Source organism: Burkholderia anthina (assembly GCF_001547525.1).
GTDB lineage: Bacteria > Pseudomonadota > Gammaproteobacteria > Burkholderiales > Burkholderiaceae > Burkholderia > Burkholderia semiarida.
On sequence record NZ_LNJP01000003.1, the window covers coordinates 399,577 to 456,037 of the forward strand.

The 56,461-nt window shown below is 66.4% G+C and carries 54 protein-coding genes and 1 tRNA gene (2 of these 55 running past the window's edge); 16 read left to right on the plus strand and 39 right to left on the minus strand.

Annotated features, from left to right (window positions below; all coding sequences use genetic code 11):
* A protein-coding gene (locus WS64_RS22140; RefSeq protein ID WP_059582696.1) for an HrpB1 family type III secretion system apparatus protein crosses the window boundary here: on the minus strand, positions 1-236 show its 5' portion. It extends 253 nt beyond the left edge of the window; 236 of the gene's 489 nt are visible here — the first part of the coding sequence; the start codon lies at positions 234-236; the stop codon falls past the left edge of the window.
* Between the two features lie 256 nt (positions 237-492).
* Positions 493-885 (minus strand): hypothetical protein, encoded by a 393-nt coding sequence (locus WS64_RS35335; protein ID WP_244166635.1) that lies wholly within the window; start codon positions 883-885, stop codon positions 493-495.
* 58 nt (positions 886-943) lie between these two features.
* Here WS64_RS35335 and WS64_RS33285 point away from each other — a divergent pair, with 58 nt between their 5' ends.
* The 3 genes from WS64_RS33285 (at position 944) to WS64_RS22150 (ending at position 2,082) form a co-directional block, all read left to right on the plus strand.
* Complete coding sequence (locus WS64_RS33285; protein WP_081103889.1) at positions 944-1,201, plus strand: type II toxin-antitoxin system RelE family toxin; 258 nt, start codon at positions 944-946, stop codon at positions 1,199-1,201.
* Positions 1,198-1,584, plus strand: a complete 387-nt coding sequence (locus WS64_RS33290) for a helix-turn-helix domain-containing protein (RefSeq protein ID WP_081103890.1) — start codon at positions 1,198-1,200, stop codon at positions 1,582-1,584. The genes WS64_RS33285 and WS64_RS33290 overlap by 4 nt, the downstream gene beginning before the upstream one ends.
* A 249-nt stretch (positions 1,585-1,833) precedes the next feature.
* On the plus strand, positions 1,834-2,082 hold the full coding sequence (locus WS64_RS22150; protein ID WP_060967723.1) for a hypothetical protein: 249 nt from the start codon (positions 1,834-1,836) through the stop codon (positions 2,080-2,082).
* A 272-nt stretch (positions 2,083-2,354) separates the two neighbouring features.
* On the opposite strand, the gene WS64_RS35525 is transcribed toward WS64_RS22150, so the two are convergent.
* Positions 2,355-2,489, minus strand: a complete 135-nt coding sequence (locus tag WS64_RS35525; RefSeq protein WP_279616275.1) for a hypothetical protein — start codon at positions 2,487-2,489, stop codon at positions 2,355-2,357.
* Positions 2,490-2,753: 264 nt separating this feature from the next.
* Between WS64_RS35525 and WS64_RS33295 the strand changes: the two genes are divergently transcribed.
* Positions 2,754-2,975 (plus strand): DUF5131 family protein, encoded by a 222-nt coding sequence (locus WS64_RS33295; RefSeq protein WP_081103891.1) that lies wholly within the window; start codon positions 2,754-2,756, stop codon positions 2,973-2,975.
* 35 nt (positions 2,976-3,010) lie between these two features.
* Here WS64_RS33295 and WS64_RS22155 read toward each other — a convergent pair whose 3' ends face one another.
* Entirely contained in the window at positions 3,011-3,400 is a 390-nt protein-coding gene (locus WS64_RS22155; RefSeq protein ID WP_060967724.1) for a hypothetical protein, read from the minus strand.
* A gap of 29 nt (positions 3,401-3,429) precedes the next feature.
* Here WS64_RS22155 and WS64_RS22160 point away from each other — a divergent pair, with 29 nt between their 5' ends.
* Together WS64_RS22160 and WS64_RS22165 are read left to right on the plus strand one after the other, a co-directional pair.
* Positions 3,430-4,101, plus strand: a complete 672-nt coding sequence (locus WS64_RS22160; protein ID WP_060967725.1) for a hypothetical protein — start codon at positions 3,430-3,432, stop codon at positions 4,099-4,101.
* A gap of 236 nt (positions 4,102-4,337) precedes the next feature.
* Positions 4,338-4,703, plus strand: coding sequence for a site-specific integrase (locus tag WS64_RS22165; protein ID WP_244166636.1), 366 nt, complete (start codon positions 4,338-4,340; stop codon positions 4,701-4,703).
* An 88-nt stretch (positions 4,704-4,791) separates the two neighbouring features.
* Here WS64_RS22165 and WS64_RS22170 read toward each other — a convergent pair.
* From WS64_RS22170 to fdnG, 7 genes are all read right to left on the minus strand, one after another.
* A tRNA-Sec gene (locus tag WS64_RS22170) sits at positions 4,792-4,887 on the minus strand.
* A gap of 32 nt (positions 4,888-4,919) precedes the next feature.
* Positions 4,920-6,845, minus strand: a complete 1,926-nt coding sequence (gene selB / locus WS64_RS22175; protein ID WP_060968548.1) for a selenocysteine-specific translation elongation factor — start codon at positions 6,843-6,845, stop codon at positions 4,920-4,922.
* Positions 6,842-8,281 (minus strand): L-seryl-tRNA(Sec) selenium transferase, encoded by a 1,440-nt coding sequence (selA, locus tag WS64_RS22180; protein ID WP_060967726.1) that lies wholly within the window; start codon positions 8,279-8,281, stop codon positions 6,842-6,844. The genes selB and selA overlap by 4 nt, the downstream gene beginning before the upstream one ends.
* Positions 8,282-8,355: 74 nt before the next feature.
* The gene (gene fdhE / locus WS64_RS22185; RefSeq protein ID WP_179231769.1) at positions 8,356-9,291 is read right to left on the minus strand and encodes a formate dehydrogenase accessory protein FdhE; all 936 of its coding nucleotides are present in this window, start codon (positions 9,289-9,291) and stop codon (positions 8,356-8,358) included.
* Between the two features lie 107 nt (positions 9,292-9,398).
* On the minus strand, positions 9,399-10,025 hold the full coding sequence (locus tag WS64_RS22190; protein ID WP_006488816.1) for a formate dehydrogenase subunit gamma: 627 nt from the start codon (positions 10,023-10,025) through the stop codon (positions 9,399-9,401).
* A complete protein-coding gene (gene fdxH, locus WS64_RS22195; RefSeq protein WP_059639188.1) occupies positions 10,022-10,936 on the minus strand; it encodes a formate dehydrogenase subunit beta in 915 nt (304 codons plus the stop codon). Before fdxH ends, WS64_RS22190 begins: the two co-directional genes overlap by 4 nt.
* Positions 10,937-10,946: 10 nt before the next feature.
* Complete coding sequence (gene fdnG / locus WS64_RS22200; protein WP_081103892.1) at positions 10,947-14,018, minus strand: formate dehydrogenase-N subunit alpha; 3,072 nt, start codon at positions 14,016-14,018, stop codon at positions 10,947-10,949.
* A gap of 143 nt (positions 14,019-14,161) precedes the next feature.
* Here fdnG and WS64_RS22210 point away from each other — a divergent pair, with 143 nt between their 5' ends.
* The 3 genes from WS64_RS22210 (at position 14,162) to WS64_RS22220 (ending at position 17,549) form a co-directional block, all read left to right on the plus strand.
* Positions 14,162-15,106 (plus strand): YihY/virulence factor BrkB family protein, encoded by a 945-nt coding sequence (locus WS64_RS22210; protein WP_060967728.1) that lies wholly within the window; start codon positions 14,162-14,164, stop codon positions 15,104-15,106.
* Positions 15,107-15,525: 419 nt separating this feature from the next.
* The gene (locus tag WS64_RS22215) at positions 15,526-16,683 is read left to right on the plus strand and encodes a porin (protein WP_059582711.1); all 1,158 of its coding nucleotides are present in this window, start codon (positions 15,526-15,528) and stop codon (positions 16,681-16,683) included.
* 392 nt (positions 16,684-17,075) lie between these two features.
* Positions 17,076-17,549, plus strand: a complete 474-nt coding sequence (locus tag WS64_RS22220) for a VOC family protein (protein WP_059582714.1) — start codon at positions 17,076-17,078, stop codon at positions 17,547-17,549.
* A 97-nt stretch (positions 17,550-17,646) separates the two neighbouring features.
* On the opposite strand, the gene WS64_RS22225 is transcribed toward WS64_RS22220, so the two are convergent.
* Complete coding sequence (locus WS64_RS22225; RefSeq protein ID WP_060967729.1) at positions 17,647-18,489, minus strand: AadA family aminoglycoside 3''-O-nucleotidyltransferase; 843 nt, start codon at positions 18,487-18,489, stop codon at positions 17,647-17,649.
* Positions 18,490-18,655: 166 nt separating this feature from the next.
* Positions 18,656-19,105 carry an HU family DNA-binding protein gene (locus WS64_RS22230; RefSeq protein ID WP_006492882.1) on the minus strand — a complete coding sequence of 150 codons (450 nt, stop codon included), beginning with the start codon at positions 19,103-19,105 and terminating at the stop codon, positions 18,656-18,658.
* Positions 19,106-19,371: 266 nt separating this feature from the next.
* On the opposite strand from WS64_RS22230, the gene WS64_RS22235 reads away from it, so the two are divergent.
* The gene (locus WS64_RS22235) at positions 19,372-20,490 is read left to right on the plus strand and encodes an acyltransferase family protein (protein WP_060967730.1); all 1,119 of its coding nucleotides are present in this window, start codon (positions 19,372-19,374) and stop codon (positions 20,488-20,490) included.
* A 365-nt stretch (positions 20,491-20,855) separates the two neighbouring features.
* Here the strand turns inward: WS64_RS22235 and galU are convergent, their stop codons facing one another.
* Positions 20,856-21,743 carry a UTP--glucose-1-phosphate uridylyltransferase GalU gene (gene galU, locus WS64_RS22240; RefSeq protein ID WP_006482949.1) on the minus strand — a complete coding sequence of 296 codons (888 nt, stop codon included), beginning with the start codon at positions 21,741-21,743 and terminating at the stop codon, positions 20,856-20,858.
* Between the two features lie 231 nt (positions 21,744-21,974).
* Positions 21,975-22,118 carry a hypothetical protein gene (locus WS64_RS34975; RefSeq protein ID WP_006479318.1) on the minus strand — a complete coding sequence of 48 codons (144 nt, stop codon included), beginning with the start codon at positions 22,116-22,118 and terminating at the stop codon, positions 21,975-21,977.
* Positions 22,119-22,335: 217 nt separating this feature from the next.
* Here WS64_RS34975 and WS64_RS22245 point away from each other — a divergent pair, with 217 nt between their 5' ends.
* Positions 22,336-23,511 (plus strand): acyltransferase family protein, encoded by a 1,176-nt coding sequence (locus WS64_RS22245; protein WP_060967731.1) that lies wholly within the window; start codon positions 22,336-22,338, stop codon positions 23,509-23,511.
* A gap of 371 nt (positions 23,512-23,882) precedes the next feature.
* On the opposite strand, the gene WS64_RS22250 is transcribed toward WS64_RS22245, so the two are convergent.
* From WS64_RS22250 to WS64_RS22260, 3 genes are read right to left on the minus strand one after another with little or no spacing between them, the layout of a single operon-like run.
* Positions 23,883-26,351, minus strand: a complete 2,469-nt coding sequence (locus tag WS64_RS22250) for a glycosyltransferase family 4 protein (protein WP_060967732.1) — start codon at positions 26,349-26,351, stop codon at positions 23,883-23,885.
* The gene (locus WS64_RS22255; protein ID WP_060967733.1) at positions 26,348-27,814 is read right to left on the minus strand and encodes a flippase; all 1,467 of its coding nucleotides are present in this window, start codon (positions 27,812-27,814) and stop codon (positions 26,348-26,350) included. Before WS64_RS22255 ends, WS64_RS22250 begins: the two co-directional genes overlap by 4 nt.
* A 40-nt stretch (positions 27,815-27,854) precedes the next feature.
* Positions 27,855-30,071: an NHL repeat-containing protein gene (locus WS64_RS22260; protein WP_155720464.1), complete on the minus strand. Its 2,217-nt coding sequence runs from the start codon at positions 30,069-30,071 to the stop codon at positions 27,855-27,857.
* A gap of 444 nt (positions 30,072-30,515) precedes the next feature.
* Between WS64_RS22260 and WS64_RS22265 the strand changes: the two genes are divergently transcribed.
* From WS64_RS22265 to WS64_RS22275, 3 genes are read left to right on the plus strand one after another with little or no spacing between them, the layout of a single operon-like run.
* Positions 30,516-31,580, plus strand: a complete 1,065-nt coding sequence (locus WS64_RS22265; protein WP_059582731.1) for an acyltransferase family protein — start codon at positions 30,516-30,518, stop codon at positions 31,578-31,580.
* A gap of 35 nt (positions 31,581-31,615) precedes the next feature.
* Entirely contained in the window at positions 31,616-32,662 is a 1,047-nt protein-coding gene (gmd, locus tag WS64_RS22270) for a GDP-mannose 4,6-dehydratase (RefSeq protein ID WP_059639179.1), read from the plus strand.
* Complete coding sequence (locus WS64_RS22275) at positions 32,649-33,614, plus strand: NAD-dependent epimerase/dehydratase family protein (protein ID WP_060967735.1); 966 nt, start codon at positions 32,649-32,651, stop codon at positions 33,612-33,614. Before gmd ends, WS64_RS22275 begins: the two co-directional genes overlap by 14 nt.
* A 101-nt stretch (positions 33,615-33,715) precedes the next feature.
* Here the strand turns inward: WS64_RS22275 and WS64_RS22280 are convergent, their stop codons facing one another.
* The 12 genes from WS64_RS22280 to WS64_RS22335 all read right to left on the minus strand — a co-directional run bounded on the left by WS64_RS22280 (position 33,716) and on the right by WS64_RS22335 (position 47,081).
* Positions 33,716-34,906: an O-succinylhomoserine sulfhydrylase gene (locus tag WS64_RS22280; RefSeq protein ID WP_060968549.1), complete on the minus strand. Its 1,191-nt coding sequence runs from the start codon at positions 34,904-34,906 to the stop codon at positions 33,716-33,718.
* A 263-nt stretch (positions 34,907-35,169) separates the two neighbouring features.
* Complete coding sequence (gene purF / locus WS64_RS22285; protein WP_059582739.1) at positions 35,170-36,702, minus strand: amidophosphoribosyltransferase; 1,533 nt, start codon at positions 36,700-36,702, stop codon at positions 35,170-35,172.
* A gap of 51 nt (positions 36,703-36,753) precedes the next feature.
* Positions 36,754-37,248: a CvpA family protein gene (locus WS64_RS22290; protein WP_059582742.1), complete on the minus strand. Its 495-nt coding sequence runs from the start codon at positions 37,246-37,248 to the stop codon at positions 36,754-36,756.
* A 6-nt stretch (positions 37,249-37,254) separates the two neighbouring features.
* A complete protein-coding gene (locus WS64_RS22295) occupies positions 37,255-38,091 on the minus strand; it encodes an SPOR domain-containing protein (protein WP_060311224.1) in 837 nt (278 codons plus the stop codon).
* 29 nt (positions 38,092-38,120) lie between these two features.
* Complete coding sequence (folC, locus tag WS64_RS22300; protein WP_060311225.1) at positions 38,121-39,431, minus strand: bifunctional tetrahydrofolate synthase/dihydrofolate synthase; 1,311 nt, start codon at positions 39,429-39,431, stop codon at positions 38,121-38,123.
* A 95-nt stretch (positions 39,432-39,526) separates the two neighbouring features.
* A complete protein-coding gene (gene accD / locus WS64_RS22305; protein WP_040139428.1) occupies positions 39,527-40,399 on the minus strand; it encodes an acetyl-CoA carboxylase, carboxyltransferase subunit beta in 873 nt (290 codons plus the stop codon).
* Between the two features lie 65 nt (positions 40,400-40,464).
* A complete protein-coding gene (gene trpA, locus WS64_RS22310; protein WP_059639175.1) occupies positions 40,465-41,280 on the minus strand; it encodes a tryptophan synthase subunit alpha in 816 nt (271 codons plus the stop codon).
* A 36-nt stretch (positions 41,281-41,316) separates the two neighbouring features.
* Positions 41,317-42,165, minus strand: a complete 849-nt coding sequence (locus WS64_RS22315) for a DNA-methyltransferase (protein ID WP_059582750.1) — start codon at positions 42,163-42,165, stop codon at positions 41,317-41,319.
* 9 nt (positions 42,166-42,174) lie between these two features.
* The gene (gene trpB, locus WS64_RS22320) at positions 42,175-43,368 is read right to left on the minus strand and encodes a tryptophan synthase subunit beta (RefSeq protein WP_059582753.1); all 1,194 of its coding nucleotides are present in this window, start codon (positions 43,366-43,368) and stop codon (positions 42,175-42,177) included.
* Between the two features lie 55 nt (positions 43,369-43,423).
* Positions 43,424-44,128 (minus strand): phosphoribosylanthranilate isomerase, encoded by a 705-nt coding sequence (locus WS64_RS22325; RefSeq protein WP_059582757.1) that lies wholly within the window; start codon positions 44,126-44,128, stop codon positions 43,424-43,426.
* Positions 44,125-44,937, minus strand: coding sequence for a tRNA pseudouridine(38-40) synthase TruA (truA, locus tag WS64_RS22330; protein ID WP_059582759.1), 813 nt, complete (start codon positions 44,935-44,937; stop codon positions 44,125-44,127). The genes WS64_RS22325 and truA overlap by 4 nt, the downstream gene beginning before the upstream one ends.
* A complete protein-coding gene (locus WS64_RS22335; protein WP_060967736.1) occupies positions 44,937-47,081 on the minus strand; it encodes a FimV/HubP family polar landmark protein in 2,145 nt (714 codons plus the stop codon). The genes truA and WS64_RS22335 overlap by 1 nt, the downstream gene beginning before the upstream one ends.
* A gap of 755 nt (positions 47,082-47,836) precedes the next feature.
* On the opposite strand from WS64_RS22335, the gene flgE reads away from it, so the two are divergent.
* A complete protein-coding gene (gene flgE / locus WS64_RS22340; protein WP_060968550.1) occupies positions 47,837-49,081 on the plus strand; it encodes a flagellar hook protein FlgE in 1,245 nt (414 codons plus the stop codon).
* Positions 49,082-49,180: 99 nt separating this feature from the next.
* Here the strand turns inward: flgE and asd are convergent, their stop codons facing one another.
* The 6 genes from asd to leuC all read right to left on the minus strand — a co-directional run bounded on the left by asd (position 49,181) and on the right by leuC (position 54,053).
* Positions 49,181-50,302 (minus strand): aspartate-semialdehyde dehydrogenase, encoded by a 1,122-nt coding sequence (gene asd / locus WS64_RS22345; protein WP_059639171.1) that lies wholly within the window; start codon positions 50,300-50,302, stop codon positions 49,181-49,183.
* Between the two features lie 85 nt (positions 50,303-50,387).
* On the minus strand, positions 50,388-50,507 hold the full coding sequence (locus WS64_RS22350; RefSeq protein WP_006756675.1) for a hypothetical protein: 120 nt from the start codon (positions 50,505-50,507) through the stop codon (positions 50,388-50,390).
* A gap of 120 nt (positions 50,508-50,627) precedes the next feature.
* Positions 50,628-51,695, minus strand: coding sequence for a 3-isopropylmalate dehydrogenase (leuB, locus tag WS64_RS22355; RefSeq protein ID WP_011548096.1), 1,068 nt, complete (start codon positions 51,693-51,695; stop codon positions 50,628-50,630).
* Positions 51,696-51,774: 79 nt separating this feature from the next.
* Positions 51,775-52,425, minus strand: coding sequence for a 3-isopropylmalate dehydratase small subunit (leuD, locus tag WS64_RS22360; protein ID WP_059582769.1), 651 nt, complete (start codon positions 52,423-52,425; stop codon positions 51,775-51,777).
* A gap of 68 nt (positions 52,426-52,493) precedes the next feature.
* Complete coding sequence (locus tag WS64_RS22365) at positions 52,494-52,640, minus strand: entericidin A/B family lipoprotein (protein ID WP_011548098.1); 147 nt, start codon at positions 52,638-52,640, stop codon at positions 52,494-52,496.
* 3 nt (positions 52,641-52,643) lie between these two features.
* Positions 52,644-54,053 carry a 3-isopropylmalate dehydratase large subunit gene (gene leuC, locus WS64_RS22370; protein ID WP_059582772.1) on the minus strand — a complete coding sequence of 470 codons (1,410 nt, stop codon included), beginning with the start codon at positions 54,051-54,053 and terminating at the stop codon, positions 52,644-52,646.
* Between the two features lie 383 nt (positions 54,054-54,436).
* On the opposite strand from leuC, the gene WS64_RS22375 reads away from it, so the two are divergent.
* Positions 54,437-55,162 carry a glutathione S-transferase gene (locus WS64_RS22375; protein WP_060967737.1) on the plus strand — a complete coding sequence of 242 codons (726 nt, stop codon included), beginning with the start codon at positions 54,437-54,439 and terminating at the stop codon, positions 55,160-55,162.
* Positions 55,163-55,175: 13 nt separating this feature from the next.
* Here WS64_RS22375 and WS64_RS35665 read toward each other — a convergent pair whose 3' ends face one another.
* The 3 genes from WS64_RS35665 to WS64_RS22390 form a co-directional block, all read right to left on the minus strand.
* On the minus strand, positions 55,176-55,616 hold the full coding sequence (locus WS64_RS35665; RefSeq protein WP_060967738.1) for a hypothetical protein: 441 nt from the start codon (positions 55,614-55,616) through the stop codon (positions 55,176-55,178).
* Positions 55,617-55,650: 34 nt separating this feature from the next.
* Positions 55,651-56,115 (minus strand): Lrp/AsnC family transcriptional regulator, encoded by a 465-nt coding sequence (locus tag WS64_RS22385; RefSeq protein ID WP_059582787.1) that lies wholly within the window; start codon positions 56,113-56,115, stop codon positions 55,651-55,653.
* 98 nt (positions 56,116-56,213) lie between these two features.
* Positions 56,214-56,461, minus strand: partial view of a dimethylarginine dimethylaminohydrolase family protein gene (locus WS64_RS22390; RefSeq protein WP_060968551.1) — the 3' end only. 511 nt of this gene lie beyond the right edge of the window; 248 of the gene's 759 nt are visible here — the last part of the coding sequence; the start codon falls outside the window, past its right edge — the gene reads right to left on this strand; it ends in the stop codon at positions 56,214-56,216.

Sequence of the window (56,461 nt, forward strand, 5' to 3'; positions counted from 1 at the left end):
CCCGAGCGCTTCGCTTCGGTGTCGTCGTCTTCGAGCACGCGGCGCGCGTCGCCCCATGCCTGGCGCCGGACGTAGCGCCACGCGGCGACCGTCCCCGTCCCGGGCCACTTGGGCCGAAGCACGCGGATCGCCTCGAGGAGATCCTCGAAGTCGGCTTCGTCGTCGAGCTGCGAAGCCGTCCACAGCACCTTGGTTAGGCCGCCGGCAATCTCGTCCCTGCATCCTGTGTAAGTCACGATGTCCTCGTCTGCTGGAGTGCTGCAATCAAAAAGCGCACGGCGGCGCCGCGCCCCGCCGTGCCACGCTAGCTGCCGGCTCGTGCGGTGGACGTCCCCTGGCGGTTAGTCTCTTGCATCGGGTCGGCTTTCGCCGACGCGATGCGAACGGAACGATCGGGATGCGAAGAGAGAACGGAGAAGAAAACCGACCGCGGCGATGGAAGCGATCGGTGCGACAGGCCGGAGGGCTCGCCGTATCGAAAGGGGATTTGCTTTATGCCCGGCGTAGAAGAAGGCCCGCCATCGGTTGATGCGTCCCGGCCATCGGCCAGGATGCGTCCATCGAATCACGCCCGGCGACCGATGCCGCGGCCGCAGGCGTCGGCTCATGAAATGGAGCGATCATCACGGGCAGGAGGCGCTGTCCATCACGCATCGATCGACGAATCGAAACGCTGGATTGCGCGGTCTTCTGCTTGCAGAGCAGGGGCGCTACGCGCTCCCACATTTCCACCGCCTGAGGATCCAGCCATTCCGGCGGTTCGATATTCGTGACCAGACCGAAATCGGGTTCCTGCGTATTTAACTGCCGCTTCCCCGGATTACCATCCGCGACGAGCGCACCGCATCCCCGGTGCTTGCACGGCTTCATCGGGCGTCGTGCCATCTCTACAATCCCGCTAACATTGTTTGCATATTCGTTAGCATTCTGCTAACATGCGTTCATGCACTCAATCGAATTCACCAAACAAGCCGCCCAAGCCCTCAGGGCAATGCCGCGCAACATTTCGGCGACGATTCGGGCAAAGATCGATGCATTGGCAGTTGATCCTTACGCTGCGAATCCGAACGCGAAGAAGTTGGCAGGCCAGCCCGGCTACCGGCTCCGAGTTGGCGATTGGCGTGTGTTGTACGAAATCGAAGATGGCCGCGTTGTGATCGTTGTGCTGGCCGTCAAACCCCGTGGAGGTGCCTACAAATGACCGAAGTTCAATTTATCGAGCAGGACGGCCACCGGGCCTTTGCGGTGGTCCCCATTGAACTGTGGGACCGCGTGAAGGACCTGATCGAAGATCTCGAAGATGAAGCGCTGTACGCGCAAGCCAAGGCAAGCGACGACGGTCGACGCATCCCGGCCGCCGTGCTCGATGCTGAGCTGGCAGGCGATCACCCCGTTCGTGCCTGGCGCAATCATCTGCGCATGACGCAAGACGCACTCGCCGCTACGGCAGGCATCAGCAAACCGTATCTCAGCCAGATCGAAACGCGTCAGCGCGTCGGCACTGCCGACGTTCTCTCTAAGATCGCCAGCGCGCTCTCCGTGCCGGTTGACGACCTGATCGAGTTGCCGCCTCCGCAACCGTAACGCGATGTCGCTCGTCTCACCGGTCTGCATAATGCAATCGCATAAGTGTGGCGACAGCAACGCCCGCGCCCACGCAGCGCGGGCAGCGACGGAACACGAAGACTGCCATATCGAATCCAAGCGCGGATGAGGAAAACGCCCACGTGACAATCGCCCCGTAAGTTTCGATACCTATATCGTCTCGCATTGAACGGCGACAAGTAAAATGGGTTTGCCGGATCAGCCGGCGTCAACCACACTGAGAGCCAAATGAAACGAGACAACGCGCTGTTGCAGTCGATTCTTAAAACACTTGAGGATAGTGAATTCGCATATCTGACTGCGGGCTATATCTGTAACACCATATCTGGGAGCGACACGTCGAAAGACGATGCAATCAATCACCATATCCGTTTGCTTGCCGATAGGGGCCTCATCGACATCAGCAACACTGCGGGCATCAGGCTCACCTGGGACGGTCGCGACGCGTTGAAGCCCAAGTCCGGCATTGTCGGCTAAGCAAACGAAATCTATGGTCACCCCCGTTTTTGCAAGGCTGATCTTTGATGTAGTGCTGGCTTGCCTAAATCTATCCGGCGTCGTTGTGGGGATCGCTCCCCGCGCCACGATGAGAGTCGCGCCTGACGGTCCTAAAAAAGCCCTCGGCTTCGAAAGCCGATTTCGTTGACAGGTTGTCCGTCAGGCCGGTGTGCCGTTCACGTCATCCAATTTCAGCGATCGCAAAACCAGGTGGGGCGACTACGGTAAAAACGCGGTCCTGAATCGAGCACTCAGGCTGGCATGGCACTCGTTCCCGTATTGAAAGTGGTGTGGCGGCTCGCCAGTGCCCAAGCGGTGCGCGCGAGTTTGTTCGCCTCGCGCAGGATGGTGACCATCTGTTCTTCGGTAAACCGGCTCTTCTTCATGACTTCCTCTTCTCCGTTGGAAGCCATTCTCTCAAGTTTCAACTGGTCCGAAAATTCCAGGGCAGGTCACGTCGATCTGCGAGCCTGGTTCGATCCAACTGGCGTTTGCTGCATGCAGAAAATGCAGTCCTGTGGAGACTGCCCTGCGGACGCACCGTGGATTCACGGACCAACCACCGAATACGCGGAGGACGGCACAGGCTACAGCTCGCCCGAAATCGACTGGGTGATCGTTGGGGGGAAAGCGGCCACGGCGCGCGGCCGATGCATCCGGAGTGGGCGCGCGGTCTTCGCGATCAATGCGCGACCTACGGCGTGCCGTTTCTATTCAGGCAATGTGGCGAATGGATCGACCATGATCAGCCAGGCGTTGACATGCTCGGCACAGCCCATTCCGCTCTTCACCAATGGCCCGACGGCAAGCATTCCGTTCGCCTTGGCAAGCGCGCCGCTGGCCGCCACCTCGACGGCCGCACGCACGACTAATTGCCTGGAGTGGTTCGATGAGCGACACGACGATATCAAAGGCTCGGACGAGCGTTCAGGACGCCTATGCTTGCGCCAATGCAAAAAGCAAGCAAGCTCAGTACACAGGTGGCGGTGGCGGTCCTCAAAAACCTAACGTGCTTTCCTTTCGGTAAACGCTGAAATCCTTCGTTGAACAGCGTGTTCTGTGTCCAGTACGAACAGAAAACCGCAATGCCCGTGAACAGCAGGCCGACGACGAAGCACATCAAGGAAACCTTCAGTGCACAAAGTGGAATCACTTTCGACAAGCGGTCGAATATCGCGAGCATTCCGGCCGCTGCCCCGCCATTGAGGAGCGCGAGGTATTTGAACACCTCGACCGAAATTGTGACCATCGATTTATAGGTCTCGATCTGATGGTCTTCGTCAAAAGTATTGCCCATATCACTTCCCCAGTTCGAGGAATCGTAGCATGACCGAACACCCCATCCTTTTCAGCGGCCCGATGGTGCGCGCCATCCTCGAAGGCCGGAAGACGCAGACGCGCCGCATCATCAAGCTGCCGCACAACAACCCGCTCGGCGCATGGGAACCGACGACCGCCGGCGGCGGCTCCGTGAGGTATGTCGGCGGAACGCCCGCGCCAGAGCTGGCTGCGATCTGGCACACGCGCACCGGTGATTGCTACGTCTGCCCGCATGGCGACGTCGGCAATCGCCTCTGGGTTCGCGAAACGCATGAGGTGCGCCGCATCGGTACCGAAACGTTCGAGGGTGGCCGGCCGGCGCGCCGTTATGCCGGCATCGCGTATCAAGCCGACGACGGCCGCGCCGAAGTCGACAGCGATCTCAACACGTTCCAGGCGCTCGACGCCAAGGAATCGCGCGGCTGGATACCGTCCATCCACATGCCGCGCTGGGCGTCGCGCATCACGCTCGAAATCACCGGCGTGCGCGCCGAGCGCCTCCAGAGCATCACCGAGGCCAACGCAATCGCCGAAGGCATCGACCGGACCGCCGCAGGCTTGTGGAGCACGTACCGTCAGAGCGACGCCGACGGCACGTACTCGCCGCGCCTTTCATACCAGTTCCTGTGGGACGGCCTCAACGCCGCGCGCGGTCACGGTTGGGATGCAAACCCCTAGGTGTGGATCATTCAGTTCCGGAGGATTGATGGACCTGAAAAGCGGTAAGCGCGTCAGCGCAAAGGAAGCGGCAGCAATTCTAGGCGTGCCGTATCAAAACATCAGTCGAATCGATAGGGCCTGTACCGTCATTCAGCGGTTCCGGCTAGGCCACAAAACGTACGTGTACGACCTCGGCTTGCTCGCATCGGCAAACCCGAGCCGCCATCCGAACCGCGTTCTACTCCGGGATGCGAATGAGCGAAATTCTGCGCGCGGTCCCGACCAAGGACGGGTTCTCTCTCGGCACGACGAAAAACGGTCGACCGCGGCTAATTCCGATTCATCCGCGGATCGCCGTTATTGCCAGGAGCGTGAAGTTTACCGAGCCGGCGTGGAAGATCAAAGACGAGTGGATCAAGGCTCGACGGAAGTCGGGGCACTTGGGGGTGCGGTTTCACGACCTCCGCCATAGCGCCGCATCGGAAATGATCAACGCCGGAATCGACCTTTACACGGTCGCCGGGGTGCTCGGTCACAAGACGACAACGTCGACCAAGCGGTACGCTCACTTGGTGACCGATCGGCTCGCGGAAGCCGTCAAGAAGATCGGGCGATCCTAACCCGGTTACACGAATCGGGCAGAAAAACCCACACCGTAGGGCGTTTCGAGGCCCCGATTGGGGCGCATCGAAACGCCTGAAACCCTTGTGGCGGAAGGCAGCAGGAGTCGAACCTACCCAGGAGCGTCTGACGCCCCTAACCGGATTTGAAGCCCGGCCGTACCACCGGATACGAATGCCTTCCGCGGGAAAAAGAAACCGAAGAACAACGAGCGCCTACGCCTGTATACCCACCCAACCGCTGTCAGGCCGCAGGTAGTGAAGATCGCGGTGGAAGCGAGTATACCCAACCCGGTCGAAGAACTCGAGAATCTGGATCGCGCGCTTGCGACCGAGCCCCGTCGCGTCGCGAAACGTCGCGGCATCGAGCCCGCCGCCGCGCGACGGTGCGAGATGCGCGACCAGCGCCGCCAGTTCGCGCGCGACGTCCGCATGATAGAACAGGTCGCGCACGACCTGGTGCACGTCGCCGCGCCGCGCGAGCTTGCGCAGCAGCGTGCGCACCGCGTCCTCGGCCGCGCCAGTATCGCGGGCCAGGTCGCGCACCCACGGCGGATCGAAGCGCCCCGCGTGAATCAACGGCAGCAGTTGCCGCGCGAGCGCTTCCTCGCGCGGCTCGAGGCTTACCGAATGCGACGGCAGATGCAGCCACGGCCCGCTGCGCGCGACTTCGCCGCCCGCCACCAGCGCATCGACGAGCGCGCGCCACAGCACATCGCCGGCGAGCGGCGCAGCCATCCGCCGCAGGCGTGCGGCGTCGAGCCCCTGTTCGTCGGGCATGCGTTCGTGATACACGCGCAGCGTATCGATCGCCCGCGTCTGCAACGCACGCCAGTGCGCATGGGAAATCACCGCGCCTTCGTTCGACGCGGCATCGCGTTGCCCGATCGCCAACGCATCGCCAGGCAACGCCAGCACATTCGGCGCAAACCCCGTCAGATGCGTGAGCGTCGCACGCGCGATGCCGAGCGGCGCCTGCGCGAGCAGCGCATCGAGGCGCCCTTCGTCGAGCCACGCCGCGAGCGCATCGAGCCACGCGCGGCGCGCGGGCGTGCGGCGCTTGCGTGCCGGCCCGAACGGATCGAGCACCCGGCCGCCGCCGACGGTGCGCGTCGCCTGCGGATTGCGAACGATGAAGCGGTCGCCCGGCAGCGCGAACACCGGCTCGTCGAATACCAGTTGCACGCGCATCCGCTGGCCGGCCGCGAGCGTGTCGCCGTCGAGCAGCGCGACATGGGCCACGCGATGCAGCGTGCCGAGATGCACGTGCAGCGGCGCCCAGTGGGTCAGCGTCAGCCCGGCGTCCGCGAGCAGCGTCAGCTCGACGTCCAGACGCGGCGACGTCGCGACGAGCCGCGCATCGGCGACGGTGTCGCCACGCTCGACGTCAGCCTTGTCGACGCCGGCCAGATTCAGCGCACAACGCTCACCCGCGCGGCCGGCCTCGACCGGCCGGTTCTGCGCATGAATGCTGCGCACGCGGGCCGCGCCGCCCGTGCGCAAGATCGCGAGCATGTCGCCCGTCGCGACGCGGCCCGCGAATGCGGTACCCGTCACGACGGTACCCTGCCCGGCGAGCGTAAATACGCGATCGACCGCGAGCCGGAACAGCCCGTCGTCGCGACGCGCGCGCCACGCGATCGCCGCGTCGGCCAGGTGCTGCTTCAACGCGGCGACGCCCGGATCGTCGGCAACGGTCGCACGCGTTTCGAAAATCGGCATGCCGGCCAATGTCGAATCGTGCAGCCACGCGGCGATCTCGTCGCGCACTTCGGCGACGCGCGCGGCATCGACGCGATCGCATTTCGTCAGCGCGACGGCGCCGTGCGCGACGCCGAGCAGTTGCAGGATCGCGAGATGCTCGCGCGTCTGCGGCATCACGCCGTCGTCGGCGGCAATCACGATGAGCGCGAAGTCGATGCCGCACGCGCCGGCCGCCATCGTATGAATCAGCTTCTCGTGGCCCGGCACGTCGATCAGCCCGAGCACGTCGCCGTTGTCGAGCGGCGTATACGCGTAACCGAGTTCGATCGAGATGCCGCGCGCCTTCTCTTCCTTCAGGCGATCGGTGTCGACGCCCGTCAGCGCACGCACGAGCGTGGTCTTGCCGTGGTCGATGTGCCCCGCGGTCCCGACGATCATGCGGCGGGCCCCGCGAGCGGCGCGCATTGCGCGACGAACGCCGCTTCGTCGGCCGCTTCGAGGCAGCGCAGGTCGAGCCGTAGCGCGTTGTCGGCGATGCGGCCGATCACCGGGCGCGGCCATTCGCGCAGCCGTTTCTCGAGCTGCGCGAGCGCGCGGCCGCTGCGCTTGCCGTCCGACGAGCGCACCACGAGCCCGGCGCTCGGCAACTGGTCGACCGGCAGCGCGCCGCTGCCGATCTGGCTGAACATCGGTTCGACCGTCACGTCGAAACCGCTGCCGAACGCAGCCTGCAGCGCCGGCCGCACGCGCTCGGCCGCCTCGGCGATGTCGCGCTGCGGGCGCGTCAGCAGGCGCAGCGTCGTGAGCCGGTCACGCAGGAATTCGGGCGACTGATACAGGCGCAGCACCGGTTCGAGCGCCGCGAGCGTCAGCTTGCCGACGCGCAACGCGCGCTTGAGCGGATGCTTCTTGATCTTCGCGATGAGCGCACGATCGCCGACGATCAGGCCCGCCTGCGGCCCGCCGAGCAGCTTGTCGCCGCTGAACGTGACAACGTTCGCACCGGCGGCGACGGTTTCCTGCACGGTCGTCTCGTGCGGCAGCCCCCATTGCGTCAGATCGGCCAGCGTGCCGCTGCCGAGATCGACGGCGACCGGCACGCCGCGCTCGCGCGCGAGCGGTGCGAGTTCGGCGAGCGTCGCCTCCTTCGTGAAGCCGCTGATCGCGTAGTTGCTGCAGTGCACCTTCATCAGCAGCGCGGTACGCGGGCCGATCGCGTCCGCGTAGTCGCGCAGATGCGTGCGGTTGGTCGTGCCGACCTCGCGCAGCTTCGCGCCGGCACGGCTCATGATGTCGGGAATGCGGAACGCCCCGCCGATCTCGACCAGCTCGCCGCGCGACACGACCACTTCCCGTTTCGTCGCGAGCGCCGACAGCGTCAGCAGCACGGCCGCCGCATTGTTGTTGACGACGGTCGCGGCTTCCGCGCCCGTCAGTTCGCACAGCAAAGTGTCGATCAGCTCGTCGCGATCGCCGCGGCGGCCGGTGGCGAGATCGAATTCGAGGTTGACGGGCCGCGTGAGCGCGTCGACCACCGCACGCACCGCGTCATCGGGCAGCAGCGCGCGCCCGAGGTTCGTGTGCAGCACGGTGCCGGTCAGGTTGAACACGGTGCGCACGGCGCCTGCGTTCTGCGCGGCCAACGTGCGCGAGACGGCAGCGGCGATGCGTAGCTCGTCGAGCGGCTCGGCCGCCGCGGGATCGTGCTGCGCGGCCGTGCGCCAGCGTTCCAGTTCGGCGCGCACGGCGTTCAGTACGCGCGTGCGTCCATGGTCGGCGACGAGCGGTTGCAGCGGCGCCGACGACAGCACGCGCTCGACCGACGGCACACGCGCCAGCACGGCATTCAGTTCATTCACACCCGGTTCGGTCACGTCGTTGTCGCTCCAGTCTCATGCTTCGCAGTCGGCCGGGGCCGACGCTCGCGCACCGCCCCGGCCCCGTGCCGTCAATCCGCTTCCCGCGACACGTCGGGCCACAGCAGCGGGTTCGGCGAACTGCGCTGGTAGCCGGCTTCGTTCATCAGCAGGTCGAGCGTGAGACTCGCGAGATCGTCCGCCAGCGGCTCGAACTCGTAGTCCTTCTCCTGATAGCCGATCTTGCGATAGGTCTTGCATTCGTCGCACGATTCGGCCTTGATGGCTTCGCTGCCGCCTTCGATCCCGTGATACGCGATGCCCTTCGTCGAATCGCAGTGCGAGCATTTGGTGCGCACCATGTGCCACTCGGTCGTGCACAGCCCGCACTGCAGGAAACGGTAGCCCTGATACTGGCCGCCCACCCGCACGACGCTCGCGACCGGATGGGTGCCGCACACCGGGCACAGCCCAGGCTGGTCGAGATACGGCACGTCGGCCGGCGTCACGCGGCTCGCGAGGTCCGTCCACGCGACCTGCAGCGCGGCCATCAGGAACGGCGCGGTGGCCGGGTCGACCTCGGCGAAGCGCAGCGCGAGGATCGCATCGGCCTGCGCGTCGAGTTCGGCGGGCGCCATCAGGCGCAGCCGGTCGAGCAGCTTCGCGAGCGGCGGATTGACGAGCCCGGCGCCTTCGACGCGATCGAGCAGTTCATACAGCACGGCGCGCCAGCGCGCATCGCGCTCGCCGTCGAGCGCCGGCACGAGCGGCATCGAATGTTCCTGCGCGCGCGCGATCGCTTCCTTCGACGGCAGCGGCAGCGCCAGCGTCTGCAGCGTCGCGTGCTGCGCGTCGGCGACGGTGGCCATCAGCCGCAGGTAGCCGCTGATCGGGTTCAGGTCGGCAAGCTTGCGCAGCCGCGCGGCGCGCGCCGCGAATGCGGTCGCGCGCTCCGGCAGGCGAAAGCGCGGAATGGCCGAATGATCGAGCGCCGAGATCTCGGTCGGTTCGAGAATGCGTTGTGTCACGACAATATCTTCCAAAAAAACAAGCGCCGACAGGTCGGCGCTTCGGGCGGTTCCGACGGCTGACGGGGCGGCCCGCCGCAATCGGCGTGCCGCCCCGCTCCGCTGCGCTACTTCACGCTTTCACGGAACCACTTCGGGTGATGCTTGCGGGCCCAGCCCAGCGTGACGGTGCCGCGCACCATCGCGCCGATCGAACCCTTCACCCACAACGCCGCGTAAATGTGCACGATGATGCTCGCGATCAGCACGAAGGCCGCCACGGCATGCACGACAGCGGCCGCGCGGATCACCCCGATCGGGAAGTAGAACGAGAAATAGCGCCGCCAGATCACGATTCCCGACAGCAGGAGCAGCAGCAGGCACGCCACCAGCGTGAAGAATAGCAGCTTCTGCCCGGCGTTATAGCGCCCGACCGGCGGCAGCTTGTCTTCCTGGTTGGTCAGCACGTCGCCGATCTGCTTCAGCCACTGCCGGTCGTCCGCGTCGAGCGCATTGTGGTGCCAGAAGCGCACCACGAGAATCGCGAACGACACGAACATCACGAGGCCGACGAACGGATGCAGGATCCGCGTCCACTGGCCGCCGCCGAACAGCGCGGTCAGCCAGAACATCGACGGATGGAACAGCGCGAGCCCGGACAGCGCGAGCAGCACGAACGTGATCGCGGTGATCCAGTGGTTCGTGCGCTCGTTCGGCGTGTAGCGGACGATCAGGTTGGGGTCGTCGTGGCTCATTTCGCGTCCTCCTTGATGCGTCGCGCCTCGTCCCGGGCGGCGGCTTCTTCGTCGTCGGTGACCTCGTTCGGACCGACCCGCGTGTAGTGGAAGAACCCGGCCAGCGCGGTCAGCGCGAGGCCCGCGACCGCGAGCGGTTTCGCGATGCCCTTCCACAGCTTCACCATCGGGCTGATCGACGGATTGTCGGGCAGCCCGTGGTACAGCGACGGTTTATCGGCGTGATGCAGCACGTACATCACGTGCGTGCCGCCGACGCCCTGCGGGTCGTACAGCCCCGCATGCTCGAAGCCGCGCTCCTTCAGGTCCTCGATCCGCTCGGCCGCGTGCTGCTTCATGTCCTCCTTGGTGCCGAACACGATCGCGCCCGTCGGGCAGGTCTTCACGCAGGCCGGTTCCTGGCCGACCGCGACGCGGTCGGAACAGAGCGTGCACTTGTATGCGCGATGATCCTTCTTCGAGATCCGCGGCACGTTGAACGGGCAGCCGGTCACGCAGTAGCCGCAACCGATGCAGTTCTCCTCGTGGAAATCGACGATCCCGTTGTTGTACTGCACGATCGCACCCGGCGACGGACACGCCTTCAGGCAGCCCGGATCCTCGCAGTGCATGCAGCCGTCCTTGCGGATCAGCCACTCGAGGTCGCCCGCCGGGTTCTCGTATTCGGAGAACCGCATGACCGTCCACGAATGCTCGCTCAGGTCGGCCGGGTTGTCGTACACGCCGACGTTGGTGCCGACCTCGTCGCGCAGGTCGTTCCACTCCATGCATGCCGTCTGACATGCCTTGCAGCCGATGCACTTCGATACGTCGATCAGCTTCGCGACGCTGCCGGTCACCGGTTCGCGCACCGTGGGCGGTGGCGTCGTGGTGGCCGAGACGCGCTTGATATCCAGCGATTGCAATGCCATCTCTTTCCCCTTACGCCTTTTCGACCTTCACCAGGAACGACTTGAATTCCGGTGTATAGGAGTTGCCGTCGCCCACGGACGGAGTCAGGGTATTGGCGAGATAGCCGGGCTTCGTCAGACCCTTGAAGCCCCAGTGCAACGGGACGCCGACCGTCTGGACCTTCTTGCCGTCGACCGTCAGCGGCTTGATCCGCTTCGTGACGAGGGCGACCGCGACGATGTAGCCGCGCTTGGACGACACCTTCACGCGTTCGCCATGCGCGACGCCGACCTCCTTCGCGAGGTCTTCGCCGATCTCGACGAATTGCTCGGGCTGGATGATCGAATTCAGCCGCGCATGCTTGGTCCAGTAGTGGAAATGCTCGGTCAGCCGGTAGGTCGTCGCCACGTGCGGGAAGTCCGCCACCTTGCCGAACGACGCACGGTCGTCAGGGAACACGCGGGCGGCCGGGTTGTTCAGCGCCAGCGGGTTGTTCGGGTGCAGCGGGTTCGCGCCGAGCGGCGTCTCGAACGGCTCGTAGTGCTCGGGGAACGGACCTTCGTTCATCCCCGCGCGGGCGAAGAAGCGTGCGACGCCTTCCGGGTTCATGATGAACGGCCCCATCCCGTTCTCGGGCGGTTCGTCCGCCTTGAAGTCCGGAATGTCGGCGCCCTTCCACGCGCTGCCGTTCCAGCCGATCAGCTTGCGGGTCGGGTCGAACGGCTTGCCGGCGACGTCGCACGATGCGCGGTTGTACAGGATCCGCCGGTTCGCCGGCCACGCCCACGCCCAGTTCAGCGTCTGGCCGATGCCGGTCGGGTCGGCGTTGTCGCGCCGCGCCATCTGGTTGCCGGCCTGCGTCCACGCACCGCAGAAGATCCAGCAGCCGCTCGCGGTCGTGCCGTCGTCCTTCAGTTGCGCGAACGCGGCGAGCTGCTCGCCCTTCTTCACGAGCGTCTTCGCCGGATCCTTCGGATCGGGCAGATCGGCGAGCGCTTTCCCGTTGAACTCCATCGCCAGCTCTTCGGGCGTCGGGCTTTCCGGGTTCGCGTACGGCCAGGTCAGGTTCACGATCGGGTCCGGGTACTTGCCGCCGTCCTTCTGGTACATCTTGCGCAAGCGCAGGAACAGCCCCGACATGATCTCGAGGTCGCTCCTTGCCTCGCCGGGCGGCTCCGCGCCCTTCCAGTGCCACTGCAGCACGCGGCTCGAACTGACGAGCGAGCCGTTTTCCTCCGCGAAGCAGGTGGTCGGCAGGCGGAACACCTCGGTCTGGATCTTCGATGCATCGACGTCGTTGTAGTCGCCGTGATGCTTCCAGAACTCGGACGTCTCGGTCGCGAGCGGATCCATGATCACGAGCCACTTCAGCTTCGCGAGGCCGGCCGCCGTCTTCACTTTCGACGGCGCCGCCGCGAGCGGGTTGAAGCCCTGGCAGATGTAGCCGTTCATCTTGCCGGCATTCATCAGCTCGATCGCCTGCAGCAGGTCGTACTGCTTGTCCAGCTTCGGCAGGTAGTCGTACGCCCAGTTGTTCTCGGCAGTGGCCGCGTCGCCCCACCACGACTTCATGAAGCTGACGTGGAACGCCTTGTAGTTCTTCCAGTAGCTCAACTGGTTGGGCCGCAGCGGCTGCTGCACGCGCTTCTTGATGTACGCGTCGAAATCCTGCTCGGCCTGCATCGGCAGCGTCATGTAGCCGGGCAGCAGGTTCGACATCAGCCCGAGGTCGGTCAGCCCCTGGATGTTCGAGTGGCCGCGCAGCGCGTTCATCCCGCCGCCGGCGATGCCGATGTTGCCGAGCAGCAGCTGCACCATCGCGCCGGTGCGGATGATCTGCGCGCCGATCGAGTGGTGGGTCCAGCCGAGCGCGTACAGCACCGTGCCGGCGCGGCCGGGGACGGCCGTGGTCGCGAGCATCTCGCACACCTTCAGGAACTTGTCCTTCGGCGTGCCGCAGACCTGCTGGACCATGTCCGCCGTATAGCGCGCGTAGTGCTGCTTCAGCAAGTTGTATACACAGCGCGGATGCTGCAGCGTCGGATCGACCTTCGCGAAGCCGTCGTCGCCGCGCTCGTAGTCCCAGCTCGATTTGTCCGGGTACGCGTGTTTCTCCGCGTCGTAGCCGGAATAGATGCCGTCGTTGAACGCGAAATCCTCGCGCACGATGAACGAGAAGTCCGTGTAGTTCTTCACGTACTCATGCTGGATCTTGTCGTTCGTCAGCAGATAGTTGATGACGCCGCCCAGGAAGACGATGTCGGTGCCGGTGCGGATCGGCGCGTAGTAATCGGCCACCGAGGCCGTACGCGTGAAGCGCGGGTCGACGACGATCAGCCGCGCCTTGCGGTGCGCCTTCGCCTCCGTTACCCACTTGAAACCGCACGGATGGGCCTCGGCTGCATTGCCGCCCATCACGAGAATCACGTCCGCGTTCTTGATGTCGACCCAATGGTTCGTCATCGCTCCACGGCCAAACGTCGGGGCAAGACCTGCCACCGTCGGGCCATGTCAGACACGCGCCTGATTGTCGAATGCGAGCATCCCGAGACTGCGGATGGTCTTGTGCGTCAGGTAGCCGACCTCGTTGCTGCCCGCCGACGCGGCCAGCATGCCGGTCGTGAGCCAGCGGTTGACCTTCGCGCCGTCTTCGGCCGTCTCGACGAAGTTCGCGTCGCGGTCGGCCTTCATCAGCTTCGCGATGCGGTCGAGCGCGTCGTTCCATGAGATGGGTTCCCACTTGTCCGAGCCGGGCGCGCGATACTCGGGGTGCGTCAGGCGGTTCGGGCTGTGGATGAAGTCGATCAGGCTCGCGCCCTTCGGGCACAGCGTGCCGCGATTGACGGGGTGGTCGGGATCGCCTTCGATATGGATGATGCTCGGCTGCGCGTTCTTCGCGCCGTCGCCAAGGCTGTACATCAGGATGCCGCAACCTACTGAACAGTAAGGACAGGTGTTGCGCGTTTCGACGGTGCGCGCCAGTTTGTACTGCCGGACTTCGGCCAGCGCTTCGGACGGAGAAAAGCCCATCAGGGCAAGACTCGATCCGGCAAGCGACGTGGCCGTCACCTTCAGGAACTGGCGCCGGGACATTTGTAGCATGATGGTCTCGGCGTTATTGTGGGGTGGGGTGCAACTGAAAGGGATTATAGACAGTTCAGGCAACTATGATCGAATCCTCGGATCAATACCGATTGGTCCGATTTATCTGAGATGATCCGCGTTCCGCGCGCAACCCGACCGTCATGAAACGACAGATCACTTCCGAAGCCACCCGTCTCGCCCAGCAGCAGGCCAACTGGGCCCTCACCGCGTTCAAGCGCTTCTCGTCCGACCGCTGCTCCGCGATGGCCGCGGGCATCGCGTTTTTCTCCGCGTTCTCGCTCGCGCCGACCCTCGTGATGGTGATCGCCGTGGCCGGCTGGTTCTACGGCGACGACGCCGCGCGCGGCCAGGTGTTCGAACAGGCGCACCAGTTGATCGGCGACGACGCGGCGGCCTCCATCCAGACGATCGTGCAGAACGCGCACCGCGCGGGCGAGCGCGGCGGCCTCGCCACGCTGATCTCGTTCGCCGCGCTCGCGATCGGCGCGTCGGCCACGTTCGCGTCGCTCAGCGCGGCGCTCAGCGTGATCTGGCCGGCCACCGAAAGCCGCTGGTCGAGCATGCTCGGCCTCGTGCGCGTGCGGCTGATCTCGTTCGGGCTGGTGCTCGGCGTCGCGTTCCTGCTGATCGTGTCGCTCGTGCTCGACACGGCGATCACCTTCATCGGCACCTGGCTGCTCGGCGATTCGCCGTACGTGGTCGTCACGAACTTCATCCAGTTCTTCGTCGGCATCGCGGTGCTCGCGGCCGCGTTCGCGTCGCTGATGAAGTTCCTGCCCGACGCGCGCGTCGCGTGGCGCGACGCCGCGATCGGCGGCATCGTGTCCGCGATCCTGTTCTCCGGCGGCAAGAAGCTGTTCGCGCTGTATCTCGCGCATGCGGGCACCGCCAGTGCGTTCGGCGCGGCCGGATCGTTCGCGGTCCTGCTGATGTGGCTGTACTTCTCCGCGATCGTGCTGCTGCTCGGCGCGGAGTTCGCGGCGGCGCGCGGCGATGCGCATCGGCCGACCGAGGATTCGGCGCCGGCCGGGTCGGCTCAAGTTTCTCAACCTGGCCACGCCGATCATCGCCCGCGCGACGACTGATTTACCCACCGCCTGCAAACGGCCGCGCATCGATGTCGCGCGCGCCCGGCACACGCCTCGCCCCTTTGCAACCCCGTCGCCCCGCCGCGCATTCGCGCGGCGTCGGCGCATGCTGTGCACGCCGACCTGCATGCACCTGCAACGGCAAACGTTTGCATACCCTCGTTTTGTTGCTGCAACGGGCCAAAACAGGCGGTTCACGGGTGTGCGCGTCAGCGATTGAAACAATCGCGGCGCAGCAATTGTCAACTGTTTCATAAACAGGAACAGTTGCTGATGTGCTTGATATATATGGACTTTTCCGCGCTGTTACCTTTTCGAGACACTTTATTTTTTGAGCTTTCTTGCGTGTATGGCACTGAGCTATTCTCCAATCCGCAACAAATAACGATGAATCACTTGCGTGGAGAAACTCAACGATGAAGAAACTTGCTCTCTCGACCCTCTCGCTCGCGCTGCTGGGCGCTGCCGGTGCTGCTCAGGCGCAATCGAGCGTGACGCTGTATGGCGTGATCGACACGTCGATCACCTATGTTCACGGTAACGATGGTCAAGGTAACAATTCGTGGTCGATGGGTAGCGGCAACCTGCAAGGCGCCCGCTTCGGCCTGAAGGGTTCGGAAGACCTCGGTGGCGGCCTGAAGGCGATCTTCCAGTTGGAAAACGGCTTCAACTCGGCAACGGGTGCATTGGGCCAAGGCCAGCGCATGTTCGGCCGCCAGGCTTTCGTCGGCCTGCAAAGCGACCAGTACGGTACGCTGACGCTGGGTCGCCAGTACGACCCGCTCGTCGACCTGGTCCAGGCGGTCACGGCTGACAACTACTTCGGCAGCGTGTTTGCCACGCCGGGCGACGTCGACAACAACGACAACAGCCTGCGCGTCAGCAACGCGATCAAGTACACGTCGCCGGTCTGGGCAGGCCTCCAGGTCGAGGCGATGTACGCACTCGGCGGTGTCGCCGGCGCAACCGGCAAGGGTCAGACGTGGGCGGCGGCTGCAGCCTACAACAACGGCCCGCTCGGCCTGGCTGCAGGTTACTTCCACGCGAACAACTCGGCTCCGCTGAGCCCCGCTGGCGTGCGCACCGGCTGGGCCGGCACGTCGGACGCGATCTTCGACGGTTCGGGCAGCTTCATCAACAACGCATACACGTCGGCATCGTCGATCGGCATCGCGCAAGCCGCCGGCCAGTATGCATTCGGCCCGGTAACGTTCGGCCTCGGCTACAGCAACGCACAGTACAAGGCTGACGCGAACTCCGGCTTCGGCACGAACCAGAAGTACAACACGGGTCGCGCATTCGTCACGTATCAGGCATCGGCACCGCTGCTGCTCGGCCTCGGCTACATCTACACGAAGGGTAGCGGCCAGACCGACGCCAAGTACCATCAGGTTTCGCTCGGCGCGGACTACTCGCTGTCGAAGCGTACGGACATCTACCTGGTTGGCGCATATCAGCACGCAAGCGGCCACAACGCCGACGGCAGCGAAGCGCAAGCGTCGATCGGCTCGTACGGCATCGCCGGCAAGAGCTCGCAGGAAATCGTCGCACTCGGCCTGCGTCACAAGTTCTAAAAACGAAGTATCCGGTGTGCACGGCGTCTCCGACGCCCTGCCGCCGACCTGGAAAGCCAGCCCCGGTTTCGGCCGCGGCTGGCTTTTTTTCGTCCGCCTCCGGCGAGCGAGCCGGCATTCGCTGCACGGGCTGCCGGGCAAACCGCGCCCCAATCCATGCCTGCTTGCCGGCAACGGCACCTTGCGGCTGTCAACGGCCCGGAACACCGTTTCCGAATGGTCGGGCAGGTCGCCATTTCTCCGTACGACGGCTACCATCCGCACAGCCGGCACCGCCCGCTTCATCCGATGCGCGACTTGTTGGTCGCACGTGTCGATTTCGGCGGGCGTCGTCCGTCGTATCGATGGCGGTATCCGGTTTGCCGCGGCCCCATACAGACAGGAGACTCGTCATGACGATTCAGAAGATCACGCCGTTCCTCTGGTATTCGACGCAAGCCGAAGAAGCAGCGGCCTTCTATGCCGGCATCTTTCCGGATTCGCGCGTCGTGCGCGTCACGGCCGTGCCCGGCACTGACGGCACGCGAATGGTCGAATTCGAGCTGTTCGGGCAACCGTTCTTCGCGATGAGCCACCCGCGCACGGAGACGTTCAACCACGCGATCTCGCTGCTCGTCAGTTGCGCGGACCAGGCGGAACTCGACCGCTACTGGAGCGCCCTGCTCGACAACGGCGGCACGGCCGACGGCTGCGGCTGGCTGAGGGATCGTTATGGCGTGTCGTGGCAGATCGTTCCGGAGGCGCTCATCCCGATGATGGCCGATCGCGACGCGGTCAAGGCGGGACGCGTGGCCGCCGCGATGATGCAGATGACCAAGTTCGACGACGCCGCGCTGAAGGCCGCCTTTGCGGGCACCGCGGGCTGACGAAACGCGTCGGGCCGCGCTGGCGTGACGCCGCGCCGGCTGGCCTGCACGCACCCGGCTCGACCGTTTGCGCATGCAGCCGGCTCGCACGCGTTCGCTATCCGTCGCTGGCCGGCCAGCCGGTAGCGTGCATCGTTGGCGCCGACTGCGACGCAGACAGCATCGACTCGACCGTCCGCCGCGCGTAGCCGATGAATTCGGCCAGCGGTTCGCCGGACAGGATCGCCGCGCCCGCTTCGCCATCGAGATAGGCGGTACGCGCGGCCGCCACGACCGGCTGGTGCGCGTCCGGCAAGCGCGCCAGCACCCACGCCGCGGCGACGTCCTTCGGCGCGATCCTGCCGGTCGCGGCGCTGTACCAGATGCGTGCGAGCGCGAGCACCACGTTGCACTCGTCGCCGCGCCAGTCCGGCTCGGCATTCCACTGCGCAACGGTGGCGAGCAGCGCGGCGCCGAAATCGCGCGCGGGCACCGGCTCGAACAGCACGGCCGCGGGCGGCCCGACCAGCGCGACACCGTGCTGCCGCACCTTCGTCAGCAGGATCGCCAGATCGTGATCGACGAGCGGCGCTTCGACGATGCCGGCTTCCAGGTCGCGACGCAGCCATTCGCCGAACTGCAGTTCGCGGCGCGCCGGATGACGCCACGGCACCACGTCGCCGTGCGCGACGACGGTGACCTCGAGCGGACGCATGCCGCCTGCGTGACCGGGAGGCGCCGACGCAGCGAGCAGGTCGAACATCAGCGCACGCCGCACCGTTGAGTCGGGCCGCACGGCCACCGTCACCAGCAGGTCGATGTCACTGCGCGGTTTCAAGCCGCCGTCGAGCGCCGAGCCGAACAGGTGGATCGCTTCCATCGTCGCACCGAGATGCCGCTCGATCGCGGCGCGCGCGGCAGCGACCTGCCCGGCGATTTCAGACGGAACGAATTCAGTCACGATGCGCGGGCCTCACGATGCGCACGCAACAGGCGGTAGGGACTTTCACCCCCAAGTGAGTGCGCCTGCCGGGCGCACCAATAAAAATCCCCGCACGCTTTCGCGTACGGGGACCGCGGGACATCGCAACGGCTGCCGACATGCGTGCGGCAGCGTTGCTGCGGCATTACGCTGCCGCGTCCTTCAGCTTCTTCAGCGCACGTGCCTTCACGCGCACGCTGGCCGGCTTCGCCGGGAACCAGCGCTCTTCGCCCGTGAACGGATCCTTGCCGAAGCGCTTCTTCTTCGCCGGCACGACTTGCGCCGTGATCTTCAACAGACCCGGCAGCGTGAACTCGCCTGCGCCCTTCTTGTGAACCGAGCCCAGCACGACGTTCTCGAGTGCGGCGAGCACTGCCTTGACCGCCTTCACTTCGACAGCTGCGCGCTCAGCGATGTGCGTTGCGAGCGATGCCTTCGTGAACTTGTCCTTCAGCGGCGTCGGAGCAGCCGGTGCTGCCTTCGCGACAGCCTTCTTGGCCACTACTTTCTTCGCGGGCGCAGCCTTTTTGGCAGCCACTTTCTTGGTCGCCGGTGCGGCAGCCTTCTTGGCCACCTTTTTTGCGGAAGTCGCCATGTTTCTCCTACCAGGTGTGGTCGTTGGATACACGAAGCGTGCAACGCGCGCGCTTCAACGCCGGATTCTACAAGCGCCTTGACGCTTCGTGCAGTACTTTTATGCGTTTTCGCGGGGTTTCCCGCACGTTTTGTTGCGCGCGACCGACTTCATCGACGCTCGAGCGTGAAAAAACGCCTTCACGTAGGCGCTCAAATGGGGCGAACGCGAATTACGTTCGATATTTGCGCACCTATACTGGGCCCGCTCAATGCCCGGATGCCTCCATGCGCGAAGTCAGATACGTCAAAGGACTCGACGGCCTGCGAGCCCTCGCCGTCATCCTCGTTTTCCTGTCCCACAAGGGCCACGTCCTTGCCATCGACGTCGGCAAGCTTGGCGTGTGGACGTTTTTCCTCATCAGCGGATTCCTGATCGTCGGCGAACTGCATCGCAACCGCCAGGCGGTCGAGCGCGGCGCCATGACGCGCCGCCACGCGCTCACGCTGTTCCTCGCGAAACGCGCGCTGCGGATCTTTCCCGTGTACTACCTGCTGCTCGCGGCGCTCGCGATCGCGCATGCGCTGTTCTACCAGCGCGGCGTCAACCTCGGGCTCGCTTGGCATGCGGCGTTCCTGTCGAATTACTGGATCGGCGTCGTCAAGGATGGCTGGCCGGGCTCCACGTCGCACTTCTGGAGCCTCGCCGTTGAACAGCAGTTCTATCTGATCGCGCCGCTCGCGCTGCTCGCGGTGCCCGCCGCGCGCCACATCGCGCTCGGCGTGGCGGCCGTCGCGCTGTGCGCCGTCGCGCATCTCGCGCTCTACCTGGCGGACGCATCGCCGGTGCTGATCTATGCGTTTTCCCCGTGGAATTTCGCGTTGATCGCGCTCGGCGGCGTCGGCGCGATGGCGCTCGCCGATCGCGGCGCGGCCGCCGCGCGCCGCGTACCGCCGGGCTGGCTCGGCGCGGCAGGCGTCGCCTTCTTCCTCGCGCTGCCCGCCTGCACGGCGTTGCCCGATGCGGCTGCGGGGCTCGCGGATCTCGGCCTGTCCGCGTCGCTCGGCGCGCTGATGCTGTGGATCGTCAGCGAGCCCGAGCATCCCGTCGTCGCGCTGCTCGACTGCGCGCCGCTCGCCTATCTCGGCACGATCAGCTACGGCTTCTACCTGTTCCACAACCTGATCCCGGCGCGTTTCGGCGCGCTGCCCGCGTCCTTCGCGCACGTGCCGATGCCGGACCTCGTCCGCGACGCGCTGCCGGAAATGCTGCAATTCGCGCTCGCCGTACTGCTCGCGCACCTGTCGTGGCGCTATCTCGAAAAGCGGCTGCTCGACTTCAAGAAGCCGATCGCCGCGATGCTGGCCCGGCACTTCGCCGTGCAGCCGAGCGCGTCGCCGCGCTGAGCGACGCGCCGACCCGGTGCGCGGGGGGAGCCGGATCGGAACGCGCCGATACCGGTGACGACGCCCGGCGGGATGGCAGCCGATGCGTCATCGCGCGACATCCGCGCGACGCGCGAGCGTCGCGCATACCGCGCAATCCATCCACCGATCCGGTCACGCGGCGAATGCTGAGAGGCACCCGTTTCAAGCACGACGTCCTGCCGCGTCGACAGACGTCGCGCGCCACCACCCCGCACCCATTCCCGGCGCCGCACGCAAACGTCGCGCACCATGCTCGTGCGCCGCAAATACAAAAAAGCCCCGGCGCGCGAGCGGCCGGGGCCAACGGAACAACCACCACCTGAAACGACGGAGCGCGCGGCCGCTTAAGCGACGGCAGCCAGCGCGGGGAGGCAGGTACGCAGGTACGCCTCGAATTCGCGGCTCACTTCCGGATGCTGGAGCGCGAGCTCCACGGTTGCCTTCAGATACCCCAGCTTGCTGCCGCAGTCGAAACGCGTACCGTAGTAGCGATACGCGAGCACCTGTTCGTTCGCGAGCAGCGACTGGACGGCGTCGGTGAGCTGCAGTTCGCCGCCCGCGCCCGGCTTGAGCTTGCGCAGATGATCGAAGATCGTCGGCATGAACACGTAGCGGCCGACCACGCCGAGGTTCGACGGCGCATCCTCCGGCGCCGGCTTCTCGATGATGCCCGACAGCTTGATGATGTCCTCTTCCCATTCCCGGCCCTCGACGACGCCGTACGAGCGGCTGTCCTCGCGCGGGATCGTCTCGACCCCGATCACCGAGCTGTGATAGTGGTCGAACACGTCGACGAGCTGCTTGAGCACCGGCTGTTCGCCGTGCAGCAGGTCGTCGGCGAGGATCACCGCGAACGGCTCGCCGTGCACGAGCTTCTCCGCGCACAGCACCGCATGGCCGAGGCCGAGCGCTTCCGGCTGCCGCACGTAGAAGCAGTTGACGTGGCTCGGCTTGATGCCGCGCACGAGCTCGAGCAGCTTTTCCTTGCCGCGTGCCTCGAGTTCGGCCTCGATCTCGTACGACTTGTCGAAATGATCCTCGATCGCGCGCTTGCTGCGCCCGGTGACGAAGATCATCTCGGTGATACCGGCGTTGATCGCTTCCTCGACCGCGTACTGGATCAGCGGCTTGTCGACGACGGGCAACATTTCCTTCGGGCTCGCCTTCGTTGCCGGGAGGAACCGCGTGCCGAGACCGGCAACGGGGAACACGGCCTTGGTGACTTTCAACATGTTCGCATCCTGATAGCGTTGTCTGCGCCGCGTCGACCCGCGACCCGGCGCGATTGTGTTCCGAACGGCATATCGAGAATCGACGGCACTGCCAATTCCGCTCCGCTCATTTTCGATATGAACTGATTGCCCAATTATTCCGGAAAAAAATATAATCGTTTCAGGTCGGTCGATATTGCCGAACCGATTGCCGGAGCAGAAACAAATTACCGATTTTCCGGATACAAATTCTTACGATTCGAATTCCTCGATATAGGGCACGCCGCCCCGTTCGAGGCCCGGGCGGATCGGTTCGTTCTTCAGCGCCTCGCGGTACGCCGACAGCACGGCCATGACCAGTAGTACTGCAGCGCTCGCGATCCAATGCATGTCCATCTTGCCGCTCCTTGCATCAATCAACTGGAGCTTCAAACTATCAGAAAAAAATCGGCAAATAATTCAGGCGGCTCTCGGAACCGCTTTCAGGTATCGATAAACCCATGATGCGGAATACCGATATTTCCGGACGAGATTTTTTTATTCATTGACGGAATTCTTGCGCATTACGATTGGATGAAACTTCCTGTCCATCCGTCGCAAGGAATCGAATCGCATGCAAGCTTTCAGCGGATCGTCTCTGGCCGCGCCGCCCGTCGCCGACCACAAGGAACACGTGATCGACGCGATGCGCGGCTTCGCGGCGCTGCTCGTCGCCTATTTCCACTGCCGCCAGGTCGTCTGGGTCGGCATGCAAAGCTTCCATCACGCTTACGGCCACGCGCTGACCCCGGGCGCGATCGCCGGCTACCTGACCTTTCCGTTCGCGTGGGGCTCCGCCGGCGTACCGATCTTCTTCGTGATCAGCGGCTACTGCATCCACCGCAACGCGGCGCTCAAGCTGGCGGCGAACCCCGCGTACCGGCTCGACGCGCCGAACTTCTGGGTGCGCCGCTTCGCGCGCATCTACCCGGTGCTGCTCGCCGCGCTGCTGTTCACGCTCGCGCTCGACGCGGTCAGCCTGCAGATCGAGCCCGTCAGCCACAAGATCCGCGACGTCGGCGTCGTCGCGTTCCTCGTGAACCTGTTCTCGCTGCAGGGCGTCGCCGGCTATACGTACGGGTCGAACGGCGCGCTGTGGACGCTGTCGCTCGAAGTGCAGTTCTACGCGATCTACCCGCTGCTGTTCGCGCTGCGCCGGCGCATCGGCATGCCGGCCGTCGTGGCCGCGGTCGCGCTCGTCAACGTCGCGTCGGCGTGGCTGCTCGAACGGCACGACCTGCAGTTCTTCACGTCCTACTGGCTGTCCTGGACGATCGGCGCGTGGATCGCCGACGTGCGCGCGCAGCAGTCGCGCGGCACGGCCGTCGTGCCGTCGCGCGCATGGTACGTCGCGGCCGCGGTGCTGCTCGCCGCCGGCTGCGGCGCGTTCCATTTCGGCCAGTACGGCGCGTTCCAGCTATGGTCGGCCGGCTTCGCGTGCTTCCTGTACCGCGCCCTCGCCCGCCCGCCGCGCGCCACGCCGCCGCTGCGCGTGCTGAGCTGGTTCGGCGACTTCAGCTACTCGCTGTATCTCGTCCACCTGCCGCTGTTCGTCTGCCTCGGCTCGGTGCTGTTCCACTCCGAGCTGCAACTGTCGATCTGGCCGTCGTTCGCGTTCATGGCCGTCGCGATTCCGGTGGCGTACCTGTTCTACCGGATGTTCGAACGGCCGGCGATGATGTGGTCGGCCAGCTTCAAGCCGACCCGCGCCGCCCGCGTCGTCGCGTCGACGCCCGAACAGGCGGTCTGACGCCGAGCGGCCGGCCCGTCCGGCTCCGGAGCCCTCGCGCGGCGTCCCGCCGCTCGGGGGCTTTTTCACGGCTGCACGCGGTTGCAGGCCGGTTCGACAAGGGACCGGCAGCCTGCCGCGCGCCGACCGCGCCACGGCCCGCGCAAGCCGCCGATGCGCGGTTTCCTCGGTACGACTGCGACGGTGTCCTGCTCGCGTCACGTTGCCGACGGCCCGCTCCCGTTCCAGATAACGATCGGCCAAGCTCGCGCCGACTCGGACTCGAGCCCGCCAGCCCGCCCCAACCAGGCGCGTCGCCCGCCGAAAAGACGAAGCCCCCGCACGGCACGACGCCGCACGGAGGCTCGTTTCCCGCCGGCGCGCGCCGGCTGCTATTTCTTCGCTTTCGCGGCCCGGGCGGCCTTCGCCGTATCGGCGAGAATCTTCTCGACCCGCTCCACGTAGGTTTCGGTCCCGAACCGCCGCACCGCGGTCGCACGCCCGCTCGCGACGAGCCGCTCGCGCAGCGCGCCGTCGCGCTTGAGCGCCGCCAGCGCATCGGCCAGCGCGGCCGCGTTGCCCGGCTCGCAGAGCAGCCCGTTGTCGCCGTCCTCGATGATCTCGACGACGCCGCCCGCACGCGCCGCGACAACCGGCCGGCGCGCCAGCATCCCCTCGACGATCACCCGCCCGAACGGTTCGGGCGTGATCGACGTATGCGCGACGACGTCGACGGCCGTCATGCACGCGGCCACGTCGCGCTGGAATCCAAGGAAATGCACGCGCGCGTCCATCCCGTGCTGCGCGACGTATTCGTGCAGTTGCGCCGCATAGTCGTCCTCGCCGAACAGCGGCGCGCCGACCAGCACCACGTGCATGTCGGGATGCCGCGCGGCGGCCTCCAGCAGCACGTGCTGCCCCTTCCAGCGCGCGAGCCGGCTGAACGAACCGACCAGCCATGCGTCCGTCGGCAACCCGAGGCGCGCGCGCAGCGCCGCCTGGCTCACGCCTTCCAGCGCATCGAACGGTTCGGCCGAGATGCCGTTGAACACGACGTCGACGTGCTGCGGCGTGAAGCCCGTCAGCGCGCGGAACGCCTGCGCGGATGCATCGGAGTTCGCGATCACGCGCGTGACGCCGAGCCGCGCGCAGTACTTGATCGCCTGCAACTGCTTGCCGCCGAAATGGTCGGCGCTGACGATGTCGCGCAAATGCCAGACCACCGGCTTGCGCGCGAGCCGCCCGGCAAGTGCGGCGACCACCATCGCGCGTTGCGTGTTCGCGTAGATCACCTCGGCGCGGCGCGCGCGCCGGGCGACGTCGCGCACGAGCCGCACGAGCTGCTTCACCGCGCCGAACGACACGCCGCCCTGCTTGCGCACACCCGCGAGCGCGCCTTGGTCGACCACGTCGACGCGTGCGCCGATCTCGTCGAGCGCCGCGCGGAACGGGCCGTCGTCGAACAGCAGCACGTCGGCGTTCGCGCGCATGTGCTTCATGATCTCGAGCAGCGACAGCTCGGCGCCGCCGAGTACGCCGCTCTGATCGAGCACGAGCGTCGCCGGACCGCGCGCGGCCGGCATCGGCGCGGCCGTGCCGCGCCGCGCGGTCGAGCCGGGCAGCGCTTGCTCCACGTAGTCGAGGAAGCGCTGCCGGAACGTATCGGCGGAAAACCGCTCCGCGTTCGCGCGGCACGCGTCGGGCGTGAAGCGCTGCGGCGCGCGCTCGAAATCGTCGACGGCCGCGACGATCGCGTGCGGCGTCTGTTCGTCGAAGAACAGGCCCGTCGGGTTCAGGCTCGACTGCGGGTCGAGCACGGTTTCGAGCGCACCGCCCTTGCCGTACGCGATGACCGGCGTGCCGCACGCCTGCGCCTCGACGACCGAGATCCCGAAATCCTCCTCGGCCGCGAACACGAACGCCTTCGCGCGCCGCATCCGGTCGTGCAGCACCGCGAACGGCTGATAGCCCATGATCTCGACGTTCGGGCCGGCCTTCGCGCGGATTTTCTGCATCTCGGGGCCGTCGCCGATCACGACGAGCTTGCGCTCGGGCGTGCGCGAAAACGCTTCGACGATCAGGTCGATCTTCTTGTACGGCACCATCCGCGACGCGGTCAGGTAGAAGTCCTCCTTCGCCGCGTTCAGCGAGAACGCGTCGACGTCGACCGGCGGGAAGATCACCGCGGCGTCGCGGTGGTAGACCTTTTTGATGCGCCGCGCGATGAACGCGGAATTCGCGACGAAGCCGTCCACCGCGTTCGCGGTGCGCGTATCCCAGTTGCGGATGTAATGGAGAATCATCCGCGCGAGCAGCGATTTCGGCCCGTGCGTGAGATTCGACTGTTCCAGATACTGGTGCTGCAGGTCCCACGCATAGCGGATCGGCGAATGCACGTAGCTGATGTGCACCTGGTCCGGCCCGGTCAGCACGCCCTTCGCGACCGCGTGGCTGCTCGAGATCACGAGGTCGTACTCGGACACGTCGAGCTGCTCGATCGCGAGCGGCATCAGCGGCAGGTAGCTGCGGTACTTGGTGCGCGCGAACGGCAGCTTCTGGATGAACGACGTCGTCACCGGTTTGCCACGCACGAACGCGCGGTCATCGAGGAAATCGACGAGGCTGAACAGGTCCGCGTCGGGAAAGCACGCGACGATCTGTTCGAGCACGCGCTCGGCGCCCGCGTAGGTGACGAGCCAGTCGTGGACGATCGCCACGCGCAGCGCACGCGCCGGCTGCCGCGCGCCGGCCCGTTCGGCCGGCACCGCGCGGTGCAGCGCGGCGGCGTCGCCCGCGTGGGCCACGGCGGCGTCGGCCGTGGCGAGATTCAGGACGGCGTGTTCCGCCAGATCGCGATTCATGCAGTTCTCCTCGCATTGAGACGGACGAACAGGTCGCGCACGAGTGCACGCAATCCCGGCGTCATCGTGAGCGACCACGCAACGTTCAGCACCAGTACGACCGCGCACAGGCCGATCGACTGGACCAGCCCCGGCCACGCTTGCGCCAGTAACAGGCTAGCGAGCAGGAAGGCGAGATGGGCGAGCATGTCGAGCACGATCGCGCGCATCCGGATCGCCGACAGATACAGCAGCACGCCGTAGTCGACGAGCGCGCGCGCCGCGACGACCACCGCCGCGCCGATCAGCCCGAAGTGATGAATGCCGAGCCACAGGCCGCCGACGAAGAACGGCATCTCGACGAGCCCGGCGAATGCCGCGCGGGCCGGGTTGACCTGCGACTGGATCAGGATGCGTGTGACGCTCGCCTGCCCGACGAGCCATACGCTGATCACGAGCACGCGGCCGACCGGCGCCGAATGCGCGGCGAGATCGGCGCCGACCCACAGCGTGAGGAACGGCGCGAGCGCGAAGATCGCGACGATGCCGACCGGCGTGAACACGCCGTTCAGGAATTCGAGCGACTGGCGCGCGAGGGTATCCGCGTGATCGCGGCCGACCGCCGACAGGCGCGGAAACAGCGTGCGCACCAGTGCGTTCGGCAGCATGTTCAGGCGCGTGACGAGGTTCTGCGGCACCGTGTAGTAGGTGACGAACTTCGCGCCCATGCCGGCGCCGAGCATCACGCGGTCGAGCGTGTCGGCGATCATGCTGGTCGTGCTCGCGATCAGCATCCAGCCGCCGAAGTTGAACAGCCCCTTCGCGGTACCCCACTGCGGCGGATCGATGCGGCGGATGCCGAGCACCTTGATGCTGGCCTGACCGAGCATCACCGCCGCGATCAGCCGCGCGACGACGGCCGCGGCGAGCACCGTCTGCAGGTTCGGCGCGATCCACCACGCGGCGGCGAGCGGCAGCAGCTGGAACAGGAACGTGCCGATCGTCTGGTTCGTGTTGAACACGCCGAACCGTTCGGCGCCGTTGATCGCGCCGGCGAACACCCACGACACGTTCGCGAGCGGAATCGCGAGCGCGAGCCACGGCAGCGCGAGATACACCTCGTGCTGCATCGCGGCCGACACCTTCGTGAAATACGCGGTGTAGACGAACGCACCGAAATAGATCAGCAGCCCGCCCGCGATGCCGGTGCCGAGGTTCAGCCAGAACGCGCTCCAGAACACGCGCGCGCTTTCGTCGGCGTCGCCGCTCGCGAGCGCCTTCGAGATGTGGTTCTGCGCGGCCATGCTCATCCCGAGATCGAGGATCCCGAAATAGCCGATCAGCGTCCACACGAGGCTGACGACGCCGTAGCGTTCGACGCCGAGCGCGTGGATGTACGCGGGCACGGTCACCAGCGACACGAAGGTCGGCAGGATCAGCCCGATGAAGTTGATCGAAACGTTCTTGAGTATGCCTTTGTCCATGCTTAAGCCTTGAGTGACGTCGACGACGGCGCGCCGCCCGTCACGGTTTCCAGCGATACATCAGCACCTTGCCGCGCGCGTCTTCCTCGACGAACACGAGGTATTCGCCGTTCTCGCGCCGGAACGCGCTGATGCCGAACGGCACGTCGACCCAGCCGGAGGCCTTGCCGACCTCGGCGCCCGGGCTCATCACGCCCACTTCCTTGCCGGTTTCCTTGTCGTACACGTGGATCTTGCCGACCGGCTCCACCGTGAAGATGTAGCGGCCTTCGACCGTGATCCCGATCAGGTCGAGGATCGGCTTCGCATCGAGTTGCCATGGCAGCGCGACCTGGTAGCGCACCACCGGCGAGCCGCTCGACCACTTGTCGAAGCGCACCAGCACGCGGCCGACTTCCTTGTTGATGCCCGGCTGCGGCGGCGCGTCGGCCGTGTAGCCGGTCACGTACAGTGTGTCCGTCTGCGCGTCGTAGATCGACCGGCGCAGTTGCGTGAACGGCTGCGGCATCGGGTAGGTCGTGACCTTGTCGTACGAATAGATCGGGTTGCCGGCCTTGTCGACGCCGCCGTACCGGAAGCGGTGGATGCCGCGCACGTCGCTCGTGCGCCAGATGTCGCCCTTCGTGTCGACCCACCAGCCCCAGCCGCCCGCCTTCGCCTTGCCCGTCGTGTTGAGCTCGGACTCGTCGGCATCGATCCGGCCGTTGCCGTTCGCGTCGCGCCACAGCCAGTCGCCGCCCGGCGGCTTGTTCGGCACCTTGTCGACCGGCCGCGCGCGGCCTGCGATCAGGCCGGACGGAATCGCGACCTCGCCGTCGCGCTTCGCGTCGAAGCGGTAGATCTTCAGGTGATCGGCGTACATGTCGGTCAGGTACAGGAACGTGCGGCCGTCGACGCGCCGCGCGATCGGCATGCCCGGATACTGGTCGGTGTGGAACACGGGGTCGTCCGGATACTTGAAGCGGTTCGACAGGAAGCCGACGTATTTCCAGTCCTGGCCCGGCGGCTTCGACAGGTCGAGCTCGAAGCGCTTGTTGCCCGTGTACACGCTGTTCGGCCGCGCGGGGTCGAGCCACGCGCCGTCGACGAACAGCAGCCCCTGCACCTGCCAGCGCAGCTTGCCGTCCGGCGTGTAGCTTTCCAGCACCGCGCCGAGCCCCGCGCCGATCGTGTCGTGGCGCGGCCCGATCCCGTTCATCGACACATAGACGTTGCCCGCGCGGTCGACACCGACGCCCGTCAGCCCATTGAAGCGCTGCGGCCCCGGGCGCCCCGGCACCGGCCCCGCGAAGATGCCGCCGCGCTCGCCGAGCGAGCCCGACTGCGCGTAGCCGTTCGCGCCTTTCGAGAAGATCAGGATCTGCTGGCGCGGCCCGTTGTCCGCGACCAGCACGCGCCCTTTCGCATCGACCGCCACGTCCACCGCGTCGGTGCCTGCCGGCAGCGCCGGCGCGTCGTCGAGCTTGCGGCCGTCGGCCCGCACGTGCACGAGATGCGCGGGCCCGCCGAGCGTATCGGTCAGCAGCCACAGCGTGCCGTCGCCCGCTAGCGCGATGCGGCCCGGCTCGTGCGCGCTCCACGTGCCCTTCCGCTGCATCGTCTCCGCGTCGTACACGTCCACCGCGTCACGCGACGGATTGGTCGCGAACAGCGTGTTGTCGTCGGCCGCGAGGCCGCCCACTTCCGCCTTCGCGTCGCCCACTTCCGAGCGTGCGGGCGCCGGCACCTCGTTCATCATCATGAAGCTGGCGGCCATTCGCGCGCGGCCGGCGTCGGCGCGGCCGCCCGGCGCGACCGGCGGCGCCGCGCGAAACGGCGCGGGCTGCTTCATGTCGCCGATCGTGCGCCGCGAGATGCCGAACCATTGCTTGCCCTTGTCCGGCCAGATGCCGGGCGACTGCAGGTGGCCGCGCTCGTTGCCGACGCCGATCGCGACATACGCATACTTGCCGTTCACCGCGATCGCGTTGCCGCCGAGATTGCCCCAGCCGTGGGTGCCGCCGGCGAAGCCGAGCATCTTCCCGTCCTGGTAGACGCTCGCCTCGGCGCCGCTCTCGTCCCACGGCGCATTCGTATACACCTTGCCGTCGGGCGTCACCGCGATCGCGCGGATGTCGATCTGCGTCCAGCTGCCGTCGCCATAGCCGAACGTGTTGCCGATCCACGAGGTCGTCGCGGGCAACACCGTTTCGGCCTGCACGGCGCTCGTCAGCAGCGCCGCGCATACCGTCACGCCAACCAGAATCAGACGTCGCAATGCGCTTCTCCAGACTCGATGCAACAGCGACCGGCGCAGCCGCGGATGGCCGGCGGCTGCGCGCTGTCGCTAAATGGGTTTCAAACGTCGCGATGCAGGTTACAAGCAAAAATAATCACAAGAAATTTGGAAATATTTGGGGATGTTTCCGCCAGAAATATCGAACCGGAACGGGCAGTCAATCAGGCCCGGAAACGGCAATAACGACCGCCTTTCCCGCGCCGCCACGTAGAAAATTCCGCTCCGCGCCACGTCTGGCGGCCGCCCGGTGCAAATCTTTCGTGTCGCGACCGTAATAATCGGCATTCGGGTATTTGCCGTCAGATAAATGGCGCGCGTTTTTTTACCGATTTCTTTTCCCTAGAATCGTTTTCGATTCCCTATTTCATTTAAAGGCATGCAATACGTACACGCATCGGATGCGGGTCGTGAAGGAGCCGCGCGATGACGGCCCTGTCGCGCCCCGCCGACCTCGCCCCGCCGCAACACGGCCGCATCGTGCAGCTCGACGGGCTGCGCGCGATCGCCGTGGGCGCCGTGTTCCTGCAGCACGCGCTGAAGGCGCCGCTGTGGATGGGCGTCGATCTGTTCTTCGTGCTGAGCGGGTTGCTGATCACCGGCATCCTGCTCGATCGCAAGGCGCGCGGGCAGTCGTACTTCAGCCACTTCTACGCGCGCCGCGTGCGCCGCATCCTGCCGCCGTACGTGCTGCTGCTGGCGGTGTCGACGCTGCTGTTCGGCGCGAGCTGGCTGCCGCACTGGCCGTGGTTCGCGTTCTTCTCGACCAATATCGGGCTGTCGCTCGGCAGCATCGGCCATGACAGCCTGAACGTGCTGTGGTCGCTCGCGGTCGAGGAGCAGTTCTACATCTTCTGGCCGTTCGTCGTGCTGTGGTGCTCGGAGCGCGCGCTGCCGTGGGTCGCCGCCGCGCTGATCGTCGCGGCGCCGGTGCTGCGCGCGATCGCGACGCCGTGGTTCGATTCGTTCTGGCCGATCTACTACCTGACGCCGTTCCGGATGGACCTGCTCGCGGCCGGCGCGTTGCTCGCGATCGTGCTGCGCCGCGACCGGCGCGCGCTGGAGCCGTTCTATCCGCTCGCGATCGTCGGCGCGCTCGTGTCGCTCGCGATCCTCGGCTGGCTGCACCTGTCGTTCCCGCGCTTTCGCGCCGCGAACACGCCGCTGTCGAACGCGGCGCTCTACAGCATCTCGCTGCTGCTGTGCACGTCGATCGTCGTGATCGCGCTGCGCGGGCGCGGCCTCGTGCAACGCGTGCTGACGAACCCGATGCTCGTCTACGTCGGCACCGTCAGCTACACCGTCTACCTGATCCACCTGAGCGTGCTGTACGCGCTGTGGCCGCTGCACCTGAACCGTTTCGTCACGGCCGCGCTGGCGCTTGCGATCACGCTCGCGTACGCGACGCTGAGCTGGTACGGCTTCGAACGGCGCCTGACGCGCGGGCCCGCGCGCCGCGCGCTGCCGGCCGCCGCCGGCACGACCGCCTGAATCTCATCATCCATCGCTTCTACCAGGACAACGCCATGAGCCAAACGCGTAAAAAGGCCATCATCACCGGAATTTCGGGGCAAGACGGTGCGTACCTGACCAAACTGCTGCTCGACAAGGGCTACGAAGTTACCGGCACCTATCGCCGCACCAGCTCGGTGAATTTCTGGCGCATCGCCGAGCTCGGCGTCGACACGCACCCGAACCTGACGCTCGTCGAACACGACCTGACCGACGCGGGCTCGAGCCTGCGCCTGCTCGAACGCACGCAGCCGGACGAGCTCTACAACCTGGCCGCGCAGAGCTTCGTCGGCGTGTCGTTCGACCAGCCGGCGACGACCGCCGAAGTGACCGGCATCGGCCCGCTGAACCTGCTCGAGGCGATTCGCGTCGTGAGCCCGAAGACCCGCTATTACCAGGCGTCGACGTCCGAGATGTTCGGCAAGGTGCAGGCGATCCCGCAAACGGAAACCACTGCGTTCTATCCGCGCAGCCCCTACGGCGTGGCGAAGCTGTACGCGCACTGGATGACCGTGAACTACCGCGAGTCGTACGGCCTGTTCGGCAGCAGCGGGATCCTGTTCAACCACGAATCGCCGCTGCGCGGCCGCGAATTCGTCACGCGCAAGATCACCGACACGGTCGCGAAGATCCGGCTCGGCAAGGCGACCCGGCTCGAGCTCGGCAATCTCGACGCGAAACGCGACTGGGGCTTCGCGCTCGAATACGTCGAAGGCATGTGGCGGATGCTGCAGGCCGACGAGCCCGACACCTACGTGCTGGCGACCAACCGCACCGAAACCGTGCGCGACTTCGTGCGGATGGCGTTCGCGGCGGCCGGCTACCAGCTCGAATGGACCGGCAAGGGCGAGCAGGAGCGCGGCCTCGACGCATCGACCGGCAACGTGCTCGTCGAAGTGAACCCGAAGTTCTACCGCCCCGCGGAAGTCGACCTGCTGATCGGCTGCGCGGACAAGGCAAAAAGCAAACTCGGCTGGGAACCGAAGACGACGCTCGAACAACTTTGCCAGATGATGGTCGAAGCGGATTTGACGCGGAATCAACACCATGACACGTTCTGAGGCCGGGCGTCCGTCGCGCCGTGCGTTCGTCACGGGCCTGACGGGCTTCACCGGCCGCTACATGGTCGAACGCCTGCAGGCGGCCGGCTACGAGGTCTGGGGCACGGTCGCGCCCGGCACGCCCGGCCCCGCCGACCCGGCGTTCGCGCAGTGCACGCTGCTGCCCGTCGACCTGCTCGACGCGCAGGCCATGCGCGCGGCCGCGGCCGACGCACGGCCCGACGCGGTCGTGCATCTGGCCGCGCGCGCGCATGTCGCGCAGGACGAGCCGTCGCAAACCTACGCGGTCAACATCGTCGGCACGCGCAACCTGCTGGCCGCGCTCGCCGGCCTCGACCGCCGCCCGTCGGCGGTGCTGCTCGCAAGCAGCGCGAACGTCTACGGCAACTCGACGGCCGGCGTGCTCGACGAAACCGTCGCGCCGGCCCCGGCGAACGACTACGCGGTCAGCAAGCTCGCAATGGAATATGCGGCGAAGTTGTGGGCCGACCGGCTGCCGATCGTGATCGCGCGGCCGTTCAACTACACGGGTATCGGCCAGAGCGATGCGTATCTGCTGCCGAAGCTCGTCGCGCACTTTGCGGGCAACGCGCCGCGGATCTCGCTCGGCAATCTCGACGTGAGCCGCGATTTCTCCGACGTGCGCGACGTGACGGCCGCCTATCTGAAGCTGATCGAAGCCGTGCCGGCCGGCGAGACGTTCAACGTCTGTTCGGAGCGCGCGTATTCGCTGAAGGAAGTGCTGGCGATGCTGTCGCGCATCGCCGGCTACGTCATCGACGTGACGATCGATCCGCGCTTCGTGCGGCACAACGAAGTGAAGCGCCTGAGCGGGTCGCGCGACAAGCTGCGGCGCGCGGTGGGCGAACTGCCGATCACGCCGCTCGACGAAACGCTGCGCTGGATGGTGGACGCGATGCGTGCAGCACCGCCCGGGCACGCCGCGGGCTGAACGTCGGCAAAACACGCACGACGGCATGCGCCGAAACGACAACGGGCCGCTCTCTCGAGCGGCCCGTTTCATTGATGCCGGGCAAAAACCGGCCGTATCGCTCAGCCGTCCAGGCCGCGCGCGAGATCGTCGCGAATGTCGCCCGCGTGCTCGAGCCCGACCGCGAGGCGAATCAGCCCTTCGGTGATCCCCGCCGCCGCACGCGCTTCCGGCGTGATGCGGCCGTGCGTCGTGGTGGCCGGATGCGTGATCGTCGTGCGCGTATCGCCGAGGTTGCCGGTGATCGACACCAGCTTCGTGTTGTCGATCACCCGCCACGCGTTCGCGCGCTGCTGCTCCGGCGTGTCGCCCTTCAGCTCGAACGACACGATTGCACCGCCCGCCTTCTGCTGGCGCTTCGCGAGTTCATGCTGCGGATGCGATTCGAGGCCCGGGTAGAACACGCGCGCGACCGCCGGATGCGAGTCGAGCCAGCGCGCGATCTCCAGCGCGTTCGCCGATTGCTTCTCGACACGCAGCGACAGCGTCTCCATCCCCTTCAGCAGCACCCATGCGTTGAACGCCGACAGCGTCGGGCCCGCGCTGCGCACGAACGGGAACACCTTGCCCATGATGAATTCCTTCGAGCCGACCAGCGCGCCGCCGAGCACGCGGCCCTGCCCGTCGAGGAATTTCGTCGCCGAATGCATCACGACGTCCGCACCGAGCTTCAGCGGCTGCTGCAGCACCGGGCTGCAGAAACAGTTGTCGACGACGAACAGCGCGTTCGCGGCCGTCGCGATCTTGCCGATCGCCTCGATGTCGGCGAGTTCGGTCAGCGGGTTCGACGGCGTCTCGAGGAAGAACATCTTCGTTTCCGGCCGCACGGCTTCCTGCCATGCGTTCAGGTCGGTCGGGTCGACGAAGGTCGTCGTGATCCCGAACTTGCTGAAGATCTGCGAGAACATCCCGAGCGTCGAGCCGAACAGGCTGCGCGAGCTGACGAGGTGGTCGCCCGCCTGCAGCGCGGACATCACGACCGACATGATCGCGGCCATGCCCGACGCCGTCGCGATGCACGCCTCGCCGCCCTCGAGCGCCGCGAGACGCTCCTGGAACATGGTGACGGTCGGGTTCGTGAAGCGCGAATAGGTGAAATAGTCTTCCGAATTCGCGAAGCGCTCGGCCGCGTCGGCCGCGCTCGAGAAGCAGAAGCTCGACGTGAGGAACAGCGCTTCCGAATGCTCGTTGAAGTCGCTGCGCAGCGTGCCCGCGCGCACGGCAAGCGTGTCGAAGTTGAGGGAGTCGTCCATGTTCCGTTTTCCGTATTCGATGGCCGCGCCGACGGTCATGCACGAGGCGCGGACCCGGTCAAAACCGAGGCCAAAAACAAAAAGCCCGCTATGCGTCGGCATCAGCGGGCTTCGGTGCGGTACGACAGCGATCGACTCGGGCCGGCTGCCGCCGGCCTTCGCTTTAGCTGTTTTGGGAAGTTGCCCCGCGTCCGCAAGCTGATATCAAATCGACGCAAGGCCACATCCTATCACGCCTCGATCCAAGCGCGCGCCGGCGTGAGTTACTCGACCGACAGTTGCAGGTTCATCTGCGAGCGCTCGGTATCGCTGGCCGTATCGCGATCGGCCTGCGACGCCGGCGTGAGACGCGCGCGCTCGATCGCATCGAGGTACTCGGGCGTCACGGCGCCGGTGATGTAGTTGCCGTCGAAGCACGACGCCTCGAAGCGCTCGAGCTTCGGGTTGATGTCGCGCACCGCGCGGCGCAGATCGTCGACGTCCTGATAGATCAGGTGATCGGCGCCGATGATCTTCGCGACTTCTTCGTCGGTGCGGCCGTGCGCGACGAGCTCGCCACGCGTCGGCATGTCGATGCCGTACACATTCGGGAATTTCACGGGCGGCGCAGCCGACGCGAAGATCACCGACTTCGCGCCCGCATCGCGCGCCATCTGCACGATTTCGTGCGAGGTCGTGCCGCGCACGATCGAATCGTCGACGATCAGCACGTGCTTGTCCTTGAACTCAATGCTCATCGCGTTGAGCTTCTGGCGCACCGACTTCTTGCGCACGGCTTGCCCCGGCATGATGAACGTGCGGCCGACGTAGCGGTTCTTGAAGAAGCCTTCGCGGTACTCGACGCCGAGCTTCGCGGCGACCTGCATCGCGGCCGGGCGCGACGAATCGGGAATCGGCATCACGACGTCGATCGGCACGTTCGGCAGTTCGCGCTTGATCTTCTCGGCGAGATAGTCGCCCATGCGCAGGCGCACGTTGTACACCGGCACGCCGTCGAGGCACGAATCCGGACGGGCCAGATACACGTATTCGAACATGCACGGATTCAGCGTCGGGTTCTCCGCGCACTGCTGGCTGTGGAAGTTGCCGGCCTTGTCGATGAAGACCGCTTCGCCCGGCTCCAGGTCGCGCACGAATTCGAAACCGATGCCTTCGACCGCCACCGACTCCGATGCGACCATCCATTCGGTGCCGTGCTCGGTTTCGAGCTTGCCGATGCACAGCGGGCGGATGCCGAACGGGTCGCGGAACGCGAGCAGGCCGTAGCCGGCGATCAGCGACACGATCGCGTACGAACCCTGCAGGCGGCGATGCACGCCCGAGACCGCCTTGAACACCGACGCCGGATCGAGCTCGAGGCCGGTGGTCGACAGTTGCAGCTCGTGCGCGAACACGTTGAGCAGCACTTCGCTGTCGGAGTTGGTGTTGATGTGCCGGCGGTCGATCCGGAACATCTCGTCCTTCAGCTGCATCCAGTTCGTCAGGTTGCCGTTGTGCGCTAGGATGATCCCGAACGGCGCGTTCACGTAGAACGGCTGCGCCTCGGCCTCGCTCGACGCCGAGCCGGCCGTCGGGTAGCGTACCTGGCCGATGCCGTAGGTGCCGGGCAGGCTGCGCATGTTGCGCGTGCGGAACACGTCGCGCACCATGCCGTTCGCCTTGTACATGTGGAAATTGCTGCCGTCCGCCGTCGCGATGCCCGCCGCGTCCTGACCGCGATGCTGCAGCAGCAGCAGGCTGTCATAGATCAGCTGATTGACAGGGGATTGGGAGATAACGCCTACGATGCCGCACATGGCATGTCCTTCAAGATGACAAAATCGGTTCCGTCCTGCCCGGCCGCGCCGTCACACGCGTACGTACTGGGCCATGCCGTCGGGCAGGAGCTGCTTCAGCTCGTGCACGCCCTGTTCGGCAAAAGGACGCAATAGCGCATTGCGCCAGAAATCCTGTTTGGGCAGTTCGGTCAGCCCGGCCGCCGCGACCAGCAGCACTACCAGCACACAGCCGCGGACGAGCCCGAACATCATGCCCAGCGAGCGGTCGACGCCGCCCAGGCCGCTCGCCTGCGCGATCCGCGACAGCAGCGCGTTCGCCACGCCGGCGACCAGCACGACGCCGATCACGAGCAACGCGAAGGCGATCACCCACTGCGTCAGCGCGCCGCCCGGCCAGTTCGCCGGAATGTACGGCACGACCAGCCCGACGTAGCGGCCCGCGATCACGACCGCCGCGATCCAGCCGATCAGCCCGAAAATCTCGGACACGAAGCCGCGCCACGCGCCGCGCAGCGCCGATAACGCGATCACCGCCAATACAGCGTAGTCGAAAGCCGTCAGCATCGCACGTTACTGCGTCAGTCCGGCTTCGCGCACCTTCGCGATCGCGGCGGATGCCGCCGCACGATCCGCGAACGGGCCGGCACGCAGCAGTGTAGCCGTGCTGCCGTCGGCCTGCTTGCTGTGCTCGACATATGCGGGCACGCCCGCCGATTTCAACTTGGTGGCCCACGAACGGGCGGTCGCGGCGTCCTTGAACGAACCGAGCTGCACCGCGAAGCGCGCACCGGCCGGCGACGCCGGCGACGATGCGTCGCCGCCGTCCGGGCTCGCGGCGCCGGCATTCGCGACGGTTGCGGGCGCAGGCTTCGGCGCGGCCGGTTTCGCCGCCGGAGCGGCCGGCTTCGGCGCGGGCTTCGGCGGCGTCACGCTCGCGGTGGTGGTCGTATCGGGTTTCGCGGCCGGCTTGGCGGCATCCTTCGGCGCGGGCGCCGGTGCGGCCGCCACGGCCGCGTCGGATGCGGGCGGCTCGTCGTGCGCGACGCCCGCCTGCACGTCGGACACGTCGTCGTCGCGCGGCGCGACCGCCTGGTGCGCGGGCCGGTTCGGGATGTCGATCGCGATGTCGTCGGTGACCGGCTTCGGGTGCGAGTCGAGCACCATCGGGAGCACGATCACGGCGGCCACGACGAGCGCGATCGCGCCGACGAGGCGACGGCGCGCGCGTTGCTTTTCAGGAAGGGTCGGATCGAGGAGCAGTGCGTCCGATTCCGGACGCTCGGTGCGGCGCGTGCGGCGCTCGACGCGTTCAGTGCGCTCCGTGCGCACGTTCCGGGAGGCCCCGGTGCGACCGCCGCGCCGCGGGGGCGCGTCGTCGTCTTTCTTGCCGAACGAGAAAATTCCCATGAATGGCTGAGTCCGAAACTGCCCGTCAGTCAGTGTTGCTGCGATTTACGGTAGGCCAGCACGCCGGCAACCGTATGGAAACTGCCGAAAACCACGATTCTATCATTCTCGGATGCTCTTTTTAGTGCATCGCGAAACGCTTCCGCGGGCGACGCGTAACGCGTCACGCTCGAATCGGGCCCCTCCTCCACGCCGGCCTTGCGCAGCGCGGCTTCGAGCTGCTCCGCGGAGGCCGCGCGCGGCAGCGGCAGGTCGGTCACGCACCAGTGGTCGATCTCGCCCTTCAGGTGCTGCAGCACGCCGTCGATGTCCTTGTCGTGCATCGCGCCGAACACCGCGTACGTGTACGGGAAGAAGCCCATGTTGCCGAGGTTCTGCTCGAGCACGGCCGACGCATGCGGGTTGTGCGCGACGTCGAGCACGATCGCCGGCTTGCCGGGCAGCACCTGGAAGCGCCCCGGCAGCTCGACGTTCGCGAGCCCGAGCCGGATGTCCTGCGCGGACACCGGCAGCACCGGGCGCAGCGCCTCGAGCGCGGCGAGCGCGGCCGACGCGTTGATCAGCTGGTTCGCGCCGCGCAGCGCCGGATACGCGAGCGCCGGATAGCGCTTGTCGCGGCCGAGGTAGCTCCATTGCTGGCGCTCGGCCCCTGCCTGCGCCTCGTAGCGGAAATCGCGGCCGACGAGCCACAGGTCGGCGCCGATCGCTTCGGCGTGGTCGACGAGCGTCTGCGGCGCGGCCGGATCGCCGCAGATCGCCGGCTTGCCCGCGCGGAAGATCCCCGCCTTCTCGAACGCGATCTTCTCGCGCGTGTCGCCGAGGTATTCGGTGTGATCGATGTCGATGCTCGTGACGATCGCGCAATCGGTGTCGATGATGTTCACCGCATCGAGCCGGCCGCCGAGGCCGACTTCGAGGATCACCGCGTCGAGCCCGCGCGAGGCGAACAGATGCAGGATCGCGAGCGTCGTGAATTCGAAATACGTGAGCGACACGGGCTCGGCCAGCGACGTGCGCGCGGCTTCGACGGCCTCGAAGTGCGGCAGCAGTTCGTCGTCGGTCACGTTCTGCCCGTTCACGCGCGCGCGCTCGTTGAATGCGAGCAGGTGCGGCGACGTGTGGCAGCCGACCTTGTAACCCGCGCGCACGAGAATCGTCTCGAGGAACGCGCAGGTCGAGCCCTTGCCGTTCGTGCCGCCGACGGTGATCACCGGGCACGCGAATTCGAGCTGCAGCGCCGCCTTGACCTGCCCGATGCGGGTCAGGCCCATGTCGATGCCGACCGGGTGCGCGCGTTCGAGATGCGAAAGCCACGCGTCGAGAGTGGGAAATGTGCTCATCGGATCAAATCTGGATCGGTACCGCCACTACGCCAAAAAGCAAAGCGCGCCGCCTGAGAAGCCAGGCGACGCGCGGAGTCACGACGTTGCGCCGGTCAGGCCAGCGCGTCGGCCGGCTGTCGCTGCAGCAGCGCGAGCAACTGCGCGATCTCGTCGCGCATCTTGCGACGGTCGACGATCATGTCGATCGCGCCCGTCTTCAGCAGGAATTCGGCGCGCTGGAAGCCTTCCGGCAGCTTCTCGCGGACCGTCTGCTCGATCACGCGCGGGCCGGCGAAGCCGATCAGCGCCTTCGGCTCCGCGATCACGACGTCGCCGAGGAACGCGAAGCTCGCCGACACGCCGCCCATCGTCGGGTCGGTCAGCACCGAAATGAACGGCAGCTTCGCTTCGGCCAGCTTGGTCAGCATCGCGGTGGTCTTTGCCATCTGCATCAGCGACAGCAGGCTTTCCTGCATCCGTGCGCCGCCCGATGCCGTGAAGCAGATGAACGGCACGTGCTGCTCCAGCGCATTCTGCGCACCGCGCGCGAAGCGCTCGCCGACGACCGAACCCATCGAGCCGCCCATGAACGAGAATTCGAAGCACGCTGCCACGACCGGCAGCGTGTGGATCGCGCCGCCCATCACGACCATCGCGTCGGTTTCGCCGGTTTCGTCCATCGCTTCCTTCAGACGATCGGGGTACTTGCGGCTGTCCTTGAACTTCAGCGAGTCGACCGGCACGACTTCCTGGCCGATCTCGTAGCGGCCTTCCGGATCGAGCAGCCCGTCGAGGCGCTCGCGCGCGCCGATGCGCATGTGGTGATCGCACTTCGGGCACACGTGCAGGTTCGCGTCCACGTCGTTGCGATAGAGAACGGCCTCGCAGGACGGGCACTTGACCCACAGGCCTTCCGGAATGCCCTTGCGGCTTTTCGGGTCGGTCTGCTTGATCTTCGGCGGCAACAGTTTGTCGAGCCAGCTCATCGTATGGTTTCCTGTTCCGTGGCGGGGCGGGCCGACGCGGCCCGTTCCCGCTTCCTGTGTTGTGTTTATCGCGCCGTGTTGCCGGCACCGTCCAGGGCGGCGCGCAGCTCGGCGATGAACGTCTTCAGCGCGGCGGCGGCACCTTCCGGCGCGGCGCTCTCGAGCAGTTGCACGAGGCGGCTGCCGATCACGACGGCGTCCGACACTTCGGCCACCGCACGCGCCGTTTCGGCGTCGCGGATACCGAAGCCGACACCCACCGGAACCGGCACGCGCGACTTGATGGCCGGGATTTTACCTGCAATGCTCGAAACATCCAGATTTCCCGCGCCGGTCACGCCCTTGAGCGACACGTAATACACGTAGCCGCTCGCGATCTTGCCGACGTCGGCGATGCGTTCGTCGGTCGACGTCGGCGCGAGCAGGAAGATCGGATCGATCTGCGCGGCCCGCATCTTTTCGGCGAACACGCCCGCCTCTTCCGGCGGATAGTCGACCACCAGCACGCCGTCGACGCCGGCCGCGTGCGCTTCGGCCGCGAACGCGTCGACACCCATCCGTTCGATCGGGTTCGCATAGCCCATCAGCACGACGGGGGTGTTGGGGTCGGTTTCGCGAAAACGCTTCACGTCGGCGAGCACGCTCTTCAACGTGACGCCGCGCGCGAGCGCGCGCTCCGACGAGCGCTGGATCACGGGGCCGTCGGCCATCGGGTCCGAGAACGGCACGCCGAGCTCGATCACGTCCGCGCCGCCGGCGGCGAGCGCGTGCATGAATTCGACGGTTTTCGCTGGGTCCGGGTCGCCGGCCGTGATGAACGGGATCAGGCCCTTACGGCCTTGTTCGGCGAGTGCGGCGAAGGTCTGCTGAATACGGGACATGGCAATTTTCCTCAGTGCATTCGGCGGCGGCGCGATTCACGCGCACGCCGGCGCGGCGAGCGCGCTCACGCGCTCGTGCGCGATCGCACAATAGCTTTCGTTGATCTCGTAGCCGACGAAGTCGCGCCCCTGCCGTGCGCAGGCCACCGCGGTCGTGCCGCTGCCCATGAACGGATCGAGCACGCGGCCGCCCGGCGGGCAGCTTGCGAGCACCATCCGCTCGATGATTTCCAGCGGCTTCTGGGTCGGATGATCGACGCGCTCCGCGTGCTGCCGGTGCAGGCGCGAGACCGACCAGACGTCCTTCGGGTTGTAGCCCATCTCCAGCCACTTGCTGCCTTCGAACAGCTTGCGCGAGCGGGCCTTCTTCGTGTCGGCGTCGTACGGGATGCGGACCGGATCGAGATCGAAGTAATACGCTTTGGAAACCGCGAAAAAGCCGATGTTGTCGTGCACCGACGTGAAACGGCGCGTCGTGCCGCCCATGCTCGGCACGCGCCGGTCCCAGATGATCTCGTTGACCATCGTGAGTTGCGTCTTCAGGAAACTGAAGATTTCCGGCGCGTACTGCCACGTGCAGAAGATGTACATCGACCCGCTCGGCTTCAGTTTCGGAATCGCGAGTTCGAGCCACTCGCGCGTCCACGCGAGGAAATCGTCGCCCGAACGCTTGTCCGAATCGTTGCCGTAGTCCTTGCCGAGCCCGTACGGCGGATCGGCGACGATCAGGTCGATCGACGCATCCGGCAAGTGCGCGGCATCGGTCAGGAAATCGCGGTTGTGCAGTTCGATACCGGGCGGCAGCGCGCGCGGCACGGCGGCCGGCTGAACCGCCTCCGCCTCGCTCGCGGCGCCGCCGCCCGGCTCTTCGATCAGGTCACGCATCGTTCGGGGTCAGAGCGCGATGCCCGATCGCTCGGCGACCGTGTGCATGTCCTTGTCGCCGCGGCCCGACAGGTTGACGAGCAGGATCTTGTCCTTCGGCAACGTCGGCGCGAGCTTCACGCCATACGCGATCGCGTGGCTCGACTCGAGCGCGGGAATGATTCCCTCGATCCGGCAGCAGTCGTGGAACGCCTTCAACGCTTCCGCGTCGGTGATCGGCACGTACTGCGCGCGGCCGCTGTCCTTCAGCCATGCGTGCTCGGGGCCGACGCCCGGATAGTCGAGGCCCGCCGACACCGAATGCGTCTCGATGATCTGGCCGTTGTCGTCCTGCAGCAGGTACGTGCGATTGCCGTGCAGCACGCCCGGGCTGCCGGCGATCAGCGACGCCGCGTGATGGCCCGTGTCGAGGCCGTCGCCGGCCGCTTCGACGCCGATCAGCTGCACCGACGTATCGTCGATGTACGGATAGAAAATGCCCATCGCGTTCGACCCGCCGCCGACGCAGGCGATCACCGCGTCGGGCTGCCGGCCCGCGAGCTCGGGCATCTGCACCTTGCACTCGTCGCCGATCACGCGCTGGAAGTCGCGCACCATCATCGGGTACGGGTGCGGGCCCGCGACCGTGCCGATGATGTAGAACGTGCTTTCGATGTTCGTGACCCAGTCGCGCATCGCTTCGTTCAGCGCGTCCTTCAGCGTGCGCGAACCCGATTCGACCGGCACGACCGTCGCGCCCAGCAGCTTCATCCGGTACACGTTCGCGGCCTGCCGGCGCACGTCCTCGGCGCCCATGTAGACGACGCACTCCATCCCGAAGCGCGCGCAGATGGTCGCGGTCGCGACGCCGTGCTGGCCGGCGCCCGTTTCCGCGATCACGCGCTTCTTGCCCATGCGCTTCGCGAGCAGCGCCTGGCCGATCACGTTGTTGATCTTGTGCGCGCCCGTGTGGTTCAGGTCTTCACGCTTCAGGTAGATCTGCGCGCCGCCGAGCGTCTCGCTCCAGCGCTGCGCGTGGTAGATCGGCGACGGACGGCCGACGAAATGCTTCAGCTCGCGCTCGAATTCGGCGACGAAATCGGGATCGTTCTGGAACTTTTCATACGCCGCGCGCAGTTCGTCCAGCGCGTGAATCAGCGTCTCGGCGACGAACACGCCGCCATACGGGCCGAAATGGCCACGATCATCAGGAAGGTTGTACATGGTGTCTCTCTCGATCGGTCGGTGCGCCCCGCCCGCGGGGCCGCACCGGCTTGCATCACCCGGCGTCCGCTTCGCGCACCGCGCGTACGAACGCCGCCATCCGGGCGTGATCCTTCACGCCCTTCGCGCCCTCCACTTCGATGCCACTGGAGACATCGACAGCAAACGGACGCAGCTGGCGGATCGCATCACCGACGTTTTGCGCGTTCAAGCCACCACTCAAAACGGCCCGACGCGCGAGCTCTGCGGGAATAAGAGACCAATCGAAGACCTTGCCGCTACCGCCGTAATCCGGCACCAGGGTGTCGAACAGGAGGCCGCGCGCTTTCGAATAATGAAGAGCCGATTCTACCAAATCGGCACGCTGCGTCGAGGGGCCGACGCGCACCGCGCGCAACCACGGCAGGCGCGCCGCGCGGCCGAGCGCGTCGCACTGCTCGGGCGTCTCGTCGCCATGGAACTGCAGCACCGTGAGCGGCACGTCGCGCACGACGGCTTCGATCTCGGCCTCGGTCGCATTCACGAACAGCCCGACCACCGAGACGAACGGCGGCGCCAGGCTCGCCAGCTCGGCCGCCTGCGCGATCGTCACCGCGCGCGGGCTCTTCGGATAGAACACGAGGCCGATCGCATCGGCGCCGAGGGCCGCCGCGTGCAGCACGTCCTCGGGCCGCGACAGTCCGCACAGCTTGATGCGCGTGCGCGGCGGCACGCCCGCCGCCGCGGCGGAACTCGAAGGGGACACGGCGTGATCCGTCATGATTGTGGGTCCAGATCGGCCCAGACGCTGCTCCACGGCACGCTGCCGAGCTGCGCGGGCGGGACGGCGAATTCCGCCGGGTAGCCGACGTGGGCGAGGTACAGCCCGTCGGCCATGAACGTGGGTGCGGCGAGGTTGCGGTCGCGCCCGGCCAGCACGTCGGCGAGCCAGTCGGCCGGATAGCGGCCGCGCCCGACCGCGACGAGGCAGCCCATCAGGTTGCGCACCATGTGATGCAGGAACGCGTTCGCGCGAAAGCGGAAATGAATGAAATGCCCCGCGCGCCGCACGTCGATCTGATACAGGTGTTTGACCGGCGTCTTCGACTGGCATTCCGACGACCGGAACGACGAAAAATCATGCTCGCCGATCAGGTGCGCGGCGGCGGCGCGCATCGCGTCGTCGTCGAGCGGCGTGTGGATCCAGCCCGCGCGCCCGGCCAGCATCGGCGAACGCACGGGATGCACGTACAGCGCGTAGTAATAGGTGCGCTCGAACGCCGAGAAGCGCGCATGGAACGTGTCCGGCATCGGCTTCGCCCATTGCACCGACACGGTCGGCGGCAGGAACGCGTTGGTGCCGCGCACCCACGAGAACACCTCGCGCTCGAGATCCGTGTCGAAATGCACGACCTGCCCGAGCCCGTGCACGCCGGTATCGGTGCGCCCGGCCACCGTCGTGTGCAGCGGCACCCGCGCGAACTCGGCCAGCGCATGCTCGAGCCGGTCCTGCACGGTCTTGCCGTGCGGCTGTGCCTGCCAGCCGCAGAACGCCGCGCCGTCGTACTGGATGCCCAGCGCGATCCGCATCACGCCTCGTCTGCCAGTTTCGCGAGCAGCGCGCGTGCATCGTCGCGCGTCGCGGCGTCGTTCGCGTCGACCACTTCCTGCAGCAGCGTCCGCGCGCCGGCCAGATCGCCCAGCTCGACGTATTCGGCCGCGAGGTCGAGCTTGTTGCGCGCGATGCGCGCGAGCTCGTCCGCGGTGAGCGCGGGCAGCGCGGCGCCCGGCGTGGACGGCAGGTCGAGATCGAAATCGAGCTTCAGCGCGCCGAACTGCGCGCCGCCCAGCGGCGGCAGCGATGTCGCCGCAGGCGGGCCGCCCGCTTGGCCGGCGGGCGTCGCCGCGTCCGGATCCCAGTCGAACTCGTCGTCCTGGTCGACCGGATGTTCCGCTGTCGTTTCACCCGAACCCATTGGCGGGTGCTGGGCGGATTGACCGTTAGTTGCGATTTTGTCGGTGTCGGACTGCGTTGCCCGCGTGGCAAGGGCCTCCGGCGTCAACGACGGCTCGTCCGCCGCCCGCGGCGGCAACGGCATGTCGAGACTGTTGAGCGCGCTGATCGCGTTCTGCATCAGCGTCGCGTGCTGCGCTTCGGTCGTCGAAGGGGCGACGGATGCGGCGGTCGGCTCGGCCTGCTTGTCGGCGCCAGTGGTTTTTTCCGCCGGTTCTGCGTCGGGCGGAGCCTCAGCCGGAACCGGAGTCGCGTCGTTCGCGGGCGACACGGCAGCGTCGGCAGCCGGCAATTCGGGCGACTCGTCGCGCGGTGCCGCCACTTCAGGCGCAGTCGATGTGTCCGCTGCGGGCGGCTCGACCGTCTCCGCCGCCGCGGCAGTGGCCGCGGCGAGATTCATGTCGGACGCCGCATCGCGTGCGACCGGCATTTCGGGCGTGATCGGCAGTTCACGTTCGACGGACGGCGCGGCTCCCGCAGCCGCAGCCGCGGCGCCGCCTGCTGCGGCTGGGGTCGTATCGGCACCCGCGTGGTCCGCGCGGCGCCCCCTCCGGCGCTTGCGCCATACGAAGCCGGCCGCGAGCACGATCACGGCTGCACCGGCCGCGGCGGCCGGGCGCCAGTCCATCTGTTCGGTACGACGTGCCGGTGTCGCGACGGGCGCGATCGGTTGCACGGAAGCCGATGCCGGTTGCGGCGCGCTGGCTGCCACACCCGACGCGGCTTCGTCCACCGTCGATGCGGCGGCCGACGCACTCGCGTCATTCGCGGCCGGACGCGGCGCGGCGGGCGCCGGAGCCGGCGCAGGCGCGACGCCGGTCGTCGTCGCCGGTTTGCCGATGCCGTGCTTCTGCAACTCCATCAGCACGCGATTCTTCAACGCCAGCAATTGCTGCAAGCTCGACGGCCGGGGCTGCGACGCTCCCACGGCAGGCGCCGCGCCGGCCGGTTCGCGCACGCCGGAAACCGGGCTGCCCGGCACCGCCTGCCCCGCCGCCTCGCTCGCGGACGACGGCGCCGACTGGATCGCCCCGCTCCACACATGCGGGCCGCTGGCACCGCCCGTGGGCGCCGCCGGCTGCGTGCTGTCGACACCCGACGCGCCCTGTGCGGCCGCCGCCCCGGTCGAAGCCGAAGCACCGGTCGAAGCCGAAGCACCGATCGAAGCCGCCGCCCCCGCCGCCGCTGCGGCACTGGCACCGCTCACCGGAGCCGCATGCACGGCCGACGCCACCGGCGCGGATTGCACCGCCGAGCCAGGATGCGGCGCGGATGCGCCGTGCTGCGCGATCGCCGCCCCACCCGATGCGGCGGCGGGCGCGGAAGCGGCCGTCGCACCGGAGGCAGCGGACGCGCCGGCCGGCACGAGCGCCGCGCCGGTGGCGTCGAGCGCCGGCACGGTCAGCGTCGCGCCGACTTTCAGCCGGCTCGCGTCGCGCTTCATGAACGCCTGCGGATTGGCGTCGAACAGCGCACGGGCGGCACGCGCGAGCACGGCCGGGTCGTGCGATTGCGTGGCCGCTTTCGCGATGTCGTTCAGGGACTGGCCCGGCTGGACCGTCACGGTAAGCGGTGCGGCGGCGCCGGCGGCGGACGCCGGCAGTTCGCCGGTGCCGACTGCCCACGCCGATGCGGCTGCGCCGAGCGCCAGGATCGTCAGCGCCCCACGCACGGCGCGCGACAGACGGGACTGACGCGGAAACAAGGAAATTCGGGACATCGTTGGCTCTATCGCCGCGCGCGGGCGCGGCTCGGATTCGCGGTTGGAAGCGTCAATAAAGTTGCTGCAGAAATGCAAAAGCGTCGCGCGAAACGCGACGCTTTCGGCGGGTCTGTGCGTCGTAACCGCGTAGTTTACTTCACGCGCTCCAGTTCCGGCCGAATTCGTCGCCGGCCGGCGCGCGCGTCGGGCGGGCCCGCCTGCCGCAGCCCATCCATTCGATCGACCAGAACGACCCCACGCGCGCAGTCGACAACCGTCTCGCAACAGCATCGCCCCCTGCTCGAATGACGCGGCCTTTCGGTGCTCACTGCGCGTCCGCCGCAGGATCACGGCGACAGCATCGCAAACGCTCCCTCAATGACCCGCCCCGCCAGCCGTTAAAGAATTAACCGCCGGAAATCCAAATAATTCCATCCGGCGATCAACCCGAACCAACAACCTTCATTTCGTCGATAAGAAGGCAGTTCACCCCTCTTATCGACGAAATGAAAACCCACATCACCAAAGCCTCGCCTCATAAGGCTTTCATCGCCTTGAGCCCACCTGCTTGTCATACAAAAGCGATCTTTTTCGCATCGATTCAATTTCATTACACAAAATTACACAGACCCAACCATTGCCGTCGATACGATCGCCTTCAAACGGGAATTGGCATATTTCGGCTTCGCGGTCGAACCGATGCCGTGAAGTACCAGAGGGCCATCGCGCAGTCGCACGACGGCATTCACTACCGGCTCGTTACGGGGACGAACATGGGCTATCAGCAGGGTTTGAGCGGGTTGGCCGGCGCGTCGAGCAACCTCGACGTGATCGGCAACAACATCGCGAACGCAAACACGGTCGGCTTCAAGCAGGGGCGCGCGAACTTCGCGGACATGTACGCGAATTCGGTCGCGACGTCGGTCAACACGCAGATCGGCATCGGTACGCGGCTCGCGTCGGTGCAACAGAATTTCGGCCAGGGGACCATCAATTCGACGAAGTCGTCGCTCGACGTCGCGATCAACGGCAACGGCTTCTTCCAGATGTCGAGCAACGGCGTGACCACGTACTCGCGCGACGGCACGTTCCACCGCGACAAGAACGGCGCGATCGTCGACGCGCAAGGCCGCAACCTGATGGGCTATGCGGCAGGCGCCGGCGGCGTGATCAACACCGCGCAGACCGTGCCGCTGCAGGCGCCGACCAGCAACATCGCGCCGCGCGCGACGAACAAGATCACCGGCCAGTTCAACCTGAACGCGCAGGACAAGGTGCCGGCCAGGACGCCGTTCAACGCGAGCGACAACACGACGTTCAACTACAACTCGTCGATCCAGGTCTACGATACGCTCGGCGGCTCGCAGCAGGTCACGATGTACTTCGCGAAGAGCGCGGCCGGCACGTGGCAGGCCTACGCGGGCGTGCAGGGCCAGACGCCGACGCATCTCGGCACCGTCACGTTCGACGCATCGGGCCGGATCAGCTCGACGACGTCGGCCGCGACCGGGCAGCCGACGCCGAGCCTCGGCCAGTTCGCGTTCTCGATCCCGAACACGACGGGCGGCGCCAATCCGCAGAACCTGACGCTCGACCTGGGCGGCACGACGCAATACGGCGGCAAGGACGGCGTGAACAATCTCGCGCAGGACGGCTTCGCGAGCGGCACGCTGACGACGTTCTCGATCGGCACCGACGGCAAGCTGACCGGCAACTATTCGAACGGACAGAGCACGGTGCTCGGCCTGATCGCGCTCGCGAACTTCAACAACCCGAACGGGCTCGTGAACATCGGCGGCAACCAGTATGCGGAAACGGCTGCGTCGGGCGTGCCGCAGATCTCCGCGCCGGGCAGCACGAACCACGGCACGCTGCAGGGCAGCGCGCTCGAAAACGCGAACGTCAACCTGACGACCGAGCTCGTGAACCTGATCACCGCGCAGCGCAATTACCAGGCGAATGCGCAGACGATCAAGACCCAGCAGGCCGTCGACCAGACGTTGCTGAACCTGCGTTGAACCGCGCATGAAAAACGCGCCGCGCCGGCCCCGAACCTCGAGGCCGACGCGGCGCGTCGTATCGTGCAGCCCGGCCCGCGAGCCGGACAGCGAGCGTGCTTACTTGTCGAGCAGGATGCGCAGCATGCGGCGCAGCGGCTCGGCCGCGCCCCACAGCAGCTGATCGCCGACCGTGAACGCCGACAGGTATTCGCCGCCCATCGCGAGCTTGCGCAGGCGACCGACCGGCACCGACAGCGTGCCGGTGATCTTCGCCGGCGACAGGTCGCGCATCGACGCTTCGCGCTCGTTCGGCACGACCTTCACCCAGTCGTTCGCCGATGCGAGGATGCCGTTGATCTCGTCGAGCGGCACGTCCTTCTTCAGCTTGATCGTCAGCGCCTGCGAGTGGCAGCGCATCGCGCCGATCCGCACGCACAGCCCGTCGACCGGGATCGAACCCGGTTCGCCCATCGCCGGCTTGCCGAGGATCTTGTTGGTTTCCGCGCCGCCCTTCCACTCTTCCTTCGACATCCCGTTGCCGAGATCCTTGTCGATCCACGGGATCAGCGAACCGGCGAGCGGCACGCCGAACTGGCTCGTCGGCATCGCGTCGCTGTTCATCGCGGCCAGCACGCGGCGGTCGATGTCGAGGATCGCGGAGGCCGGATCGGCGAGCTGTTCCTGCACCGCGCCGTTCAGCGTGCCCATCTGCGACAGCAGCTCACGCATGTTCTGCGCGCCCGCGCCCGATGCGGCCTGATAGGTCATCGCCGTCATCCAGTCGACGAGGTTCTCGCGGAACAGGCCGCCGAGCGCCATCAGCATCAGGCTGACCGTGCAGTTGCCGCCGACGAAGTTCTTCGTGCCCTTGACGAGCGCGTCCTTGATCACGTCGAGGTTGACCGGATCGAGGATGATGACCGCGTCGTCGTTCATCCGCAGCGACGATGCCGCATCGATCCAGTAGCCGTTCCAGCCGGCCGCGCGCAGCTTCGGAAACACGTCGTTCGTGTAGTCGCCGCCCTGGCACGTGATGATCACGTCGCACTTCTTCAGCTCGTCGACGCTGGTCGCGTCCTTGAGCGTGGTCTCGTTTTTCGCGAACGACGGCGCCTTGCCGCCCGTGTTGCTGGTGCTGAAAAACACCGGTTCGATCAGGTCGAAATCGCCCTCTTCCTGCATGCGCTGCATCAGGACGCTGCCGACCATGCCGCGCCAACCTACGAGACCTACGTTCATGACTAACCCTTTGCTTTGAATGGAGCTTCCCCGCCATTTCCGTCCCCGCGTGACCGCGCGGGGAAACAGGCGGGCACGACGGCGATCAGCGTTTAATGATCGTTTTCGTGGTAATGGTTTTCGTGATGACGATGGCGCGCGCACCCGCACGGGCAGTGTTGCCGTGGAGTTTCAGGACCGGGGAGATCAGGGAAATCAGCGCCATCGTTCGAGTCTACACAAAGCCGGTGGCCCGCACAACGGCCAACCCCGCGCGAACGGGCCGATTTTTACGGCCCGTTCGCGCCCTTTTCCACATTAGTTACCGCACTTCATTTTCCTACGCTTACAGCGCGGCGACCACCGCATCGCCCATCGCCGCCGTGCCGACCTGCTTGCAGCCCGGCGTCGCGATGTCGCCCGTGCGGTAGCCTTGTTCGAGCACCGTTTTCACAGCGCGCTCGATACGATCGGCCTGCTCCGCGCGATTCAGCGAATAGCGCAGCAGCATCGCGGCCGACAGGATCGTCGCGAGCGGGTTCGCGATGCCCTTGCCCGCGATGTCCGGCGCCGAACCGTGCGACGGCTCGTACAGCCCCTTGTTGTGCTTGTCGAGCGACGCGGACGGCAGCATGCCGATCGAGCCCGTCAGCATCGACGCCTCATCCGACAGGATGTCGCCGAACATGTTGCCGGTGACGATCACGTCGAACTGCTTCGGCGCCTTCGCGAGCTGCATCGCCGCGTTGTCGACGTACATGTGCGACAGCTCGACGTCCGCGTACTCCTTCGACACGTCGATCATGATGTCGCGCCAGAACTGCGACGTCTCCAGCACGTTCGACTTGTCGACCGACAGCAGCTTCTTCGCGCGCTTTTGCGCGGCCTGGAACGCGACGTGCGCGATGCGGCGCACTTCCGGCTCCGAATAGCGCATCGTGTCGAAGCCTTCGCGCTCGCCGGCGAACGGGCCGTCCGGCGCCGCCCGCACGCCGCGCGGCTGGCCGAAGTAGATGTCGCCGTTCAGTTCGCGCACGATCAGGATGTCGAGGCCCGCGACGAGCTCCGGCTTCAGCGGCGACGCATCGACGAGCTGCGGATAGCAGATCGCCGGGCGGAAGTTCGCGAACAGCTCGAGGTGCTTGCGCAGCCCGAGGATCGCCTGCTCGGGGCGCAGCGCGCGCTCGAGCGAGTCGTACTTCCAGTCGCCGACCGCGCCGAACAGGATCGCGTCGGCCTGCTTCGCGAGCGCCAGCGTCGCGTCGGGCAGCGGATGGCCGCTCGCCTCGTAGCCCGCGCCGCCGACCGGCGCCTGTTCGAGTTCGAACTTCTCGTCGAGTGCGTTCAGCACCTTCACCGCTTCATTGACGATTTCCGGACCGATGCCGTCGCCGGGCAGCACTGCAATCTTCATGCGAAATTCCTGACTGGGTAGGGTGTTATGGAGGCAGGCCGGCGAGCGCACGCACGGCGCGCCCGCCCGCAACGCGCGATCAGCCGACCAGCTTGGTGCTGAGCCACGGCTGCTTCACGAGCCGCTCCGCTTCGAACTGGCGGATCTTGTCCGCGTGGCGCAGCGTGAGGCCGATGTCGTCGAAGCCGTTCAGCAGGCAGTACTTGCGGAACGCGGCGATCTCGAACGGATACTCGCGGCCGTCGCCCGCGCGCACGACCTGCGCGTCGAGGTCGATCGTCAGCTGGTAGCCGTTGAACGCGTACGTGTCGCTGAACAGGTGATCGACCTGCTGCTCGGTCAGCACGATCGGCAGCAGGCCGTTCTTGTAGCAGTTGTTGAAGAAGATGTCCGCGAAGCTCGGCGCGATGATCGCGCGGAAGCCGTACTGCTGCAGCGCCCACGGCGCGTGCTCGCGCGAGCTCCCGCAACCGAAGTTCTTGCGGGCGAGCAGCACCGATGCACCCTGGTAGCGCGGCTGGTTCAGCACGAAGTCCGGGTTCAGCGGACGCTTCGAGTTGTCCTGGCCCGGCTCGCCGTGATCGAGGTAACGCCATTCGTCGAACGCGTTCGGACCGAAGCCCGTGCGCTTGATCGACTTCAGGAACTGCTTCGGGATGATCGCGTCGGTGTCGACGTTCTCGCGATCGAGCGGCGCCACGACGCCGGTATGTACAGTGAATTTTTCCATGATCCGTCTATCCGGTTGAAGGGCCGGCATTCAGCCGGCGCACATCGACAAATTCTCGGCGGGAAACGTCACTCCGCGGCGCGCTTCAGCGCGCTGCCGGCGGCGTTGACGTCTTCCCCGAAGCCTCGGACGGTATTGCAGCCGGCCAGGCCGAAACCCAGCCCCGCCAGCGCCAGCGCGGCAACCAGCCGCGCGATGACTTTCGATGCCGTCACGCGTCACCCCAGCTGGCGAATGTCGACGAAGTGGCCTTCGATCGCCGCGGCCGCCGCCATCGCGGGGCTCACGAGGTGCGTGCGACCGCCCGCGCCCTGCCGGCCTTCGAAGTTGCGGTTCGACGTCGACGCGCAGCGCTCGCCCGGCTCGAGCCGGTCGGCGTTCATCGCGAGGCACATCGAGCAGCCCGGCTCGCGCCATTCGAAGCCCGCATCGGTGAACACCTTGTCGAGCCCTTCGCGCTCGGCCTGCGCCTTCACGAGGCCCGAGCCCGGCACGACCATCGCGAGCCGCACGTTCGACGCGATGCGGCGGTTCAGCTTCTTCACGACGTACGCGGCCGCGCGGATGTCCTCGATCCGTGCGTTCGTGCACGAGCCGATGAAGATCTTGTCGACCTTGATCGATTCGATCGGGGTGTTCGGCTCGAGCGCCATGTACGCCAGCGCGCGCTCCATCGCGTCGCGCTTGACCGGATCCTTCTCGCGTTCGGGATCGGGCACGCGACCGTCGATCGACGTGACCATTTCCGGCGACGTGCCCCACGTGACCTGCGGGACGATCTCGGCCGCGTTCAGCTCGACCACGCGGTCGAACTGCGCGCCGTCGTCCGACTTGAACTGGCGCCAGTATTCGACGGCCTGATCCCATTCCGCGCCGGTCGGCACGAACGGACGGCCCTTCAGGTAGTCGATCGTCGTGTCGTCCACCGCGACCATGCCCGCGCGCGCGCCGGCCTCGATCGCCATGTTGCAGACGGTCATCCGGCCTTCCATCGTCAGCGCGCGAATGGTCGAGCCGCCGAATTCGATCGCGTAGCCCGTGCCGCCTGCCGTGCCGATCTTGCCGATGATCGCGAGCACGATGTCCTTCGCGGTACAGCCGCGCGGCAGCGCGCCCTCGACCTTCACGAGCATGTTCTTGCTCTTCTTCTGCAGCAGGGTCTGCGTCGCGAGCACGTGCTCGACTTCCGACGTGCCGATGCCGTGCGCGAGCGCGCCGAACGCGCCGTGCGTGGACGTATGCGAATCGCCGCACACGATCGTCATGCCCGGCAGCGTCGCGCCCTGTTCCGGCCCGATGATGTGGACGATGCCCTGGCGCACGTCGTTCATCTTGAACTGCGTGATGCCGAATGCATCGCAGTTCGCGTCGAGCGTGTCGACCTGCAGCTTCGAGACGGGATCGGCGATGCCGTGGCTGCGGTCCGTCGTCGGCACGTTGTGGTCCGACACGGCCAGGTTCGCGCTGATGCGCCACACCGGGCGCTGCGCGATCTTCAGCCCTTCGAATGCCTGCGGGCTCGTGACTTCATGCAGCAGTTGACGGTCGATGTAGAGCAGGGTCGTGCCGTCTTCCTCGGTGTGGACCACGTGGGTGTTCCACAGTTTGTCGTAGAGAGTCTGTGCCATGGGTATGCGGGGTCGTTGTGACTACAAGCCTTGCGGATGCGATCGATTATGCCACGCGGAACGCGTCGCGGCGCAGCGCCGACGCGAAAAAACCCATTAAAAACAGTGGTTTGGCTGGTAGTGTCAATACCTGTATCGGCATTACCAGCCAAAATGGGGCGCGCCGCGCATCGCCTCGTCGGCTGCGCCGACGATTTCTCGACAGGGGGGCTCTGCTACAGCCCCGAAGGCGGCAAAGGCGACGAAAGCGACGCATGACGCAGCGCCTCCGGCATTTCCCGCTCGATCGCCTAGACTGTCTATTCGCAACGGGCGGCACGCGGCCGCCCTCCCGCCATCACGATGCGAGCATCACCCGAAGCATCGAAGGACAGGAGCATTGCATGCGATATGAACTCTATTACTGGCCTGAAATCCAGGGCCGCGGCGAGTACGTGCGCCTCGCGCTGGAAGCAGCCGAGGCCGACTACGTCGACGTCGCGCGCGAATCGGGACGCGGAATGGGCGTGGCGGCGATGATGCGCATGATGGACGACACGAAATCGGAATGCGTGCCGTTCGCGCCGCCGTTCCTGAAGGCCGGCGACGTGGTCGTCGGACAGACCGCGAACATCCTGCTGTTTCTCGGCGCGCGGCTCGGACTCGCGCCCGACGACGAAGCCGGCCGGCTGTGGGTGCACCAGCTCCAGCTGACCGCCGCCGATTTCATCACCGAGATCCACGACACGCACCATCCGATCGGCAGCGGCCTGTACTACGAGGACCAGAAGGCGGAAGCGGCCGAGCGCGCGGCCGATTTCCTCGAGAACCGGCTGCCGAAATTCCTCGGCTACTTCGATCGCGTGCTCGAACAGAATCCGCACAAGAGCGGTTATATCGCGGGCAGCACGCTCACCTACGCGGACCTGTCGATGTTCCAGTTGATCGAGGGCCTGCGCTATGCGTTTCCGAAAGCGATGAAGCGCGCGGAACGCAAGATCGCCGGGCTCGTCGCGCTGCACGATCGCGTCGCACGGCATCCGCCCGTCGCGCACTACCTCGAGTCGGAACGCCGCATCCCGTTCAACGACATGGGGATCTTCCGGCACTATCCGGAGCTGGACAAGTAACGGCCGGCTGCCGTTACCCCATCGCCGCAGCGACCGACCGGCGCGGTGGCCCGTGCCGCGCGGCGGCCGCGTCGACGGCCTCGCCCGAGCGCGTGAGCCACGGCCCGACGTCCATTTCCTCGTAGCGCACGAGCCGGCTCTTGCGCGCGCGGCGACAGCATCGCGAACATCGGCGCGCGCCCTTCCGATGCGAGGTTGTACAGCGTCCGTGCGCCGCGTAGGCACCCGAATTGCCGGCCGACAGCACGGCCGTCAGGATCAACGGATTCATCGCGCCGGCGGCGAGCAGGATCGCGATCATCGCGATGCGACGGCCCTGCAGACGACGTTTCAGCGTCGCTCCGGACGGCGGGGCCGTCTGCGCTGCCGCTTGCGCGGCATCCGTAATGTTCACCCCGATCGTGAGCCGGGACAGTCGATTCGATTCGGGATGCAAATCGATCGCGCCGGTCATTCGCATCGAAACCGGCGCTCGCTGGCCGGTCGCCTCACACGACGCTGCGCTTGATCGTCTGCAGTTCGGCCGTCGTCACGATCTTCTCGATCCGGAATCGCGGGCTTTCCAGCCACACGTTCGCGATCCGCCGGTACTCGTCGAGATCCTCGCACGCGAGCCGCACGAGAAAATCGAACGTGCCGCTCACCAGCCAGCAATCGAGCACGGCCGGATTCGCGCGCATTTCCTCCTCGAACGGCGCCTGCGAACGCCCGTGGTCGGCCAGCACGATCTGCGCGATCACGACGATCGGCTTGGTCGCGCGCGGCGCGTTGATCACCGCGCGGTACCCTTCGATCACGCCGAGCGCCTCGAGCCGCTCCACGCGCGCCTGGCACGGCCGGGGCGTGAGATTCACGCGTTCCGACAGCTTCCGGTAGGAAATCCGTCCGTCGGTGCGCAGGATGTCGAGAATCCGGAGATCGATCTTGTCCAACTGCATCTTCTTGTCGGTCATCCGCGTTCGTTCCGGTCGGGTCGTGGCTCATGCGCGGAACGTCTGCCGTTCCACACGCGGGCCCCATTATCCGGCCGAAGCCGCCGCGCGCCAATCGACTAGAACCGCAGCGACAGGCACGTCAGGCCCCCGTCCATCTTGCGGAACTCGCTCGTGTCGATCACGTGCAGCGGCATGCCGAGCGACGCGATCGCGTCATGCACGCGCGGATAGCCGGCCGGCGTGATCAGCGTGCCGTTCACGCGCAGCGTGTTGGCCGCATATTCGTCGGCGGCGGAAATCGCGATCCTTCGATAGTCGGCGAACGCCGGATGCGCGGCCAGCGCGTCGGTCACGAGCAGCGTGT

Excerpts from the sequence above, each read along its gene's own strand:
- WS64_RS35335 (WP_244166635.1), bottom strand. The coding sequence starts at position 885 with ATGGCACGACGCCCGATGAAGCCGTGCAAGCACCGGGGATGCGGTGCG.
- WS64_RS33285 (WP_081103889.1), top strand. The coding sequence starts at position 944 with ATGCACTCAATCGAATTCACCAAACAAGCCGCCCAAGCCCTCAGGGCA.
- WS64_RS33290 (WP_081103890.1), top strand. The coding sequence starts at position 1,198 with ATGACCGAAGTTCAATTTATCGAGCAGGACGGCCACCGGGCCTTTGCG.
- WS64_RS22150 (WP_060967723.1), top strand. The coding sequence starts at position 1,834 with ATGAAACGAGACAACGCGCTGTTGCAGTCGATTCTTAAAACACTTGAG.
- WS64_RS35525 (WP_279616275.1), bottom strand. The coding sequence starts at position 2,489 with ATGAAGAAGAGCCGGTTTACCGAAGAACAGATGGTCACCATCCTGCGC.
- WS64_RS33295 (WP_081103891.1), top strand. The coding sequence starts at position 2,754 with ATGCATCCGGAGTGGGCGCGCGGTCTTCGCGATCAATGCGCGACCTAC.
- WS64_RS22155 (WP_060967724.1), bottom strand. The coding sequence starts at position 3,400 with ATGGGCAATACTTTTGACGAAGACCATCAGATCGAGACCTATAAATCG.
- WS64_RS22160 (WP_060967725.1), top strand. The coding sequence starts at position 3,430 with ATGACCGAACACCCCATCCTTTTCAGCGGCCCGATGGTGCGCGCCATC.
- WS64_RS22165 (WP_244166636.1), top strand. The coding sequence starts at position 4,338 with ATGAGCGAAATTCTGCGCGCGGTCCCGACCAAGGACGGGTTCTCTCTC.
- selB (WP_060968548.1), bottom strand. The coding sequence starts at position 6,845 with ATGATCGTCGGGACCGCGGGGCACATCGACCACGGCAAGACCACGCTC.
- WS64_RS22190 (WP_006488816.1), bottom strand. The coding sequence starts at position 10,025 with ATGAGCCACGACGACCCCAACCTGATCGTCCGCTACACGCCGAACGAG.
- fdxH (WP_059639188.1), bottom strand. The coding sequence starts at position 10,936 with ATGGCATTGCAATCGCTGGATATCAAGCGCGTCTCGGCCACCACGACG.
- WS64_RS22210 (WP_060967728.1), top strand. The coding sequence starts at position 14,162 with ATGAAACGACAGATCACTTCCGAAGCCACCCGTCTCGCCCAGCAGCAG.
- WS64_RS22215 (WP_059582711.1), top strand. The coding sequence starts at position 15,526 with ATGAAGAAACTTGCTCTCTCGACCCTCTCGCTCGCGCTGCTGGGCGCT.
- WS64_RS22220 (WP_059582714.1), top strand. The coding sequence starts at position 17,076 with ATGACGATTCAGAAGATCACGCCGTTCCTCTGGTATTCGACGCAAGCC.
- WS64_RS22230 (WP_006492882.1), bottom strand. The coding sequence starts at position 19,105 with ATGGCGACTTCCGCAAAAAAGGTGGCCAAGAAGGCTGCCGCACCGGCG.
- WS64_RS22235 (WP_060967730.1), top strand. The coding sequence starts at position 19,372 with ATGCGCGAAGTCAGATACGTCAAAGGACTCGACGGCCTGCGAGCCCTC.
- galU (WP_006482949.1), bottom strand. The coding sequence starts at position 21,743 with ATGTTGAAAGTCACCAAGGCCGTGTTCCCCGTTGCCGGTCTCGGCACG.
- WS64_RS34975 (WP_006479318.1), bottom strand. The coding sequence starts at position 22,118 with ATGGACATGCATTGGATCGCGAGCGCTGCAGTACTACTGGTCATGGCC.
- WS64_RS22245 (WP_060967731.1), top strand. The coding sequence starts at position 22,336 with ATGCAAGCTTTCAGCGGATCGTCTCTGGCCGCGCCGCCCGTCGCCGAC.
- WS64_RS22250 (WP_060967732.1), bottom strand. The coding sequence starts at position 26,351 with ATGAATCGCGATCTGGCGGAACACGCCGTCCTGAATCTCGCCACGGCC.
- WS64_RS22255 (WP_060967733.1), bottom strand. The coding sequence starts at position 27,814 with ATGGACAAAGGCATACTCAAGAACGTTTCGATCAACTTCATCGGGCTG.
- WS64_RS22265 (WP_059582731.1), top strand. The coding sequence starts at position 30,516 with ATGACGGCCCTGTCGCGCCCCGCCGACCTCGCCCCGCCGCAACACGGC.
- gmd (WP_059639179.1), top strand. The coding sequence starts at position 31,616 with ATGAGCCAAACGCGTAAAAAGGCCATCATCACCGGAATTTCGGGGCAA.
- WS64_RS22275 (WP_060967735.1), top strand. The coding sequence starts at position 32,649 with ATGACACGTTCTGAGGCCGGGCGTCCGTCGCGCCGTGCGTTCGTCACG.
- WS64_RS22280 (WP_060968549.1), bottom strand. The coding sequence starts at position 34,906 with ATGGACGACTCCCTCAACTTCGACACGCTTGCCGTGCGCGCGGGCACG.
- purF (WP_059582739.1), bottom strand. The coding sequence starts at position 36,702 with ATGTGCGGCATCGTAGGCGTTATCTCCCAATCCCCTGTCAATCAGCTG.
- WS64_RS22290 (WP_059582742.1), bottom strand. The coding sequence starts at position 37,248 with ATGCTGACGGCTTTCGACTACGCTGTATTGGCGGTGATCGCGTTATCG.
- WS64_RS22295 (WP_060311224.1), bottom strand. The coding sequence starts at position 38,091 with ATGGGAATTTTCTCGTTCGGCAAGAAAGACGACGACGCGCCCCCGCGG.
- folC (WP_060311225.1), bottom strand. The coding sequence starts at position 39,431 with ATGAGCACATTTCCCACTCTCGACGCGTGGCTTTCGCATCTCGAACGC.
- accD (WP_040139428.1), bottom strand. The coding sequence starts at position 40,399 with ATGAGCTGGCTCGACAAACTGTTGCCGCCGAAGATCAAGCAGACCGAC.
- trpA (WP_059639175.1), bottom strand. The coding sequence starts at position 41,280 with ATGTCCCGTATTCAGCAGACCTTCGCCGCACTCGCCGAACAAGGCCGT.
- WS64_RS22315 (WP_059582750.1), bottom strand. The coding sequence starts at position 42,165 with ATGCGTGACCTGATCGAAGAGCCGGGCGGCGGCGCCGCGAGCGAGGCG.
- trpB (WP_059582753.1), bottom strand. The coding sequence starts at position 43,368 with ATGTACAACCTTCCTGATGATCGTGGCCATTTCGGCCCGTATGGCGGC.
- WS64_RS22325 (WP_059582757.1), bottom strand. The coding sequence starts at position 44,128 with ATGACGGATCACGCCGTGTCCCCTTCGAGTTCCGCCGCGGCGGCGGGC.
- truA (WP_059582759.1), bottom strand. The coding sequence starts at position 44,937 with ATGCGGATCGCGCTGGGCATCCAGTACGACGGCGCGGCGTTCTGCGGC.
- WS64_RS22335 (WP_060967736.1), bottom strand. The coding sequence starts at position 47,081 with ATGTCCCGAATTTCCTTGTTTCCGCGTCAGTCCCGTCTGTCGCGCGCC.
- flgE (WP_060968550.1), top strand. The coding sequence starts at position 47,837 with ATGGGCTATCAGCAGGGTTTGAGCGGGTTGGCCGGCGCGTCGAGCAAC.
- asd (WP_059639171.1), bottom strand. The coding sequence starts at position 50,302 with ATGAACGTAGGTCTCGTAGGTTGGCGCGGCATGGTCGGCAGCGTCCTG.
- WS64_RS22350 (WP_006756675.1), bottom strand. The coding sequence starts at position 50,507 with ATGGCGCTGATTTCCCTGATCTCCCCGGTCCTGAAACTCCACGGCAAC.
- leuB (WP_011548096.1), bottom strand. The coding sequence starts at position 51,695 with ATGAAGATTGCAGTGCTGCCCGGCGACGGCATCGGTCCGGAAATCGTC.
- leuD (WP_059582769.1), bottom strand. The coding sequence starts at position 52,425 with ATGGAAAAATTCACTGTACATACCGGCGTCGTGGCGCCGCTCGATCGC.
- leuC (WP_059582772.1), bottom strand. The coding sequence starts at position 54,053 with ATGGCACAGACTCTCTACGACAAACTGTGGAACACCCACGTGGTCCAC.
- WS64_RS22375 (WP_060967737.1), top strand. The coding sequence starts at position 54,437 with ATGCGATATGAACTCTATTACTGGCCTGAAATCCAGGGCCGCGGCGAG.
- WS64_RS35665 (WP_060967738.1), bottom strand. The coding sequence starts at position 55,616 with ATGACCGGCGCGATCGATTTGCATCCCGAATCGAATCGACTGTCCCGG.
- WS64_RS22385 (WP_059582787.1), bottom strand. The coding sequence starts at position 56,115 with ATGACCGACAAGAAGATGCAGTTGGACAAGATCGATCTCCGGATTCTC.